The sequence below is a fragment of the Algoriphagus aquimarinus genome (genome assembly GCF_007997215.1).
Taxonomy (GTDB): domain Bacteria; phylum Bacteroidota; class Bacteroidia; order Cytophagales; family Cyclobacteriaceae; genus Algoriphagus; species Algoriphagus aquimarinus_A.
In genome coordinates, this window is sequence record NZ_VORW01000008.1 from 57,672 (window position 1) to 115,342 (window position 57,671).

At 39.8% G+C, this 57,671-nt stretch carries 43 protein-coding genes (1 of these 43 only partly in view); 27 read left to right on the top strand and 16 right to left on the bottom strand.

Going from position 1 to position 57,671, the window contains the following annotated elements:
* Together ESV85_RS12985 and ESV85_RS12990 are read right to left on the bottom strand one after the other, a co-directional pair.
* On the bottom strand, positions 1-1,480 hold the 5' portion of the coding sequence (locus ESV85_RS12985; protein ID WP_146918260.1) for an OmpP1/FadL family transporter. It extends 35 nt beyond the left edge of the window; 1,480 of the gene's 1,515 nt are visible here — the first part of the coding sequence; its start codon is at positions 1,478-1,480; the stop codon falls past the left edge of the window.
* Between the two features lie 178 nt (positions 1,481-1,658).
* Positions 1,659-2,993 carry a hypothetical protein gene (locus tag ESV85_RS12990; protein WP_146918262.1) on the bottom strand — a complete coding sequence of 445 codons (1,335 nt, stop codon included), beginning with the start codon at positions 2,991-2,993 and terminating at the stop codon, positions 1,659-1,661.
* A 122-nt stretch (positions 2,994-3,115) separates the two neighbouring features.
* Here ESV85_RS12990 and proS point away from each other — a divergent pair, with 122 nt between their 5' ends.
* The 3 genes from proS to floA all read left to right on the top strand — a co-directional run bounded on the left by proS (position 3,116) and on the right by floA (position 6,174).
* On the top strand, positions 3,116-4,597 hold the full coding sequence (proS, locus tag ESV85_RS12995) for a proline--tRNA ligase (RefSeq protein WP_146918264.1): 1,482 nt from the start codon (positions 3,116-3,118) through the stop codon (positions 4,595-4,597).
* 100 nt (positions 4,598-4,697) lie between these two features.
* Positions 4,698-5,156 (top strand): NfeD family protein, encoded by a 459-nt coding sequence (locus ESV85_RS13000; protein ID WP_146918265.1) that lies wholly within the window; start codon positions 4,698-4,700, stop codon positions 5,154-5,156.
* Between the two features lies 1 nt (position 5,157).
* The gene (floA, locus tag ESV85_RS13005) at positions 5,158-6,174 is read left to right on the top strand and encodes a flotillin-like protein FloA (RefSeq protein WP_191322009.1); all 1,017 of its coding nucleotides are present in this window, start codon (positions 5,158-5,160) and stop codon (positions 6,172-6,174) included.
* 10 nt (positions 6,175-6,184) lie between these two features.
* Here the strand turns inward: floA and ESV85_RS13010 are convergent, their stop codons facing one another.
* Both ESV85_RS13010 and hemA read right to left on the bottom strand, forming a co-directional pair.
* Positions 6,185-7,750: a WG repeat-containing protein gene (locus tag ESV85_RS13010; protein ID WP_146918267.1), complete on the bottom strand. Its 1,566-nt coding sequence runs from the start codon at positions 7,748-7,750 to the stop codon at positions 6,185-6,187.
* A 94-nt stretch (positions 7,751-7,844) separates the two neighbouring features.
* Complete coding sequence (gene hemA / locus ESV85_RS13015) at positions 7,845-9,110, bottom strand: glutamyl-tRNA reductase (protein ID WP_146918269.1); 1,266 nt, start codon at positions 9,108-9,110, stop codon at positions 7,845-7,847.
* A 195-nt stretch (positions 9,111-9,305) separates the two neighbouring features.
* Between hemA and ESV85_RS13020 the strand changes: the two genes are divergently transcribed.
* From ESV85_RS13020 to ESV85_RS13105, 18 genes are all read left to right on the top strand, one after another.
* A complete protein-coding gene (locus ESV85_RS13020) occupies positions 9,306-9,986 on the top strand; it encodes a ComEA family DNA-binding protein (RefSeq protein ID WP_146918271.1) in 681 nt (226 codons plus the stop codon).
* 54 nt (positions 9,987-10,040) lie between these two features.
* Positions 10,041-10,514 (top strand): type I restriction enzyme HsdR N-terminal domain-containing protein, encoded by a 474-nt coding sequence (locus ESV85_RS13025; protein ID WP_146918272.1) that lies wholly within the window; start codon positions 10,041-10,043, stop codon positions 10,512-10,514.
* Positions 10,515-10,580: 66 nt separating this feature from the next.
* Positions 10,581-11,294: a Crp/Fnr family transcriptional regulator gene (locus ESV85_RS13030; RefSeq protein WP_146918274.1), complete on the top strand. Its 714-nt coding sequence runs from the start codon at positions 10,581-10,583 to the stop codon at positions 11,292-11,294.
* Between the two features lie 36 nt (positions 11,295-11,330).
* Positions 11,331-11,840, top strand: a complete 510-nt coding sequence (locus ESV85_RS13035; RefSeq protein ID WP_146918276.1) for a rhodanese-like domain-containing protein — start codon at positions 11,331-11,333, stop codon at positions 11,838-11,840.
* A gap of 89 nt (positions 11,841-11,929) precedes the next feature.
* On the top strand, positions 11,930-12,694 hold the full coding sequence (locus ESV85_RS13040) for a DUF547 domain-containing protein (protein ID WP_146918278.1): 765 nt from the start codon (positions 11,930-11,932) through the stop codon (positions 12,692-12,694).
* Between the two features lie 51 nt (positions 12,695-12,745).
* A complete protein-coding gene (locus ESV85_RS13045) occupies positions 12,746-14,101 on the top strand; it encodes an NAD(P)/FAD-dependent oxidoreductase (protein ID WP_146918279.1) in 1,356 nt (451 codons plus the stop codon).
* Positions 14,102-14,189: 88 nt separating this feature from the next.
* Positions 14,190-15,734, top strand: coding sequence for a 4Fe-4S binding protein (locus ESV85_RS13050; protein WP_146918281.1), 1,545 nt, complete (start codon positions 14,190-14,192; stop codon positions 15,732-15,734).
* Positions 15,735-17,201, top strand: coding sequence for a cellulose synthase family protein (locus tag ESV85_RS13055; protein WP_146918283.1), 1,467 nt, complete (start codon positions 15,735-15,737; stop codon positions 17,199-17,201).
* A 6-nt stretch (positions 17,202-17,207) separates the two neighbouring features.
* Complete coding sequence (locus tag ESV85_RS13060) at positions 17,208-17,900, top strand: glycosyltransferase family 2 protein (RefSeq protein ID WP_146918284.1); 693 nt, start codon at positions 17,208-17,210, stop codon at positions 17,898-17,900.
* Positions 17,901-17,942: 42 nt separating this feature from the next.
* Positions 17,943-18,728 (top strand): HNH endonuclease, encoded by a 786-nt coding sequence (locus ESV85_RS13065; protein ID WP_146918286.1) that lies wholly within the window; start codon positions 17,943-17,945, stop codon positions 18,726-18,728.
* Positions 18,729-18,794: 66 nt separating this feature from the next.
* Positions 18,795-19,673 (top strand): hypothetical protein, encoded by an 879-nt coding sequence (locus ESV85_RS13070; protein ID WP_146918288.1) that lies wholly within the window; start codon positions 18,795-18,797, stop codon positions 19,671-19,673.
* A gap of 44 nt (positions 19,674-19,717) precedes the next feature.
* On the top strand, positions 19,718-21,004 hold the full coding sequence (locus ESV85_RS13075) for a glycosyltransferase 87 family protein (RefSeq protein ID WP_146918290.1): 1,287 nt from the start codon (positions 19,718-19,720) through the stop codon (positions 21,002-21,004).
* Complete coding sequence (locus tag ESV85_RS13080) at positions 21,001-21,729, top strand: DUF6503 family protein (protein ID WP_146918292.1); 729 nt, start codon at positions 21,001-21,003, stop codon at positions 21,727-21,729. The genes ESV85_RS13075 and ESV85_RS13080 overlap by 4 nt, the downstream gene beginning before the upstream one ends.
* Positions 21,730-21,776: 47 nt before the next feature.
* Complete coding sequence (locus tag ESV85_RS13085; RefSeq protein WP_146918294.1) at positions 21,777-22,526, top strand: DUF6503 family protein; 750 nt, start codon at positions 21,777-21,779, stop codon at positions 22,524-22,526.
* Positions 22,527-22,532: 6 nt separating this feature from the next.
* Positions 22,533-23,750, top strand: coding sequence for a bifunctional alpha/beta hydrolase/OsmC family protein (locus ESV85_RS13090; RefSeq protein ID WP_146918296.1), 1,218 nt, complete (start codon positions 22,533-22,535; stop codon positions 23,748-23,750).
* Positions 23,747-24,787, top strand: a complete 1,041-nt coding sequence (locus ESV85_RS13095) for a glycoside hydrolase family 113 (protein WP_223275996.1) — start codon at positions 23,747-23,749, stop codon at positions 24,785-24,787. Before ESV85_RS13090 ends, ESV85_RS13095 begins: the two co-directional genes overlap by 4 nt.
* A gap of 139 nt (positions 24,788-24,926) precedes the next feature.
* The gene (locus ESV85_RS13100) at positions 24,927-26,636 is read left to right on the top strand and encodes a hypothetical protein (RefSeq protein WP_146918298.1); all 1,710 of its coding nucleotides are present in this window, start codon (positions 24,927-24,929) and stop codon (positions 26,634-26,636) included.
* A 26-nt stretch (positions 26,637-26,662) separates the two neighbouring features.
* Positions 26,663-28,636, top strand: a complete 1,974-nt coding sequence (locus ESV85_RS13105; protein ID WP_146918300.1) for an ATP-binding protein — start codon at positions 26,663-26,665, stop codon at positions 28,634-28,636.
* 15 nt (positions 28,637-28,651) lie between these two features.
* Here the strand turns inward: ESV85_RS13105 and ESV85_RS13110 are convergent, their stop codons facing one another.
* Positions 28,652-30,244: a hypothetical protein gene (locus ESV85_RS13110; protein ID WP_146918301.1), complete on the bottom strand. Its 1,593-nt coding sequence runs from the start codon at positions 30,242-30,244 to the stop codon at positions 28,652-28,654.
* Between the two features lie 522 nt (positions 30,245-30,766).
* Between ESV85_RS13110 and ESV85_RS13115 the strand changes: the two genes are divergently transcribed.
* On the top strand, positions 30,767-32,179 hold the full coding sequence (locus ESV85_RS13115; protein WP_146918303.1) for a Gfo/Idh/MocA family protein: 1,413 nt from the start codon (positions 30,767-30,769) through the stop codon (positions 32,177-32,179).
* 98 nt (positions 32,180-32,277) lie between these two features.
* Here ESV85_RS13115 and ESV85_RS13120 read toward each other — a convergent pair whose 3' ends face one another.
* Positions 32,278-33,141, bottom strand: coding sequence for a DUF1080 domain-containing protein (locus ESV85_RS13120; protein ID WP_146918305.1), 864 nt, complete (start codon positions 33,139-33,141; stop codon positions 32,278-32,280).
* Between the two features lie 6 nt (positions 33,142-33,147).
* Complete coding sequence (locus ESV85_RS13125) at positions 33,148-33,948, bottom strand: endonuclease/exonuclease/phosphatase family protein (protein WP_146918307.1); 801 nt, start codon at positions 33,946-33,948, stop codon at positions 33,148-33,150.
* A 305-nt stretch (positions 33,949-34,253) separates the two neighbouring features.
* On the opposite strand from ESV85_RS13125, the gene ESV85_RS13130 reads away from it, so the two are divergent.
* Complete coding sequence (locus tag ESV85_RS13130) at positions 34,254-35,888, top strand: hypothetical protein (RefSeq protein ID WP_146918309.1); 1,635 nt, start codon at positions 34,254-34,256, stop codon at positions 35,886-35,888.
* 161 nt (positions 35,889-36,049) lie between these two features.
* On the opposite strand, the gene ESV85_RS13135 is transcribed toward ESV85_RS13130, so the two are convergent.
* The gene (locus tag ESV85_RS13135) at positions 36,050-36,424 is read right to left on the bottom strand and encodes a PRC-barrel domain-containing protein (protein WP_146918311.1); all 375 of its coding nucleotides are present in this window, start codon (positions 36,422-36,424) and stop codon (positions 36,050-36,052) included.
* Positions 36,425-36,909: 485 nt separating this feature from the next.
* The gene (locus ESV85_RS13140; RefSeq protein WP_146918313.1) at positions 36,910-37,542 is read right to left on the bottom strand and encodes an FMN-binding negative transcriptional regulator; all 633 of its coding nucleotides are present in this window, start codon (positions 37,540-37,542) and stop codon (positions 36,910-36,912) included.
* 109 nt (positions 37,543-37,651) lie between these two features.
* On the opposite strand from ESV85_RS13140, the gene ESV85_RS13145 reads away from it, so the two are divergent.
* Complete coding sequence (locus tag ESV85_RS13145; RefSeq protein WP_146918315.1) at positions 37,652-39,907, top strand: helix-turn-helix domain-containing protein; 2,256 nt, start codon at positions 37,652-37,654, stop codon at positions 39,905-39,907.
* A 191-nt stretch (positions 39,908-40,098) separates the two neighbouring features.
* Here the strand turns inward: ESV85_RS13145 and ESV85_RS13150 are convergent, their stop codons facing one another.
* A complete protein-coding gene (locus ESV85_RS13150; RefSeq protein WP_146918317.1) occupies positions 40,099-40,674 on the bottom strand; it encodes a DJ-1/PfpI family protein in 576 nt (191 codons plus the stop codon).
* 537 nt (positions 40,675-41,211) lie between these two features.
* Here ESV85_RS13150 and ESV85_RS13155 point away from each other — a divergent pair.
* The gene (locus ESV85_RS13155) at positions 41,212-42,057 is read left to right on the top strand and encodes an alpha/beta hydrolase (RefSeq protein WP_146918319.1); all 846 of its coding nucleotides are present in this window, start codon (positions 41,212-41,214) and stop codon (positions 42,055-42,057) included.
* 9 nt (positions 42,058-42,066) lie between these two features.
* On the opposite strand, the gene ESV85_RS13160 is transcribed toward ESV85_RS13155, so the two are convergent.
* Complete coding sequence (locus ESV85_RS13160) at positions 42,067-42,552, bottom strand: VOC family protein (protein WP_146918321.1); 486 nt, start codon at positions 42,550-42,552, stop codon at positions 42,067-42,069.
* A 96-nt stretch (positions 42,553-42,648) separates the two neighbouring features.
* The gene (locus tag ESV85_RS13165) at positions 42,649-44,802 is read right to left on the bottom strand and encodes an alpha-glucuronidase family glycosyl hydrolase (protein ID WP_146918322.1); all 2,154 of its coding nucleotides are present in this window, start codon (positions 44,800-44,802) and stop codon (positions 42,649-42,651) included.
* 175 nt (positions 44,803-44,977) lie between these two features.
* Between ESV85_RS13165 and ESV85_RS13170 the strand changes: the two genes are divergently transcribed.
* Together ESV85_RS13170 and ESV85_RS13175 are read left to right on the top strand one after the other, a co-directional pair.
* A complete protein-coding gene (locus ESV85_RS13170; RefSeq protein WP_146918324.1) occupies positions 44,978-48,187 on the top strand; it encodes a UvrD-helicase domain-containing protein in 3,210 nt (1,069 codons plus the stop codon).
* On the top strand, positions 48,180-51,044 hold the full coding sequence (locus ESV85_RS13175; protein ID WP_146918326.1) for a PD-(D/E)XK nuclease family protein: 2,865 nt from the start codon (positions 48,180-48,182) through the stop codon (positions 51,042-51,044). Before ESV85_RS13170 ends, ESV85_RS13175 begins: the two co-directional genes overlap by 8 nt.
* A gap of 73 nt (positions 51,045-51,117) precedes the next feature.
* Here the strand turns inward: ESV85_RS13175 and ESV85_RS13180 are convergent, their stop codons facing one another.
* The 4 genes from ESV85_RS13180 to ESV85_RS13195 all read right to left on the bottom strand — a co-directional run bounded on the left by ESV85_RS13180 (position 51,118) and on the right by ESV85_RS13195 (position 57,303).
* Positions 51,118-51,741, bottom strand: a complete 624-nt coding sequence (locus tag ESV85_RS13180) for a hypothetical protein (RefSeq protein ID WP_146918328.1) — start codon at positions 51,739-51,741, stop codon at positions 51,118-51,120.
* A 7-nt stretch (positions 51,742-51,748) separates the two neighbouring features.
* Complete coding sequence (locus tag ESV85_RS13185) at positions 51,749-53,005, bottom strand: LVIVD repeat-containing protein (RefSeq protein WP_146918329.1); 1,257 nt, start codon at positions 53,003-53,005, stop codon at positions 51,749-51,751.
* Positions 53,006-54,912: 1,907 nt separating this feature from the next.
* Positions 54,913-55,491, bottom strand: a complete 579-nt coding sequence (locus ESV85_RS13190) for a GrpB family protein (RefSeq protein WP_146918331.1) — start codon at positions 55,489-55,491, stop codon at positions 54,913-54,915.
* Between the two features lie 33 nt (positions 55,492-55,524).
* On the bottom strand, positions 55,525-57,303 hold the full coding sequence (locus ESV85_RS13195) for an arylsulfatase (protein WP_146918333.1): 1,779 nt from the start codon (positions 57,301-57,303) through the stop codon (positions 55,525-55,527).
* Positions 57,304-57,671 lie beyond the last annotated feature (368 nt).

The following is a 57,671-nucleotide window of genomic DNA, read 5'->3' on the forward strand; positions in this document are numbered from 1 at the left end:
GCTGGTTATTTTTTATATCAGTGACAGGACCTATATTATTCCCCTGATTGTCTAATACTTGATAACTACTATAAAGTGTATTGAATTTTTGATTCACGAGTGCAAAGTCGACTGAGAATTTTTTAATTTTCATACCCAAGCCACCCGTGATTTGTTGTGAACTTCTGTCATAATCTGAATCAGCGATAGGGTCGCCATAGTAACCATAGCCTCCTCTAAATCTAAAGTTGTTAAGTCTATATTCTGCTCCAAATCTAAAATTAATAGTGCTCGTATAAAGGTTTTGAATTTCCAAATTGTCCGGACCTTCATCAAAATCTTTCGATTTAATTCTAGCAGCGCTATAGTCTACCCATTCAACATCTGTGGAAAGGAATCCATTTTTCCCTAAGAAAACAGTAGCACCACCACCTATTTTAAGGGGAGTGTTTAGATTGTAAGAGCTAATGAATACGTCTGTAAATTCCTGATACTCTCCTAAAACTTCTTCGATATCTTCTGTTGGGTTATACACATACCCATCATAATTAGCATACATGTCAGCTGAGTATTCATCATTTAGGGCATACCAAGTTGGTGATTGAAATGTAAAGCCTAAATTCAAGTAGTCAATTGGTTTGTAAATCAGGCCTAAATTTAAGTTAACTCCACCGCCATTTATGGATAATCGCTCATTCAGAGATGAATTTATAAGAGGAGCATCAGTACCAAAAAATTCATTATAAACCTTAGTAGATGAGAAATTTAATGATCTTATGCCTACAGATCCGCCAACAAATAATTTATAATTAAAATTTGCTCCATAAGCGAATGTTATTTGACTAGAACTACCTTCCTGACTAATATTCTCATCTTGCTGAGCGGTGAAATCTAAACTGTTTATTGGTAAATATTCACCTGAAATGGGTTGACCATTTGAGTTATATGCAGGATTGATCTGGTATGTTTGATAAGCTAGGTTAGTTAAACCTGAAAATCGTTCAACTGGGAAACCATTTGCGTCTTGGACGTAAAAATCCATAATAGAAGTTTCACCTGGTTGCACCGAGAAATATCCATATTCAGTATTAAAATTAGCTATTCTCTGAATACTAATTCCAAATGAACCTCCCTTGAATGCACCTCGCTCGAAATCATCTTTTGGATTAGCCATAACAAAACTCACATTAGGTAATGAGAAGTCGGTTGTATTATAGCTTTTGCTTTGCCCCAAATAATTGGTTTTAACGCCCCAGTCGGTATAACCTATAGTACCACTTGCCTCTGATGATCTAAAGAAACCTAAGCCTGCTGGATTTCCTGCAATATTAGAAACATCACCACCTAAGGACCATTGTGTTCCTCCGACCCCCATTATACGGGCTGAACCAGCTAGTTTGACTTGGCTGAATCTGTAAGCATCTTCGTAATATCCACTTTGTGCGAAAAGCGACGATGCGGAAAATAAACATAGTGATAAAACCAGAATGGGTATTCTCATTTAGATTTGATTTGGATGTAGTAAATAAACGTAGGTACCTGATGAAAATGTTTCTTTAATGTGGATTCTTTTTCCGAAAAAAACTCAATAAAGAAATTGAGAGGGGTCTATAAAATAGGTATTAACAAATAAGGCAGTGAGAACACTGCCTTATTTGTATTTAAATTACCAAAAGAAATTAATTACCTCGACCTCCTCTAGTTGGAGTTGATGTAGTTCTTGTACCGCCTCCTGAAGTTCCAGTACTGCCTGAGCTTCTAGAAGGAGTGGTGTAAGTAGGTGCACTCATTCTTGTAGGAGTACTTGTTCTACTTGGAGTTACTGTTCTTGTATTTGTACCACCTCTGTTATATGAAGGCGAAGAAGTTCTTGAAGGCACGTTACTTCTATTATATGAAGGGCTTGATGTTCTAGTATTGGATGGGGTTGCAGATCTTACTGTTCCACCTCTACCGGTATTGATAGATCTACTATTTGAATTACTTACACTAGGTCTAGCAGATGGCATTGCACTTCTTGAATTTGAAACAGATCTGCCCATGGCAGCTGAACCAACATTTCTTGTGCTTCCTTCTCTAGCTCTTGAAGTATAATAATCATTTTGAGATGAACTGAAGTCTCTAGCCGAAACTCTTGAATTATCAGAATTAGAAACTAACCGTCTTGAGGTGGCACTATTACTACTATTTAGGACTTCCCTTCTAGCTACTGCTCTAGCAGTACTTGGTTGAAGTGCAGCATTAGATACGCTTCCTCCTCTAGAAGCAACTAGTGATGAGCCTCTTGAAGGTCTTGCTCCTCTTACAACTCTACGATCTCCATATTCTCCGCCAGGAAGTACATAGACTGGATTGCTCGAGAACATTGGAGAATAACCATAACCTGGATATCCGTAACCATATCCACCCATGCCATAAACTGGTCCCCAAGGATCGTAAAATCCCATCATGCCATAAGTCGGTCTATAATACATAGATCTATAGAAAGGATTACCAAAACCAAATCCTATACTCATATTAAATCCTGATCTAAAACCATAGCCCATGTAAGGATTGAATAATCCACCCATTCCAAATGAATTCATTCCATACATCATACCCATGTTAAAAGCCATGGAATTGCTGAAGTTGGAATTGTTTCCTGAGCTACCTACCCGATAATTGTCGTAAGCGTTAATGTCTGGATTGTTTTCTTCTTCACCAGCTTCATCGAAATACACTATATCATCCTGAGTTGTATCTTCTTCAGTCTGATACCTAGCGATATAGTCTGGATTTACGTTTCTTGAACTAAAACTTTCCTGAGGAATTGTTTCAGTTGACGTTGATGAAAGTTTCTGGAATTGCTCTGGATTATTGTTTTGCACAGCATATTCAGTTGCTACTCTAGCATCTGAAGCCATGAAATACAAATTATCGTTAGTGTCTTTAGTAGCTAATTGGCTAGTGCTACACGATACTAAGATCAGCGATCCGAGGATAAATGAGGAGGTTATGATTGAGGAATTCTTCATAGTAGAAGTTTAAATGTTACTTTCTTATACGAGAGCAGAAGTGAAGGGTTATACTTTTTGGTTTATATTTGCCCCGCATAAGTTAGTAAAAATAACCAGAATCTGTATCTCAACCAACCACAATGAGTAAAGGACTACCTAAGAGAAGCGAGGATTATTCGCTTTGGTACAACGAATTAGTTAAAAAAGCCGACTTGGCAGAGAATTCCGCTGTCAGGGGTTGCATGGTCATCAAGCCTTACGGCTATTCAATATGGGAGAAAATGCAAGCAGAACTTGATCGGATGTTTAAAGAAACCGGTCATTCCAATGCATATTTTCCACTTTTTATTCCTAAGTCTTTTCTAAGCAAGGAAGCTAAACATGTCGAGGGCTTTGCAAAGGAATGTGCAGTAGTCACTCACTATAGACTCAAAAATGCTGAAGATGGAAGTGGAGTGATCGTAGATCCTGATGCTAAATTGGATGAAGAGCTAATCGTACGCCCTACTTCAGAGACAGTTATTTGGAGTACTTACAAAAATTGGGTTCAATCCTATAGAGATCTTCCGCTCTTGGTGAATCAGTGGGCAAATGTTGTTCGCTGGGAAATGAGAACAAGATTATTCCTACGTACTACAGAATTCCTTTGGCAGGAAGGTCATACGGCTCATGCGACTAAAAAGGAAGCTGAAGAGGAGACTATGCAAATGATGAATGTCTATGCACAGTTTGCTGAAGATTTTATGGCTTTGCCAGTAGTGAGAGGAAGAAAAACTGAAAGCGAACGCTTTGCGGGAGCTGACGATACCTTATGTATTGAAGCTTTGATGCAAGATGGAAAAGCTCTTCAAGCTGGAACTTCACACTTTTTGGGGCAGAATTTTGCTAAAGCTTTCGATGTGAAATTCGCCACAAAAGAAGGTGGCCTTGAATACGTTTGGGGAACTTCATGGGGCGTAAGTACTCGTTTGATGGGAGCATTGATTATGGCTCATTCAGATGATAACGGTTTGGTTTTGCCTCCAAAATTGGCACCAATACAAGTAGTGATTATTCCTATATATAGAAAAGACGAAGAGCTGGATGCCATCACGGAGAAAGCTAATGAGATTATAGCTGAACTTCGCAAAGTTGGGGTTTCAGTGAAATACGATAATCGTGATACGTACAAGCCAGGATGGAAATTTGCAGAGCATGAGTTAAAAGGTGTTCCGCTTAGAATTGCTATTGGCCCAAGAGATTTAGAGAATGGTACCATTGAAATCGCCAGACGTGATACGCTGACCAAAGAGCAATTTGAATTGACCTCGCAGCCAATCTCAGATAAAATCACTGCGATGTTAGCTGAAATCCAAACTAGCATCTATTCAAAAGCTTTCAATTTCAGAGCTGAAATGACTACGGAAGTGAATTCATGGGATGAGTTTAAAGAAGTTTTGGAAGAGAAAGGCGGGTTCTTGTCTGCGCATTGGGATGGAACTGCTGAGACCGAGGAGAAGATCAAGGATCTCACTAAAGCAACAATACGATGTATTCCTTTAGATAGAAAAGAAGAAGCGGGAGTTTGTGTCTTTACAGGGCAACCTTCTACAGGCCGAGTCCTTTTTGCAAAAGCCTACTAATCAACAAGCCCGGAAATATCCGGGCTTTTTTTATTTGTAATTGACGAGGGATAACTAGGAAACTTGTATTTTAGACATCTATTCTTTTTCTGAAAAGTCAATGACAATCCTAGTCCTATCCAGTCTTCTTATTATTGGTCTCGTCCTTTTACTCGCCGAAGTACTGTTTGTACCTGGGACTACGGTAGTTGGGATCTTTGGGCTTGCTGTGAGTTTGGCAGGGGTAGCCTATGCTTTTTTGAGCTTTGATGCTGAGGTCGCTTGGTGGATTACTTCTGCTGCGGTGATCCTGAATCTTGTAGCTATAGTTTATGGGTTCAAATCAGGTCTTTGGAATCGTTTCTCCCTTAAGTCTTCTATGCAAGGTGGAGCCTTTGATGGCCGTACTGATGCCTTACAAATAGGAATGCCAGGCAAAACAATCTCAGACCTTAAACCGATTGGAAAAGCTAGCTTTGGAGATGTAGTATATGAGGTGAAATCAGAAAATGGTTTTATTGCTGTGGAGACTGACGTCACCATTATCAAAATCGAAAACAATAAAATTTTAGTAAAATAATATGGAGAATTTAGATCCGAACAGTTCAATGTTCATCCTAGTGGCTGCGGTCGCAGGAATCGTCCTACTTTTCATCTTTTTGTACTTTGTTCCAGTCAACCTCTGGATCACAGCTCAATTTTCCAATGTGAAAGTTGGAATAGGCGAGCTCATAGGGATGAGAATTAGAAAAGTGCCACCAAGTATTATTGTTAATTCTCTGATTACGGCTACTAAGGCAGGACTTGAGATGACGACTAATGACCTAGAGACTCACTACATGGCAGGTGGGAATATCCCAAACGTGATCAGAGCGTTGATTTCAGCTGATAAAGCAAATATCAATTTGACCTTCAAGCAAGCTACTGCGATTGATTTGGCTGGTAGAGATGTGTTTGAAGCAGTTCAGATTTCTGTAAATCCAAAGGTGATCAATACGCCTAATGTAGCTGCAGTAGCTGCGGATGGTATTCAGTTGATTGCAAAAGCTAGAGTAACTGTACGGGCTAATATTGCTCAATTAGTTGGTGGTGCTGGTGAAGAAACTATTCTTGCTAGAGTAGGTGAGGGTATTGTTACCTCTATCGGTTCGGCTGCTACTCATAAGAGCGTGTTGGAAAACCCAGATAAAATCTCAAAACTTGTTCTTCAAAGAGGTTTGGATGCAGGAACTGCATTCGAGATTCTTTCAATTGACATTGCTGATATCGATGTGGGAACAAACATCGGTGCGAAACTACAAATCGATCAGGCTTCTGCAGATTTAAAAGTTGCTGAAGCAAGAGCGGAAGAGAGACGTGCGATGGCTGTTGCTTTAGAGCAAGAGATGAAAGCTAGAAATGTGGAAATGAGAGCTAAGGTAATTGAAGCTGAAGCAGAAATTCCAAAGGCTATAGCAGAAGCATTCAGAACGGGTAAGCTTGGTGTCATGGATTACTATAGAATGGAAAACATCCAATCTGATACTTCCATGAGGGAATCAATTGCTAACTCAGACGAATCGAAGGATTCTGGTAAAGGCAAAAACGAGAAAAAATAAGAAAAGGGGCTCAGGCCCCTTTTTTGTTTTTCTTTCCTGATTCTTCATTGAGTTGAATCACCGTAGGTATATAGCTGTTTTTTGTAAAAATCTGCTCATTAGCCCAATCCACAAGGATTTTTTCGTATGCCAAAGGAAGAATGATTTCTCCTGCCTCGTTGATTACGCCTGTAAGTCCATCCTTCTGTACAATCACAAAATTCTTTCTTTCTCTTCTTAGATTCTCAAATTCTGTAGGGATAACTTCATTTGCCTCACTGTCGAGCAGACCAGATTTCCCTGACTTTTCTACCGTGAAATATCCGTCCGTGGTCCGGTAGATATTATCATAGCCTTCGGTATTAAGAGCTGCGCCGAATGTGTTTAAAAGGAAGTATTTACCATTCGCTCTCGCAATGGCTAATCCCTTCTGAAATGGCTTTATTTCCTCCCACGATGCATCAGAAACTAGCTCACCGGATGAGCGTATTAATCCCCAATTCTGAGTAGTGCGGTAAGCAGCCATTTTCTCTGAAAATAAGGTTGTCTCTGCATACTGAGGTTTGATTACCCAATCGCCAGATGCATTTACAAAACCAAAAGCGCCTTTTGATTTAGCGGGGAAAAGTCCCTCATTACCAAATTTGATCTCATCTACCTCAAGCATAGGCTTTACTAGCCAGCCTTTTTTTCCTAATAGGCCAATTCTCGCGTCGCGAAAATGAACATTGTATAAATCTTGACCGATTTTGTCGACAGAAGTAATGCCTACATCGTCAAGCAAAATACCATCGTCTTCCATCACACGGCGAAGCTTGCCGTGGATATATTCTAGCATGATATCATTCTCGAATGTGATCTTATGGAATGAATTGTAGCGGATATTTGATTTGATATCATTTCCCTCGATCAACAAATACTGATCTTGGTTAAATCCGTAGTAGAAATTGCCGTGGGTGTGTTGCAGTGTCTCGATGATAGGATCCATCACATAGTCACCTTCTCTGTTGATCAATCCAAAACCGCTGGCTTCCTTGGCTAAAACAAACTCACCCTTATTATCTGAAAGGAGCTCGAAAGTTTTGTCAGGATTTGAGGATAAAGGCATAGAATACTCATTCCCTTTTCGGATGATGATTAGGCCGGTGTTTGTAATCTTAGCCTCATCCAACTCACCCAAGTAGGTTGTTTTGTTAAAGCCTCTTTGAAACAGCCAGTACTCATTGCCTTTGCTTGCCAAAAGCATATTGAAGTAGGTGTCGATTTTGTCATATTCTAAAGGCAATACCTGCTGACCATATTCATGAAACGCACCAATTCCATTTGGGCCTTTCACGATTATCCAAGGCTCTAGGTATTGATAAATTTCCGTACCCACTAGAGAAACCGCAGGTCTCAAATCACTTGACAATAACGAAAGTTCGTTACCTGCCTTACCAATTCTCACGGTCTCACTTAGAAGATCGATTTCATCGTAAATCAATCGTGATTGAAGTTGGATCTTAGTATCATAAACTTCCCAAGATTGAGCTTGCGTAGCCTTAGTAGTTAAGAATGTGAGAATGAGACTTACGAGTAGCGTAAATTTTTTATTCATTTAAATATTGGTTATTCGGGAAGGGCCTAAAGGTAAAATGACCAAAGGTTTGATTCAATCCTTTGGTCATTTTTATTAGAATTTGTAGTGCTAACTACTCTGTTTTTACTTTTTCCAGATCAAACAAGTCCGAAATGATTTGGATCATTTCCTCTGCCTGATCACGTTGGCAAGCTGCTCGAAGTTGCACCACAGGAACTTTGAGTATTTTCTGCATCATGCTCTTAGTGATTTTGTCTATCACTGCGTATTCTTTTTTGTCAGCATTTTTTGCAAATCGTGCCATTTCTTCCTGACGGATTTGCTCTAAGGACTGCTTGAGTTTATTAATAGTCGGGGAGGCAATCATTTCCTTTTTCCAATCGAAAAATTCCTTTATGCTTTCCTCAATTATTTCTTCCACCTTCGGAACAGACGCTAAACGCTTTTCCAATGTTTCAGAAGCTTTACTGCGAATGTTGTCTACGTTGTAAAGTACTACACCAGGAACATCTTCTACAGAAGTTTCTACGCTTCTTGGTACAGATAGATCGACAAGCAATTTATAGCTATTGATCTGGAATTTCTTAACCAATTCCTTGGTGATGAATGGTTCAGAACGCTGAATAGAACAAACAATCACGTCAGCTTCTTCCATAGCTTCCAGGCATTTCTCAAAAGGAACGACTTCAAAGCCCATTTCCGCGGCTATAGATTCTGCTTTGGCTTGGGTTCTATTCGTGATTTTGACTTTCGCGGTAGGAAGATGAACCATGTTTTTGGCCACATCTTCACCTATCTCGCCAACTCCGATCAATAATATTCTAGGCTCGAATGTATTTGAAGTTAAACTTTCGATCAATTCAATCGCTGCATAAGACAAAGAGGCCGCTCCATCTCTGAAAGCAGTTTCTTGCACGATGCGCTTATTGGTGAAAAAGACCGTGTGCATCAATCGATGTAAGAATGGCCCAGTCATATTCAAATCAGCAGACGCTTGATATGCTCTTTTTACCTGATTGGAGATCTGAATATCACCTACAACCTGAGCTTCCAATCCCATAGATACTCTGAACAAATGCCGGATAGCAGATATGTCATCATTGAGAATTTCAAAATACTCCAGGTAATTAACGATATCTGTCAGTCCTTTTTCAAGACCAATCAACTTAATTATCTCTGTGCTTATATCTTGATCGTGGCTATAGTATACCTCAGTCCTGTTGCAGGTAGAAAGTATTAAGGTGTCATTTAGGCTAAAAAAGTCTTTGATTTTCAGTAAGATAGCATGTACAGCCTTCTCATCCAGAGAAATAATTTCTCGGATTTGAACGGGTGCATTTTTATGTGATAAACTGAGTGCTCTAAATTTGACTTGCATCATGCTTAAGCTTGGACTGCAAATTTAACAGACAAAGACACGGGAAGTGCCATTTTGGGCAGGTATCTGTTAATTTGTAATCTGTCTAAATAACTGACTCCAATATTACTGCAATACTAGTGAGTATTGATTTCTGATTCTAATACTATTAACTTATGTCTGATAGATAGGTTCTATCATTTTTTTTGAAATACTATGAGAGCTAGATTTTTTTATTGGCTGAAAGTTTACCTGGGATTCTCCAGTAAGGAATCACGTGGATTCGTGTTGCTAATTCCTGTTTTACTTCTATTTGTAATCTCCACAGGTGTTTTCAGAAAGATCCGAAAGATAAAAGCTGAGAATTTTCATGTTCAGTTTCTAGCAAGCATAGATAGTATTCAAGCTTCAGGAATTGTACTTGTGAGTTCACCTTTTCCTGTGTTCAATCCTCAGGATACGATTGTAAAGAAGTCAAACTCGAAGCAGCTCGAAAATCTCAACCGAATTCCATTTTCTGAAGCAGATTCGGTCACATTACAAATAGTACCAGGAATTGGTCAAAGTACGGCAAGTAGGATCGTAAAGTTTAGAGAAAGTATTGGTGGACTTCATTCCAAAAATCAGCTCACTGAAGTGTATGGGTTGAAACCTGAGACTATTGATGCGATATGGGAATATTTCGATTTCTCTCCTGTTATATTTAAAAAAGTAAAAATCAATCAGATTGAGGCGGATGAATTGGCGAAGCATCCTTATGTAAGTTATGCTGAAGCAAAAGTTCTGATCGCCTATCGCAAGCAACATGGCTCCTTCCAATCTTCAGATGATTTTTTGAAAATCAGAATATTCAAGCAGGAATGGATAGATAAAATCGCTCCCTATCTTGATTTTTAAATAGCTGAACAAATTGATTTTCCCCAACTGAGCGATTTTCCCCATCTTTGATCCATGGATTCTAACCTGGATCAGATTCATTTACCCACACTCAATTTACCACATTTCGAGCCCCAGCTTCTGGAGAAGGAGGGGAAGATGTGGATATTCGATTCGCTTCGCAAAAAGCAACTCGTATTGACACCTGAAGAATGGGTTCGGCAACACTGGATCAACTTCCTTATTACTCAGCTTAAATTTCCAAAAGGGCTTTTTGCATTGGAAAAAGGGTTAGTTTACAATAAACTGCTCAAGCGCACTGATTTGGTAGTTTGGGACAAAAATGGGAACCCATATTTGCTCATCGAGTGCAAGGCTCCCAAAGTAAAATTGACGCAGAAAACGATAGAGCAAGCATGTATGTATCATAAGGAATTAAAAACGCCTTTTTTACTTATCAGCAACGGGCTACAGCATATCTGTCTAAGCTTTGACTCTGTTGCGGAGAAGTTTACTCAAGAGAAAAATTTCCCCGAACCCCCAGTTTAAGATCTTATATTGTAAATTCACAAATGAGATTTATTTCACAGTAACCTGAAATCACTTCCATTGATTATGTCTAAAACCTCTTCCATTCACCCGTGTGATTTATGCAGTAGCCGGAAGCTTTCAATGTTTTCTGACCTTACAGAAGAGCAGGCATGCAATATTTCAGATAATAAGAACATGATCTCTCACAGAAAAGGGCAGATGCTGTATTACGAGGGAGCAAAACCACTCGGAGTTTTTTGTGTGAATTCAGGCGTTAGCAAAATATTCAAAACGGCATCCAACGGTAAAGAACAGATCATTCATTTGGCTCAGAAGGGCGATCTTTTGGGGTACTCAGCATTGCTAGGAGAGGAAAATTACACAAACGCCGCCATGGTGATTGAGGATGCCAAAATCTGTTTTATTCCAAAGGAGATTTTTCTCAAAGCCTTGATTAGTAATGGGCCATTTTTCAAAAGACTGACGAAAGCACTTAGTCATGAAATTGGCATAATGGAGGAGAAGTTAGTGGATGCTTCGCAAAAAAGCATCCGTGAGCGTTTGGCGTATTTGCTCTTACAACTTGCCAATTCCTATGGACTTGATGGAGGAGATCATCAGCAGATTGATTTGGTGCTTAGCCGGGAGGAGATTGCTAGTTTGATCGGAACAGCCACTGAATCAGTTATCCGACTTTTATCCGAATTCAAAAAAGACAAGCTCATCGAATTGAAAGGCAAGAAAATCGTGATCTTGGATAAAGACGGTTTAGTGAAGCTTTCAGATTTTTATGCCTGAGTTGAACATAGCTTCTTGTATTTGGGTTAAAGCGGTATGAAGTCTTACCTTTCTAAATACCTTATTGCGCTTTTACTAGTCCCCGCGTTTTTCATTTTTTCTACTACTGTAGATGCCCAATCAATTGCGTATAAGGCCTTACTTTCCACGCTTTACGATTCTAAATTCCCAGTCCTGAAACCCGCTCAATTAAACGATTTGAGTAACTATCAAGTGTTGGATACACGGGAGAAAGAAGAGTTTGAAGTCAGCCATCTCAAAGACGCAGCTTGGGTAGGATATGACACATTTACCTTGAAAAATGTAGCTTCCCTTGATAAAAACAAACCAGTTCTTGTGTATTGTACCGTCGGAGCTAGATCTCAAGAGATTGGCAAAAAACTTAAAGAGGCGGGTTTTAAGGAAGTTTATAACCTGTACGGCGGCCTGATTGAATGGGCAAATGAGGAAAAGCCAATTTTTCATGGAGATTCGAAAACGCAGAAAGTGCACACCTATTCTCAATCTTGGGGGATATGGTTGACAAAAGGAGAAAAGGTTTATTAATTACCTCTTTTGGTCTTTCATACGACCAATTACTATTTCTCCACATCCTTATTTTGAATCGGATCGTAAATCATCCTAAATACATCCTTATGAAAAATTTAAAAGTCCATATTGTTCTTTTCTTCAGCATAATTCTTTTGAGCTGCCAAAGCGCAGTGCCAAGTATGGCTGAAACCACTCCACCTAGTCACAAAGCATGGAATGAATTGCTAAAGGCAAATGTCAGTGCCGATGGAACAGTTAATTACAAAGGATTTATCAAAGAGAAAGCGAAGCTGGAAGCCTATTTGAAAAGCATAAGTGAAAATGCTCCAGATCGTAAAACTTGGTCAAAGAATGAGCAATTGGCTTATTGGATCAATGCATACAATGGCTTTACAGTAAAGTTGATCGTGGATAATTATCCGGTTGAAAGTATAAAGGATCTAGGGCCAGCATTAAAAATCCCGTTGATTAAAGATGTGTGGCACTATCAATTTTTCAAAATAGGAGGTCAGGAATCCAGCTTAGATGAGATCGAGCATTCTATTTTAAGAAAGGAATTTGAAGAGCCTCGAATCCATTTCGCGATTAATTGTGCTTCAGTTTCTTGTCCGCCTTTGCTCAATGAAGCTTTCGAAGCGGCTATCATCGACGCCCAATTGGATAAAGTGGCAAAAGGCTTTATCAATGACTCTTCTAGAAATAAAATCACTCCAAATGCAATTCAGATTTCTTCAATTTTCTCCTGGTTCAAAGGTGATTTCACTAAGAATGGAAGCCTAATTGACTTTTTGAATAAGTACAGCAAAGTCAAAATTAAGGCCGATGCAAAAGTGTCGCATTTGGATTATGATTGGAATCTGAACGAATAGAACCAAGTTTTTGGTAAATTTCAAATTGAGTCTTAATTCAACCCCCAACCAATGAGTTCAAATCGCCATGTGGTCATCATCGGCAATGGAATAGCAGGAATTACCTGCGCTCGCCAGCTACGGAAGCTCGATGATTCGGTCAGGATTACCGTGATTTCGGGTGAATCGAAATACTTTTTTTCCAGAACTGCACTTATGTATGTGTTCATGGGACACATGAAATTTGAGCACACTCAGCCTTATGAGAATTGGTTTTGGGAGAAAAACAAAATTGAACTGAAGGAAGCTTGGGTGAAATCGATCGACTTTACTGCAAAGAATCTTTTTTTCCAGTCTGGTGAAAACATGGTCTATGATGAGCTTGTGATTGCTACAGGTTCTAAGCCGAATAAGTTTGGCTGGCCAGGTGAGGATCTTCGAGGAGTTCAGGGGTTGTATTCCAAGCAGGATTTGGAGCTAATGGAGGAAAACACAGCGACCGGAGTAACCCGAGCTGTGATTGTGGGTGGAGGTTTGATTGGGATTGAGATGGCGGAAATGCTAGCTTATAAGAAGATTCCAGTGACTTTTCTAGTAAGAGAATCTGGCTTTTGGGACAATGTACTACCAAAAGAAGAATCCGAGTTAGTCAGTCGACATATGCGTGAACACCACATTGATCTCCGACTAAATGAGGAGTTGCAGGAAATAATTTCCGATCCAAATGCCCGAGTGAAAGCTGTCCGTACCAAATCCGGTGAGGAGATTGAATGTCAATTCGTCGGACTTACCGCTGGAGTGACTCCAAGCATTGACTTTCTCCGAAATACAGAATTAGAACTGAACCGTGGGGTAAAAGTTGATTTTGGTTTTCAGACCAATATTCCAAATGTGTATTCCATAGGTGATTGCGCAGAATTTCATGAGGCGCCTGCTGCAGATCGCAAAGCTGTGGAGCAAGTTTGGTACACAGGAAGAATGCACGGGGAGACCATGGGTTATATTCTGGCCGGCAAAAAAGTTACTTACAAACCAGGTATTTGGTTTAATTCCGCCAAGTTCCTGGATATAGAATATCAAACTTACGGAACAGTACCTGCTAAGTGGGACACTGAAAAAGTGAAGTCCTTCTATTGGGAGCATACCAGCGGAAAAATATCTTTCCGAATGCTAATGGATTTGCAAGGAAAGATTTTGGGCGTGAATAATTTCGGTTTTCGTCTTAGGCATGAGTTTTTCGATCAGGCAATCCGAGAAGCTTGGGATGCAGCCAAAGTGATTTCCAAACTTGATAAGGCCAATTTCGATCCTGAGTTCTTTGCACCTTACTATATAGAAATTCAAAAGGCTTTCAAGAGCCAATTCGGAGGGGACGTCAAAGTTTCCAAGAAAACATTTATCCAAAAACTATTCGGAGCAAGCGTATGAAATCGAGCAAGACGATATTGTCAATAGTAGGGAATATTAATAGTCATGCGAGATTCCATGTGACCTATAAAAATAAAATTATATACGCATGAAGTTAATTCAAAGTATAGGTATTCTGCTCTTTTTGGTAGGCTTGGCTGTTTTTACGGCAATGCCTTTTTTAGGCAATTACACACTTACAGAGGAACTGGTTTTGTCCAACACAAAGGATATCCATCAGGAGAAAATGGCTGAAATTCTAGCGCCAATGTATGGTGAGACGTACTCTTCCAATTTCTCTTTCATTTCTACTTTCAAAGATAATTTCAACTCGTACAACGACGTGCTGAAGGATGAGGCAAAGTGGGATGAAGTGATCTGGGATGATTATAGTCTTCCGCTGGCACAAAGTTCCCTAAGTAGTCCTGTACGTGATAATCCTTGGCTATTCTTTGGTTTGTCTATCGGACTCGCCGTGTTGGGAGGATTGATGTACAATCTTCCAAAGTATCAGGGCGAACCAGAAGGAATCAAAAACAACGGAATTTTCCATTCTGCTATGAAAAACCGTGGCTGGATGGGAATGATTACTGGAGCGTATTTGATTCTTTTCTACATCATTTTGTATTGGTTTCCTGCTTACATCGTAAATCAAATCTGGATGGTAACTCCGCTCAGCATGATCCTAAGCGGCAATCCTGCAAGTCAATGGTTTCTCTACGGTACGATTTACACCCTTGCAATCACCGTGATGGGCGTGCGGATGTTCCGAAAATATCGAGGAAATAAATATCAACAACTTCGCACGGCATCCGTGATGTTCTTTCAAACGGCCTTTGCTTTTCTGATTCCAGAAATCCTCGTCTTGCTGAATCAACCTTATTTCGATTTCAAAAACATCTGGCCACTTGATTACGATTTCTTCTACGATTATCAGATCGATACTTTTTTGAGTTCGGGTGGAGTAGGGATGTTTATGTTGATTTGGGGTATTTTACTCATTGTCATTGGAGTACCGACTTTTACATATTTCTTTGGGAAGCGATGGTATTGCTCATGGGTTTGCGGTTGTGGTGGTTTGGCAGAAACTCTTGGTGATCCATATCGTCAGCTTTCAGATAAGTCCGTGAAAGCATGGAAATATGAGCGAGTGATTATTCACAGCGTCTTAGTTTTGGCGGTGGTGATGACGGCTTTGACTATTGTTAATTACTTTTCTGGATTTGCGCTATTGGGGGATGTCACGAACCAATTACATTCGTTTTATGGTTTTGCGATTGGTTCGGTCTTCGCTGGCGTAGTCGGAACAGGGTTTTATCCATTCATGGGCAACCGTGTTTGGTGTAGATTTGGCTGTCCTTTGGCTGCGTATTTAGGCTTGGTTCAACGTTTCAAATCTAGATTCAGAATTACTACCAATGGAGGTCAGTGTATCTCTTGCGGCAATTGCTCTACGCATTGCGAAATGGGAATCGACGTTCGCTGGTACGCACAACGGGGTCAGGAAATTGTACGATCCAGCTGCGTGGGTTGTGGCGTTTGTTCTTCAGTTTGTCCTCGTGGCGTGCTGAAATTGGAGAATGGCTCTGAAGGAAACCGAATCAACGAAATGCCAATAATTATTGGAAATGATTCCATCAAGATAAATGCGTAAATGATTCTCTTATATATTTTGATTGGGATTTATGCCCTGGGAATGCTGTTTATTTTCCTTTACAGCCTTGCTCAAGGGCATTTGCTTTTGAGCTTCCTTCGCTCAAAAAAGTATATGGGAAAAGTGGCTCATCAAGTCCCTGAGATTTGGCCGAAAGTCACCATCCAACTTCCCGTATTCAATGAATTGTATGTCGTGGATCGATTGATCGCGGCTGTTGCCAAAATGAATTATCCTTCGGATTTACTTGAAATCCAAGTTTTGGATGATAGTACTGATCAGACAGCTGAGTTGATTCAAAAGAAAATTCATGAGTTTCCAGATATTAATTTCAAATACATACATCGCATAGATCGAACTGGCTATAAAGCAGGAGCTTTGAAAGAAGGTCTGGCGAAAGCAAGTGGAGAATTCATCGCGATTTTTGATGCGGATTTCGTCCCAGATCCTGATTTTTTGTTGAAAACGATTCCCTATTTCTCTTCAGAAAAAGTAGGAATGGTGCAAACTCGCTGGACGCATTTGAATAAAAATTATTCCTTGTTGACTCGCTTGCAGGCTTTTGCCTTGGATGCACATTTTCTGATCGAGCAAATCGGCAGAAACAGCCAGCATGCCTTTATCAATTTCAATGGGACTGGCGGAATTTGGCGCAAGTCCTGTATCATCGATGCAGGAGACTGGCAAGACGATACACTGACAGAGGATTTGGATCTGAGTTATCGTGCGCAGCGCAAAGGCTGGGAGTTTGTATATAGGCCAGAAATCGAATCTCCGGCTGAGCTTCCTCCGATTATGTCGGCAGTCAAGTCTCAGCAGTTTCGCTGGACAAAAGGAGGTGCCGAGTGTGCTGGAAAGCACGCAAAAGCAGTCTTGGGAGAGGATTTACCTTTCGGAATCAAGATCCACGCGATGGCTCATTTGTTTAACAGCAGCCTTTTCATTGCTATTCTATTAGTGAGTTTAAGTAGCATTGGCGTGTGGTGGGCAGGAGTTCAAGGTTTGATTTCAGACAATCTATTTAAAGTTGCAGGGCTGTTTATGATAGGTTTTGTGATCATCGCTGGTGTGTATTTGGTTGCTTATTTCTACGAGAAAAGAAGTTTCTGGAGAAGTCTATTTCAAGCCATTTACATGCTACCACTTTTTCTCTCTGTGTCAATGGGCTTGGCATTGCACAATGCACAGGCAGTTTGGGAAGGTCTTACTGGGAAAAAATCACCCTTTATCCGCACACCAAAATTCAATCTGGAAAGTGGTTCTGACCTAGAAAAAAATCATTATATCAAGTTCAAAATCCCGGTGACCACTTGGATGGAAGGAGTCTTGATGCTTGTCTTTTCAGCAATGGTTGGCCTTCATATTTATATGGGCACGTTCGAGATGTTGCCTTTTCACCTCATGCTTGCAGTAGGGTATGGACTAGTTTTCTTTTCTTCTTTCAAAGCCTACAGTTTAAGTAAATAAGTTCTGATGCATAATCCTCCAATTATTGATGTAATCATCCCCGCATATAACGAGGAAAAGTCTATTCCTAAGGTAATTGGAGACATTCCGGCAATTGTGAGGAATATTGTAGTTGCGAATAATAACTCTACAGATACCACTGGGAAAGTGGCAGAAGCTGCTGGTGCAAAGGTGGTTTTCGAGCCTCAGAAAGGATATGGGAAAGCTTGTCTGACTGCGATGGATTGGATCAAAAAACAGGAGATTCAGCCTGATATTGTCGTCTTTTTAGACGGTGATTACAGTGATTATCCAGAAGAGTTGTTGGATTTGATTCAGCCGATTTTGGATGACAAAGCTGAGATGGTCATAGGATCAAGGGCATTGGGAGAGCGGGAATCTGGCTCGATGACTTTTCCGCAGGTATTTGGAAACTGGCTGGCAACTACGATGATGAAATACATGCAAGGTGCCAAATTTTCGGATTTGGGGCCTTTTCGTGCGATTGTTTGGTCGAAGTTACTTGACCTAAAAATGATAGATCAGAACTTCGGTTGGACGATAGAGATGCAGATCAAAGCGCATAAAGCTGGACTTCGTTACACGGAAGTGCCTGTGAATTACCGCAAGAGAATAGGAGTATCCAAAGTCAGCGGAACAGTAAAAGGAGTGTTTGGAGCTGGGTATAAGATTATTTATACGATTTTTAGATATTGGTAAGATTAGAGGTAAGTATCAAGACGCAAGTAACAAGATTGTAATATGAATAGAGCGCTCGAATTTAAAAATTGGTCTGACGGAGGGAATAATTATGTTTTAAAAGCAAGTGCAAATAATAAATGGAGTGGTTTTCAGGATTCAGTTATTTCTAAGCTTTCCATAAAATTTGGGCTTAGCTTCAACATTGTTATTTGGACTGATTCAGATAGTGAAAGTGATTATTATTGTATTCCATTTGAAGTATTGAAACATCTTTTTCTTGATGAGCATAAGACCACTGGCAAGTATCCTAATAGATGGACTGCAGTTATTCTTGATCATCAGTTCTTAATGCATAGCAATTCTAATCTCTCAATTGATATTTCTTCGTTCTATGGCTTACCATTGATTCAAGAGCCAAAATTTGATATAGAGGATGATTTTTATATTGAAAATGCCAAAGCGGAAATTAGTATCAGGTTAGGTCAATCAAAATTCCGAAAAGGAGTTTTAAAGAATTTTGGCAACAAGTGTGCGTTGACTGGTATTTCAGAGCAGGCATTATTAACAGCTAGCCATATTGTTCCATGGTCACATAAAAAGGAATTTAGAGGAGATATTTCGAATGGTATTTGCCTTTATATTGAAGTGGATGCACTCTTCGACAAGGGGTATATTTCATTTACAGATAATTTAGAAGTTATTGTTGCTTCCAATAGATCACATTTTTCAGAAGAGCTAAATAATAAGTTAGATAAACTTACAGGTAAAAGGCTTAGTCCTGCTAGGCTAAAGAAATTGAATTTAGAGTATTTATATTATCACAGAACTGTAATCTTCAAACAATGACTCGGTCAATCTAATCATCAAATTTGGATTGGAGGGATAACTGTGGATTTTAGTAATTTTAGACCTATGAAAAATTTATTCATTCTTGGATTGGTTTTATTATTCTTCTCCTCCTGCAATTCCACAGGCAGAAAAGCCATCGACGAGAAGCAATTCGCTTCGCATTGGTATCAGGATAGGGCGGAGATCAATGTGTTTGACCTGAAGCAAATGCGCTATGGCGAAGTGCGAGAAGGAAAGGCTGTAATGATTTTTGTGACGGAGGATTTCTCTAAGCGCAAGCAAGTGAAGGTCGACGATGCTGATGCCGCAGGAAAGGGAGCGATAAAGGTGATGAAGCTGAACATGACACGTGATTTTGTAACGGGAGTGTATCCTTACCACACGATGTTGTCTGTTTTTACTCCAGTGTATGATTATATGAATTCTCCGAAAATCACTGCTTCTATGACCGAATGGTGTGGTCAGTCGTTTGCGCAGCTCAACTGGAAAAACAATAAGTACCAAGCCAAACTGTTCTCCTATTTCGAGTCCGAAGGTGATCAGGAATTATCCATTGGCGCTATGGCGGAAGATGAGATTTTCAACTTAATAAGATTGAATCCTGACCTTGTGCCTACAGGTCACAAGAAGTTAATTCCTAGTTTGATTTATTACCGCTTCTCACATCTTCCACTCGATGCGGAAAGTGCCGTGATTTCAAAAAGAAAAACAGGTGAGAATCAGGCTGAAGTTGAAGTGATCTATGAAGAAATCGGAAGAAAGCTGCTAATCAAATATGTTGATGCATTCCCTTATGAAATCATGTCTTGGCAGGAAACATTCACCAAAAAAGATGGCACTGAAGAAGTAACTACCGCAGTTCGGAAAAGTGTGCAAATGCTGGACTACTGGCGCAAAAATGGGCTACAGGATGAATCGCTTCGCAAAGGCTTAGGGCTTTGAGCAAGCAGCTTAATCGGCGATTAATTCCATTGATTTGGCTGGTTATGGCAGTCGGGTTTTTCTATTTGGCTTACTATATTCCTAGAGAAAATTTTTGGCTGTCTTTCACGATTTACAGCTTTCTTTTCGGAGGAATGCTTGTTCTTTATTTTTTGAGCGCACAGTTAAAATGGCAATGGATTTTTGTAGGGGGATTACTAATCCGACTTTCTTTACTGCTCGCAATTCCCAAATGGTCGGACGATTATCCGCGATTTCTATGGGATGGGGAACTTGTGCAGATGAGCGAAAATCCCTATTTGGAAACGCCCGAAGATTGGCTTCAAAATCATCCTGAAAGTGTAAGCCCTTATTTGGAGAATCTATTTGAGCTGATGAATTCCCCAGAGTATTTCTCGGTTTATCCGCCTTTGAATCAAGCTATATTTTATATCGCTGCTTGGGGCTCAAATCTTGATACCAATAGCGGAATTCTAATATTACGAGCTATCCTCATTTTGGGAGAAATAGGAGTTTTCTTTGGTTTACTGAAGCTATTCGATCATTTTCAGCTTGCGGAAAAAAGGTTAATCCTTTATTGGTTGAATCCATTGGTGATTATGGAAATCACTGGCAATCTTCATTTTGAAGGCATGGTATTGTTGCTTTTGCTAGCTTCTGTGTATGCGCTGAGTAAGAATAGAAATATGATATCAGGAGAATTTTGGGGGCTTTCGATTGGGATGAAACTGTTGCCTTTGATGCTAATTCCTACGTTCTTTTCTTTAGAGAAAACCAGAAAATCCAAAGTTTTTTGGATAGGATCAGCCATTGCAATCATAGCGAGCTTTGGATGGCTTTTGATCGATAATTCCTGGGTTCATTTTCTACAAAGCTTAAAGCTATATCAAGGAAAGTTTGAGTTTAACGCTTCCATCTATTACTTACTTCGGGAAGTTGGCTTTTGGGTGAAAGGGTATAATGTCATCGGGGAAATTACTCCGATATTAAGCGGGATAACACTGGTGGGAATTCTATACTTTTCATGGAAAAGGAAGGCTCAGAACCTATTGCAGCTCACAGATCTCTGGGTGTTTATCTATTTGTTTTACCTGATGTTGCAGCCAGTAGTCCATCCTTGGTATCTGATTCCTGCTTTTGGCTTGAGTTTGTTTACTGATAAAAAAGCCTTCCTTATTTGGACTTTCGCAGTGATATTTTCGTACCAAGCCTATGGTGATCCTAACTACCAAGAAAGCCCGGTTTTCCTTTTCTTAGAGTATTCCATTCTCGCCCTAGCTATTTACTGGGACTATTTTAAAACAACTACAAAATCACTCATACCTACATGAACTTTAGATTAGTCCAAATTTTTGCTTTATCACTTCTCATTTTCGAATGTTCTCCTAGCCCAGAAAAGCAGGCTCAAGAACTCATCGAAAAGTCAATCCAAGCACATCAACTTTCAAAGAAATGGGAGAATATTACGAGCATCAAGTTTAAAAAGATGACTCGGTTGCTGGATGAAAATGGAACGATAGAAAGTGAATCTGAGCAATGGGTAGAATTCCGTCTGAAACCTTATTTCGAAGCCAAACTGACTTGGACCAAGGATAGTATACTTCATGTTGTCAATTTCAACGGAAGTCGGACAAGCTATCAAATGGGCGAAAATGCTATTCAGAATGAAGGGTTTTTGAGGGCGAAAAGAGCTGAAATTGAAGCTGCGTATTTAGCTTTTGCGCAGCCATGGAAACTAATCGAAGAGAATGCTAACTTATCTTATCAAGGTCAAAAGACACTTGAAGATGGTAAAACTGTCGAATCTGTCCGAGTAGATTATGGTCCTGATACGGATGTCTGGTGGTTTTACTTGGATCCAATTTCCGCCAAAGTTGTCGCCAATGAACTCCATGCGAAAGATCATAAAAGCCTGATCGAAACTATTTCTTACGATGAGTCAACTGGTTTGCTTTTGGCAAAAGAGCGTAAGAGTTTTAGAATTGATGATGAAGGGAAAAAGCTGTTTTTGCGAGCAGAATATTTATATTCTGACTACCAAGTGACATTTGAATAGATGGAGCCTAGCTTCAACATGATTAAACTTATTAAAACTTAGAATTTATGAGATTAAAATACCTCTTCGTATTCCTATGTGGATTGACAGTTTTCACATCGTGCAACTCGCGAACTGAAGCCGAGAAAATCATTGACAAAGCCATTGAAGCTCATGGAGGTGATATTTACAATAATTCGAAAGTTGAATTTGACTTTAGAAAAATTCACTATACCATTTTAAAAACTCCGGATAGGTTTGAATACATCCGTGAGTTTTCGGACTCTACTGGAAATGTAGTCGATTTACTGAATAATGAAGGTTTTGTGCGAACTGTGAATGGTGCTAAAATCGATACGCTTTCAGAAGAATGGATTGGGAAATATTCCCGCTCGGTGAATTCTGTGGCTTATTTTGCTTTGCTTCCTTATGGGTTAAATGATCCTTCAGTTTTCAAGACTTCTTTAGGAGAAACTGAGCTCAACGGTGAGAAATATGACTTGATCAAAGTGACTTTTGCTGAGGAAGGTGGCGGAGATGATTTTGATGATGAGTTTTTATATTGGATAGGTACAGATGATTCCATCATCGATTTTATGGCCTACAGCTATCATACGGATGGGGGCGGAGTGAGAATGCGGGAAGTAAGTGCGGTGCAGGAAGTCGGTGGTATTCGCTTTCAGAACTACCTGAATCTCAAGCCAGCGGATGAATCTGTGTCTGTAGAAAAGATGCAGGAGCTTTACGAATCTGGAGATTTAGAGTTACTTTCAGAGATAAACCTTGAGAATATTAAGGTTGAATCTTTGAAAAAATAACCCAAAATGAATCCTAAACGACTGAAATTTACGAATAGAAATGGTGTTGAGTTAGCGGCACATTTGTACCTGCCTGCTGATCAGAAACCGCATTTTTTCGCGCTTTTTGCACACTGTTTTACTTGTTCTAAGAATTTCTCAGCCGTTACACGGATATGCACTGCTTTGTCGCAAAATGGTATTGCCGTTTTGAGCTTTGATTTCACCGGACTTGGTATGAGTGATGGAGAATTCAAGGATTCAACTTTCAGTAGTAATGTGAGTGATTTATTGGATGCAGCGGATTTTCTTGAGAAAGAATATCAAACTCCAAAATTGCTCATCGGCCATTCACTTGGTGGTGCAGCGGTACTATACGCTGCTATGGAAATGCCAGAAGTGAAAGCTGTTGTGACCATTGCTGCGCCTTCATTACCAACTCATGTGCGTCATCTGTTTCTGGATAGCATGGATGAAATCGAGGAGAATGGCAGCGCAAATGTAACTATAGGTGGGCGGCCGTTTAAGATCAGTAAGAGTTTTGTAGAGGATCTGGAGCAGAAGCCTCTAGGTTCATTTTTGAAAAATCTGCGAAAGTCACTGTTAATTATGCATTCCCCTCAGGATATCATAGTAGAAATCAATAACGCGGCAGAGATTTACAATGCCGCTTTTCACCCTAAAAGTTTTATTTCCTTAGATGGGGCAACCCATTTGATTTCTAATCCTAAAGACAGCGAATACATTGCAGAGGTGATCGGCAGTTGGAGTAAGCGCTATGTACTAGTGGAGGAAGAAAAGCAGGTAAATGATACGCGAGGTAATCAGGTGTTTGTACGACTTTCAGGAGAAAAGTACACCACAGAGGTAATGACGCCTAATCATCATTTGATTGCAGATGAACCGATAGAGGTGGGAGGAGCTGATCTTGGACCAAATCCTTATGATTTGCTTATGGCTTCTCTGGGTAGTTGTACTGCGATGACCCTAAAGATGTACGCGGAACGCAAAAAGTGGCCTCTGGAGCAAGTTTCAGTCTTTCTCAATCATGGGAAAGTCCATCTCTCAGACAGCGCCAATCCTGAAGAAAAGTCTGCAAAAGTCAGCCAGTTTACTCGGATAATAGAAATCGAAGGTGATCTGGATGCAGAGCAAAGGCAGAAACTGCTGGAGATATCAAACAAGTGCCCTGTACATCGCACGCTTCAAGAGGAGATTGTCATACAAACTATGTTGGCAAAATGAACAAGGCCTATTCAAGGAATTACTTAATGAGTTCAGTCCTGGTGATTCTGGGACTAGGTTTGTGGGCGATATTCCCTCTTCAAGCAGACTTAATTTCTGTTGCCGAAAAATGGAAAGGGGTATGCTGGGTAGGAAGTCGAGCACCGCTTTTGGGGCCAGAACTGGAAGCTTTGAAAGCTACAGGAGCAGATGCGCTTTCACAAACTCCTTTTGGCTGGCAAACAGAAAAGAACAATCCTGAAATACGCTGGGACACACATAATGAGAACAAATGGTGGGGGGAATCTTCAGCAGGAATCAAAGCAACTTTTGATTCTTCGGCCCGGCATGGTATCATGAATATGCTCAAGCCGCACCTTTGGGTTCGTGGCAGCTGGCCAGGTGAGATAGAGATGAGGAGCGAGGAGGATTGGAAGGGTTGGTTTGAGAATTACGAGGGTTTTATCCTAGCTTATGCTAAAATGGCCGAGGAACACCAAATCCCGATGCTTTGCATTGGAACTGAATTAGAATTGACTTCAACACGCGAAGAGGATTGGCGGAAGGTGATCGCTGAGGTTCGCAAAGTCTATTCTGGCAAGTTGATTTATGCAGCTAATTTCACTGAGTTTGAGCATGTGAAGTTTTGGGATGCGCTGGACTACATAGGTATTCAGGCATATTTTCCACTTTCTATCAAAACCAATCCTGATCTCGCGGATCTCAAATCCGGCTGGAAAAAGAGTTTGCCAAAAATAGAAAAAGTAGTTCGAGCCTATCAAAAGCCTGTCATGTTCACGGAGATTGGTTACTGCAATACAGTAGATGCGGCTAAGGAACCTTGGGTTTGGCCAAATGAGCGTAAAGAGACAGAACTTTCTGAGGAAATGCAGGCGCTATGCTATGAGGCGTTTTTTGAAACAGCTTGGCAAAAGAGCTGGATGGCGGGCGTGTTTTTCTGGAAATGGTATCCGGAAGGAAAGCATAGGGAACCAGATTTTACTCCACAGGGGAAAATGGCAGAGCAGGTGATGCAGAAATATTTTTCGATGGACTGAATTCTAAAAGCTAGAATATATAACTTAAGACTATTCTAATCAGATGATTATACACTAAAAACTCTAGTTTTTTGAATAAATGTTTGTTGAGTTGTGTTTTGAAACTCATCAGATTTATTCGTTACAAATTATTTAACCTATGAAAACGATTCGGATTTTTATTGCTTCATCTAGTGAACTGAAAGAGGATAGAGAGAAGTTTAAACTTTTTATTGGTCTTGAAAATGATCGATTGGTTGATAAAGGAATCTACTTAAAATTAGAGCAATGGGAATATTTTAAGGATTCGATTTCGACTACACGTCTTCAGGATGAATACAATGAAGCAATTAGGCAAAGTGATATGGTTATCTGCCTGTTTTATACCAAAGTTGGAAAATACACAGCAGAGGAATTTTACACGGCGTATGAAATTTTTAAAGCTCAAGGTAAACCACGCATTTGGACGTATTTCAAGAATGCAGACATTAAAGTGGGCTCCATTGTTAAGGATGACATAGATTCCTTATTTGCTTTGAAAGAGAAACTTGGAAAACTTGGACATTTTTTCACCGAATACACTTCCGCTGATGATCTTCTGTTGAAGTATGGGAGACAGTTGGATATGATTATGCCTGAATACGAAACGAATTTAGAATCTGAGCTCGTAGGCAAAGCAAAAGAAAGGAAGAGTGAACATGTGGCCGAAGTAATTGAGAACAGTTTTAATAACGAACTGACGAGTAGAGTACTCCTGGCCATAAGCAGCTATAATAAGAAAGCAGCGGGTTTTTTGGCGGCCAATAGTGACTGGGCAGAAAATGAAGATTTGGTAAAAACTGCTAAACGTATCATTATCAGCGAGTATGTTGGCGTAATTGGGAGTCAGATTCGAAAGTTGATGGCTATTGGTTCACTGACTTTTTCTGAAAGCAAAATGATGCGCTATCTGGAGAATAGTCAAACCACAGCAAAAAGGGGATTGCAACTTATTTGCTATTCATTGATTTCCGCGCTTTGGGATCATCAGGTAGTGAAAAAGGTTGAATTTTCCTCCTCTCAAAAAGATGTATTAATCAAGTTTTTTAGGAATGCTGCTGAAGAAGATGTACTAGGGTTTGCCGAATTACTCAAGCATTTACTAGAAATATATTCAGTGAATAAATTGGATTTTCTCATTTCTGAATCGTTGGAATTGCTTCCAAAACTTCAAGAAGGAAGCGAGTTTCTCACTGCTTGCTCACAATTGAATGACTTATCGACGCTGTTGAAAGGTTCTACTTTTCGACTCGAAGACTGCCAAGCCGCTGAGAAAAATGTGGCTATTGTGTTAGAAAGTTTAAGTTTCTTGGCACAATACCGTATGATTTCTATCAATGAGATAGATTTTAATCAGCAGCGGAATGATCAGGAAGGTTTGTACTTGCACAATTACACCTTGCTAATAGGAGAAAGACTGGCCAACGACGACAGCCAAAGTAATGTCCGTAGAGAGTCCTCACCCGTTATTTCCCATGCGGTGATTATTTTCAAGGATAATTATAGAAAGAATATAAATCTGGATCCTTTTATCATAGATTTCAATGGTTTGAAGCTGGATGGTGGATCCAAAATATGTTTTTATTCTCACGCGAATACCTTTGATGATCAAAATCTTAACTATGATTTCATAGAAGATGGCAACAAACAGGTCATCTGTAAATCGTCAAATCCCAAGCCCGATGAATCCAGCATAAATAACCTTAACTCGTGGCTTTCTAAAAAAGCTAATCGAATAGACATGAATTTCGATAAGGTTTATAGCTTGTTTTATGAGGCTAAAAAGACCTTAACCGGTATTGAATACGAAGTCGAAGAAGATTCATTTTAATTTTTTGGTCTAAATAAATATTCCCTATGAAAAAGTATCCTTTCAAATTTCTTGATTCCTATCAGAGAGAAGATAGAGGTGTATTCTTTGGGAGAGATGAGGAGATCAACGCCTTGTACGAAATGGTGTTTCAGTCGGCAACTGTCCTTGTTTACGGAGCCTCTGGTACGGGGAAAACCAGTTTGATCAATTGTGGGCTAGCAGGTAAGTTTCAGCCGCACGATTGGCACGATTTGATGATCCGAAGAGGTGCTGATATAAACAACTCATTAAAATCAGAATTGGAGAAGGCTGGTGGAAAAGTGGCGACGGATTTTGATGAAACAAAATATCTAAACGAGTGGGAAGTAGATAATACTAGTGAAGTTCAGGAATTGACTCCAATTAGTAAATCAATTAGGGCAGTTTATCAACAGTCCTTCAGACCTGTTTATTTGATCTTTGATCAGTTTGAAGAGCTTTTTATTCTTGGTTCTATTTCCGAGCAGGAGATTTTTATTGAAACAATCAAAGGAATTCTACAGTCTGGTCAACCTGTCAAGTTGATTTTTTCTATCCGCGAGGAATACTTGGGCTATTTATTTGAGTTTGAAAAGGCTATACCTCAACTAATGCGCAAGAAGCTACGGGTAGAACCTATGAATCTTGAAAAAGTGAAGCAGGTAATCGTCGGAGCAGCCAAATTTGAAGGATCAAATATTTCAATCAAAGAAGGTGAGGAAGATGCAGTGGCAGAAAGTATTTTTAATAAAATCAAAGGGGGTAAAAAATCACTCACGATACAGTTGCCATTTTTGCAGGTTTTCCTGGACAAGCTTTACCTGAATATCACGGGTGACAAAAAGCGTGAAATGCCTGCTGAATTTACATTGGACGCAGTGAATGAAATGGGAGAGATTGGAGATATATTGAGCAATTTTCTAGAAGAGCAGGTTGCTGATATTTCTAAAGAATTGAAAGGGAAATACCCGAGTCTAAAACCTGAGCTCACCTGGAAAATACTTTCTCCCTTTGCTACACTTGAAGGTACGAAAGACCCGATTACTAAGAAGGAATTGTTCGACCGCTTGCCAGATTTAGATCAACAAATGGTGGCTGATGTAGTAGAAGCTTTTTCCAAAAATAGGCTGCTCCGCTACAATGAGAATACGGATACGTTTGAGATTGCTCATGATTCTCTAGCCAAACCCATTGCAGAAAAGAGAAGTGTAGAAGAAACTGCTTTGCTTGAAATCAAGCGCTTGGTCAAAAGTCAGGTGGGTGTAAAGGAGGAGGCAAGAGAGTTTTTTACAGAGAAGCAACTCATCTATATAGAGCCATATTTGTGTAAGTTTAAACAAAGTGAGGAAGAGAGAAACTGGATTGTCAAAAGCAAGGAAGCTCTTCAACTGGAAAAGCAGAAAGAAGCTAAACGCAAGTACGATGACTTGGTGAAAAGCAAGAAGTCAATGTTTTTGAAAATTGCTGTTGGAGTAGTTGTGGTTATCGCTGGGCTATTTATTGTTTTGGCTATGAAAGCCCAAAAAAATGCGGTTGATGCTTTGGTAGCAGGTGCAGAAGCTATAAGTGCAAATAATACATCAATCCAATTGTTAAATGAGGTTTTGGGAAGTTCAGGAGAGAAATACGAAAACCTAACGAATGAACAGATCCAAGATATTATTTACAAAGAGAAAACGTATCCACTTGATAGCTTAATTGAAATTAGAGCTTCCGTCAGTCCATCCAATGCTGGTGGCAACAACAGAAATTATACTATGTGGCTAGAGTTTCCATTGTTGAGGAAAGATGAAATAAGAGAAGTACAGTACAATTTTTGCAAGGGCTTTATTGATCAAACACGAATTTCAAAAGATCCTAGCTCTTCCTTTTCCATAGGATACCTTGGTTATGGATACTGTCCAACTATGAAGATTGACGTGATTCTTAGTGATGGGGACACGCTCCATAGGTACTTCTCTTTTAAGGAATTCTTTGCATCAAATCCTCTCACAGAATAATTTCAAAGATCCGTTTTACTGGATTATGCTAATTAATCCAGCATTCTTCAAATGATCTTGCACCGTTAGTTTCCCGCTGAGATCCAATTCGGGTACTTCGCCTATATCATTTTGATGGAAATGGTATACAAATATGGATAGGACCTTACTTGGAAGACTTTTATTTTTCAATTCTTCAGGAAGAGTATTATAGCTGTTTTTTAGAATTTGCTCTGCAAAACCTGCAGTCATCACCTCATAGCTCATGGTGGCAGGCTTAGATGCTACGATTAAAGCAAACATCCTGAATTCGGACTCAACCTTGAAAAACATTGACTTGAATATTTCATAGTATGAGAATTTCCCGTCACCACCGACGTTTTCGGAAAAGCGGCTGTCAGTAGGAACGCTTGAGCCATTGATATTGAATTTCTCTAAACTAGTAGTCATTGCAAATCCATCCATATCATAGTAATAATGGAGCTGATTTTTGTACCCTGAATTGCTAAAACCCGCACTTAGAAATGAATCCACTTGGCCTAGAGTAGATAAAGGAGGCTTATAATTTGATTTTATGAATTTAGCTGAAGCACGTGGGGCAGGGTTTGGAAAGAAATAATTCTGAAACTCCATAGAAGGTTGATTCATCATTGCACTGGGAGAACTGATTGGTGCCCCACCATCCAAATCCTTATTTTGAGCAAACTTCCTAGTTAACTCGCTGAGTAGCTCGTCAAGGACCTTAGTATTTAACTCTTCCCTGATGAATTTATCGTCTTCCTTTTTCACTCGACTTAAGAAATCATCATAGGCTTCAAACAAAACAGTCTTATTAAAATTCCTTGGAACCCGAGTTCTTCTTGATGCAAGCTGTTTTAACTGAATGTATCTAGAAAGTATATCCAATCTTGAGTCGGCTGCATATTCAAGTTTTATAAAATTGGAATTCCCAAAAGAATAAGGATGGAAATCGGGAGTATTATTTCGGATTTCCATACTAAGCGGCATATCGTAAATCCCTGCAAAATAGGTTAGGGAATCAACGTAGAATCTATCGGTATTTTTTGCCGCTAAAAAAATCCGCTGAAAATCAGGGTATAAATCTTCGTTAAACAGGGAGTTGTACTCATTTTTTAGACTCCTGATTTCAGTTTTCAATAGGAGATTTGATTCTGAATCAAATTTGATCATTTCATAGAGCTGTTTCTTTTCGTTATGAAATGTCTGGAAATCATCAATTTTTGCAGAATTGTAAAAGTTAATTCCTCTATCTAGAATGCTTTTTAATCTGCGTAATAAACCCCGGCTGACTTCACCTTTATTGAGGCTTAGTAGCTTCGATTGATTTTGATAAAATAATGCATTTGTGAAATTGTAGAGCGTAGAATTTTCATTGATAAAAGAGATGCCTTTGATTGATTTGATTTCATCATTCTCGAAGGAAAGTATTTTTTTTATTCGTTCTACAGGTATGGAATCAAAATAGGTTTCCGTCAAATACAGGTTCATGTAAGCTTGCGCCAATGTTATTGTATCATTTTTATTAGGTTTAGTATTTTCTTGGGCTCTAACAGTACCTACAAAAGCTATCATGAGAAAGCTAAAAAAGAGGGGCTTGAAAAATTTCATTTTACTTGAATTAATGAATGATAGATGCTCCCACTAAAATTTAAAAGATGGGATTGATTGAGTATAACAATATCCTTGCATTAATATAAGCTTTAAATTGCTTATTGTCTATTTATATATCTGGTAATCAGTGTTGTGTAATAAATTTTTTGATATATGATGTTCTTTTCGGAACTGAATCTTTCTTCAGTGTTTGCGTGTCATTTTTATAATCAAATAAAAACTCCTAGTTGATTATTTGATCTATGTCATTTTATAAGGAATTGCTATAGCTTATTTTTGTATCGAAGAATCCAAACAGTCCTTCCTTTAAAGTTTGCTGGAAAAACCCAAATCATTCTTAATTTTTTTCTTAATATCTGGGCTACTGAATAGTAATCCTTGCAAGTAACTTATAAATAGGTAGTCCCAAATATTAGGTAGAGATAACCGAAGGCCAAAAGCTTTCGGTTTTTTTCTTTGAAAGGCACCCGTACTTCCTTTATTTTTTTATTAATTAGCTAAGTCAATAGATTATAGCATATGAAAAATAACCAGAGAAGAGAGTTTCTGAAATCTACCGGCCTGGTAGGATTGGGACTTTTCGGGGCGGGCAGTACCCTCGCCAATGAATTTGAGAACCTTCCTTTACAAGCAAAAAAGGGCGTAAATCGAATTCAATCTTTTAATATGAGTGGTTTTGCCGCTCCTAAAATTGATACTGTCCGAGTTGGGATAGTTGGGCTAGGAATGAGAGGGCCTGGTGCTGTTGATAGATTGAGCAAAATAGAAAATGTGGAGATTAAGGCACTTTGCGATTTGCTACCAGAAAGGGTAGAAAAAGCAAAGGCCCAATTGAAAGACTCTCCGCATAAGCCAGATGGTTATTCTGGAAATGCATATGCTTTCAAAGAGATGATGGATCGTGATGATTTGGATTTGATTTATATCGCTACACCTTGGGAATGGCATACTCCAATGGCAGTTTATGCTATGGAAGCTGGTAAACATGCTGCTTGTGAGGTTCCTATTGCTCGTACACTTGAAGAGTGCTGGCAGTTGGTAGAGACATCTGAGCGTACCAAAAAGCATTGTATGCAGTTGGAGAACTGCTGCTACGATTTCTTCGAGTTAATGACTTTGAAAATGACACGTGAAGGTTACTTCGGCGAAGTACTTCATGTAGAAGGCGCTTACATCCATGATTTGCTTGCTTTAAACTTCAAGAAAGATGGCGGTTACCAGGATATGTGGAGGCTGAAAGAAAATTATCGTGATGGTAATTTGTATGCTACACACGGACTTGGACCTATTTGTCAGATTTTGAATATCAATAGAGGTGACCAGATGGATTATTTGACATCTACCTCTACCAATGATTTCTCCATGCATGCTGAAGCTAAGAAATTGGCTGAGCAGGATAATTTCTTTGCTTCGTATGCACAGAAAAATTTCCGTGGAAACATGAATACTTCTATGGTGAAGACCAAAAATGGTAAAACCATCATGATTCAGCATGATGTATCTTCACCTCGTCCATATTCCCGACTTCATGTAGTCAGTGGGACAGAAGGATATGCACAGAAATATCCTGAAGCAAAAGTATCTAAAGGACATGGCTGGTTGAAAGACGAGGAATTCAAGGATTTGGAAACAAAGTACACTCCAGAAATCATCCAGAAAGTAGGAGAGCTAGCCAAGAAAGTAGGAGGCCATGGTGGCATGGATTTTATGATGGATTGGAGATTGATCGATTGCCTTAGAAATGGACTTCCTCTTGATCAGGATGTCTATGATGCCGCGCTTTGGAGCTGTGTTTCTCCACTCAGTGAGTGGTCTGTAGCTAATAGATCTAACTCCATCGATGTACCTGATTTTACTGGAGGGAACTGGAAAACAAATGCTCCGGTGAACATTACCCTTGCAGGTGGAGGAACCACAGGAGTGAGAGTTTAATCCTTAAGTAGCAAGAGATTAAAATATACGCTTGCCTGAAAATAAGAAAGCCCGCTGATCAGTTGATGATTAGCGGGCTTTTACTTTGACTTGAATTTTTACTTGGAATGTACTGGCTTGGAAGCTAAACCTTCATTTACAACTTGCTCAAGTTTTTTCTGATCACCCATATATTCGGTAAGATCAATTAAGCGCACTGTTCTGAAGTCGATAGGGTGGCTTTCACTCTGTAAGGAAATCCATCCACCAGTTAGCATCTGGCCATCTACTTTCGCTTTTGGGTCCACTGGATTCACATTTCCACCACCTATTTGAGGCTTTGAATAGCTAATCACGGTGTCTTGACCTACTAGATGATGCACATCGCCATTTCCTAATACAATGAAATTGGCAGTTACCCACTGATCACCATGATAGGTTTCAGAAGTGGAATTAACACAATGCGAAGTGATAAGTTTGTCGTCTATTACTACGTTGGTTCCTGGAGTACATAGATTACAAGTACTTCTTTTATCTTTTCCATTTCCGCCTAGGAACTGAGCCTCAATAGAAATCGGGAAATCCTGATCTTTAAGCATGGTCTTGGGATCCTGACAATGAAGCATCGCTCCAGAATTTCTAGTAGCCCATCCTTCTCCACCGTTCGCTTGCTCACCTACAAACCTATATTCTACTTGAAGTAGGTAATTGGAAAATGACTTATTATAGAATATATGCCCGTATTGCTGGTCAAACTGATCATAGCCATCATAGCGTACTTTCATCAAGCCATCTTCTACGCGGAATGTATTTGCGAAATTATCATTCAAGTCATGAGTACGGATTTTCACTGACCAATCATCGATGTTTTTACCATTAAAAAGTGTTTGCCACTTTGGCTTTTTTGCATCTTCACTGGCATAGTTGAAGGCGAAACCTAAGCCTGCAAGGCAAAGGATTCCAATTAGAACTGTCTTTTTCATTTTATTTTAGGGGTTTATTAATCGTAGGGTTACCAAAACTGGGTAATGGTCTGAATATGGCACATCTATTACCTTGTAGTCTACAAGCTCAAAACGTTCTGAGTCATACCAGACGTAATCTATTCGTTTTCCTTCCTCAGAAATATAGGTTGGGGAGTCATCTTGAGCTACTTGCCCAGCATCACTCCATTTGGAACTAATACTTTTATATTCTTCTGATGTAGGGTCAAAATTCAAATCACCAACCCAAAATGCCGGTTTTGGGAGAGTGTCCGCATAGTTGGTTAGGGCTTCTAATTGTGCGAGTCTATTTTCAGGAAATTCGTGACAAAGATGCGTGGCGCCAAAGTATAGTTCCTGTCTGTTCTTCAATTCTATTTTCACCCAAGCAGCAGCTCTTGGCTCACCGCCAGCAGGGGATGGAAGTGCCTGAGTTTTATAATTTAAAGCTTTTTTTACCAATACTCCTTCGCCATATCCTCCTTCTTCGTAATCCATTGCCTTGGCAAAGTAGCTTCTATACCCCGTTTTTTTACCAAGCTCAGCTACCCAATTTATCTTTTGTCCATATACAGATTCTAGGCGAGTAGTCATGCTATCCATTTCCTGGAGAGCTACTACTTCGGGCTGAAGAAGAATAATCAGATTTGCGATTTCTTCTAAATTTGGTTTACAAATTGTGTCTGGGTATTCGCCATGGTAAATGTTATAAGTCAAAATCTTAAATTCAGGATTATTTTCTTGAGCAAACGCACTCCATGGTGAGCAGAGTAAAAAAGTGATAATTACTAAAGACGTTATTTTCATATTGGATCGATTACCTGATAGGTACTTTTTACTACTTCTTAAAATAAATCTGCTTGGTGGCGAAGTAAAACTATAGAATCATATTGGAAGTTAATGATTTTAAAGATTCAGGAGAATGAAAGTGGAGGTACTCTATCCTCTTTTTATTTTTATGGTGGATTTGTACTATCATAGGAGTATCTAGTTGAGGCAAAAGAAGAAACGATATAATTGTGATTTATTTGTATCTTTTTAACCACAACCTATATCATTTCACCCGTTAAATTCACCTTCACTTAAGTCATTAAGTATTAATTAATAATAGCTTGAAAAAAATTCTCTGGGTTCTTGGAACACTTATTCTGCTGAGCATAGTTTCGATATTTTTGCTTGAACAATGGCTAGTAAAAACTCTTCCTGATAGGGTGAATGCCAATGAGGATCGAGCCTATGATATTCTGTTTAAGGAAGTAGATGTAAAGCTCTTCAGTGGAAGTATAGAATTGCAGGAGATTTCCCTAAATCCATTGAAAGAAGGAATGGCTATTACCATCACGGGTACCATGAAATCGCTCAGGCTAGGTGGTGTAAATATGCTCGGTTTTATTTTTGGAAAACTAGCTGAAGTACGTGAATTGAGATTGGATGATCCTAAATTCATTTTGATTAGAAATGACTCCATCTCCAAGCAGCCAGCAGATATGTCTAAGGCCTTTCAGGGGTTATTTGGTGATTTAGTATCACGAGGTGTCATTCACAATTTTGTGCTAAATAATGGCTCAGGAGAATTTTACACCCAGTTAGATACCGCCAGAAAGTTTGGGAGCTTTGAGGATTTCCATATTTCTGCTATTAATCTAGAAACTGATTCTATACGAATGAATTATGCGATTCCATTCAAACTAGAAAGCATAAAAACCAGTTTAAAAAATCTTCAAATCAATATTAATACTGACCAAACGTTCACGCTTGGTTCACTAGACTATGACTCAAAACAAGAGGCATTTGACTTCTTTGATATTCATTTAAACTATGATGATTCCAACCTTGAAGCTTCTAAGCGATCGGAACTCCAAAAGGATTTTATAGAAATTGATGTGCAGCATTTGCGAATCGAGCAGATAAATGCGCAAAGTAATATTTATGGGAATTGGTCGATTGTAGCAGGTTTAATGACAATCGATAGCTTGCATTTGCATGACGTGCGAAATAAAAATAAGCCTCGGCCTTATGATGAACCGGAGAAGCCCATGTTTGAAAGGATGGTGGAGCAAATCCCGTTTCCAATTGAGTTAGATACTATCAGGGTATTAAATTCCAAAATCACCTATTCTGAAATTTCAGAAGGTAAATCTCATCCAGTAAGTTTAAATTTCGAAAAGCTTTCTGCGCTGATCACACATGCAGTCTCATTGGATTCTCTGCAGTCAGGAGAAATGATAATCCACGGGGAAGCCGTTCTGAATGGATTTGCACCTATGCGGATGGATGTGACAGTGCCTTATAGCAATGATAGCACAAAGGAAAAATTTCATTTGGTAGCAAGTGTGGATCCTTTTAGTTTACCATCCTTAAATGGGATTCTGGGAGACCTGGTGTCTGTGAATATAAATTCTGGTACGATGGAAAAGCTAGAAATCACGATGGATGCATCACGGTATACCTCATCGAATTTCATGAAATTTCACTATAAAGATCTAAAGCTGGAATTAAGGGATGAGGATGCCAAAAAGCTAAAGCTCAAGTCAACACTTGCAAATATTCTTACATCTAGTAATAACCTTCCTGAAAACAGAAATTATAAAACTGCCCAGTTTCAAACACAGCGAAATATATATCGCGGCACTTTCAATCTAATCTGGGAATCCATTAGGGAAGGGATGTTGGAAATTGTACCAGGTGATTTGATGCAACTATTGACGAAGGAACAAGACCCGTCGGATGGAGGGAAAAGAAGGTGATTCTTACTGTATAAGTTATCAGTCTCAGTCACCTATAGCAAATTGATTTAATGTAAATCATCGATATCACTTGCCATGCATTCTTGCGTGAAGGTGGAGGCTAAACAATAAAAAAGGCTCTCCAAAAATGGAGAGCCTCACTTAGAATCCAAGCGCCACGCCTATTCAATTAACGCTCTTCTTCTTTCAAATCCATAATACGTATGGACACTATTGATGAATTCATGTTGAGGTCCTACTGGCCAGTCATCGTCATCAAAACCTGGAGCATTCTCTAGCTTTTCTTTTTCGACCTTTACAATGATAACATCACGTTGGTGACCGTGAAAATCAAAAGCCTCCCAAGGAAGAGCTAACAGTTTATTTCCAAGATTTAGAAAACCTGCATCAACTGATAGAACAACGTATGCTACTTCACCTGTTTCGGTGTCAAGCATAATGTCCTTAATAGTTCCTACTGATTCATCTTTTATTGTTTTTACGGTGCAATTTGCCGCAGTTGAGCTACTGATTGGAAAATGATATTCGGTATTCATGGTTAAGTTGGTTAAGTGAAAATTAGTGTTGTATTTACTAATAAACCAAGGTTATGCCATGCCGCTAAAAATGGGTTTTGAAGCGGGTAAGGTATTTTTTTAAGATTTTTTATGTGTTGGAAAAGGACGATCTGGGTAATGATATCCGCAAGTGAATTTGAAGAAAAAATAAGTTACTAGATGTTCTTTTAACCACAGTGGGCACAGAGAATTTCGAGAGAGTGCAAGCGCCTATTGTTGAATAAATGGAATTTGTCCCATAGGGACACACTATGGGTAGAAAGAAAATTATACCAAGATTAGCAGTGCCGTTAGGTACGGCTCTATAAATCAAAGAAAAAGCTATCAAGCATTAAGAGGGATCTAGTTATGAAAAGATCCTGGTGGTTCAAGTCTCCTGACTTGGGCCTATTTAAGAAATGTTTACCCAATCCCTTTCTTTACAATCGAAAAGTCGAACCCCGAGCAAAGTCGAGGAAAGAAACCTAAGATCTTGAGTAATCAGACCTGTCTTTTCTCATTTCTTCAGCTAGCTCTTTATCCAAAGGAAATGCACTCTCTTCCAGATTTTTCACAATGTTCTGATGATTTACCCCGTCTCTATTTTGCGAGAGCTTTCTACTTCCATGCACTTCAGTTATCACTATCTCAAAACCCACCAACGCTTTTACTTGTTTTGCAACATAATCTACACTCATCGTCTCCACACTAACACGGTTTGGACGTCCATCTTCATAGATGTTTACCAGTTTTTTCAAATGGTCCATAAGCTCTTCGCCTTCTATTAGTTTTACCTTTCCATATACATGTACAGCTAGATAATTCCATGTGGGCACATTTTCGTGATTATACCAAGAAGAAGAAATGTACGCATGTGGGCCTTGAAAAATGACTAGCACTTCCTGATCATCCGCAAGGTTTTTCCATTGTGGATTTGCCTTCGCGATATGTCCAGATAGGATTGCTTTTCCATCTTTATTCTGATCCAAGACAAAGGGTAAATGTGTTGCCCAAGGCTTTTCATCTATTTGAGAAACTAGCGTCGCAAAAGCATTTTTTTGGATAAAAGCGGCTACCTCTGCATCTTCTTTCCAGCGGTTTAATAGATGGATATACATGTAATTAGTTTGAGGTTTTGGATTTAATAAATGAAATTAGAGATAGGAATAGAAAGTATAAGATTTCTAACTCCATTTTATTCATTTTTAAAAATAGTAGTTTCGCTAAATGGAAAATCAAAGTACTGATAAACTAGAGCTGGCCGCTAAGTTTGTCAACAATACCGGAGCACCGATTTTTTTGACTGGAAAAGCAGGAACAGGCAAGACCACTTTTCTGAAAAATCTGGCCTTGCAAACGCACAAAAATCACGTGATCGTAGCGCCTACAGGCATTGCAGCTCTGAATGCAGGTGGAGTTACGATTCATTCTCAGTTCCTGTTTCCTCTTGGTTTTTTTCTTCCTGTCAACGAACCAGAAGGTAATTTCTCGGATCAATACGGTTGCTTTACGCAGCATACCTTGATCAGAAAACATCCGCTGAATGCAATCAGAAAGAATGTGCTGAAATCTATAGAACTACTGGTGATCGATGAGGTCAGTATGCTCCGAGCTGATGTGCTGGATGCGATAGATTATAGGTTGCGAACTGTCAAAAGGAATTTTAATACGCCCTTTGGTGGAGTGCAAGTGCTGATGATTGGGGATCTTTTCCAGCTTCCGCCGATTGTTCGTGAAAATGAGTGGCAGGTGCTCAGTAAATTTTACCCAAGCATGCACTTTTTTGAAGCCCGGGTTTTGCAGGATTCGGGATTGGTTTACCTTGAGCTGGATAAAATTTTCCGTCAGCAGGATGAAGACTTCATTCAAGTCCTGAATCATCTCCGAGAGAATGTGGTGACTGCCGAAGATATTACGCTTTTGAACAAGCATTATAAAACTCAAGAAGAGATCGCAGAAATCAAAGACTGCATCACGATCACGACTCACAATTATAAGGCTGATCAGATTAACCGGGATCGACTGATGGCGCTGAAAGGCGAATCGAAGTTTTACGAGGCGGACATAGAAAATGATTTTCCTGAAAACATCTATCCCTTGCCCAAATCGCTTGAGCTTCGGGTAGGAGCGCAGGTCATGTTTATCAAGAACGATAGCTCAGGAAATCAGGATTATTTCAATGGAAAACTGGCGACAGTAGAGGAGCTGGAAGAGGATCAAATCAAAGTATTGCTGGAGGGCAAGCGGTTTGTCTACCAGCTGAGAAAGGAGATTTGGGAGAATAAAAAGTACGTCATCAATCCAGATACCAAGGAGCTAGAAGAGGAAGTGATCGGGACATTCAGTCAGTATCCTATCAAAACTGCCTGGGCTGTGACTGTTCATAAAAGCCAGGGTTTAACCTTTGATCAAGCCATAATAGATGTGGGTAATGCTTTTGCTCCAGGTCAGGTCTATGTGGCGTTGAGCCGTCTCCGAAGTTTGGAGGGATTGGTCTTGAGAACAAGAATTCAAAACAATGCACTTCAATCTGATTCACAGGTTCAGACTTTTGTAGAGAGCGCCAAAAAGCATTCAAAACTAGATGAACTACTGGGTGCTTACCAGCAGCGATACCTTTCGCTTTTGTCTGGAGAGACATTCGATTTAGCTAGTTTGTTTCAGGAGATCAATAGTTTCCAGCGGAAGAATGATAGTTCGCTGGAGTTTGAAGATCCAGAGATGCAGAAAGCGGTAGGGGAGATTGCTGCGTTGATAAAAAAGGAAGTAGGAACTGCAGCTAAGTTTAGCAATCAGCTTCGCTTTCTCTTGCAGCAGAATGACAAAGAGAAACTGATGGAGCGATTGGAAAAGGGGTCTTCCTATTTCAAGAACTTTTTGAAAGAAGCTTTAGAGAAAATTTTGGTGCATAGAGCAGAGGTGGAACGCTTTTCCAGAACAAAAACCTACGCAAATAGCCTGGAAGAATTGGAAGTGAGTCTGCTGAGAAAGTATGGCGATATTAATAAAGTAAGCCAATTGATTGCTTCGATTTTAGATGGGGAGATTCCCGGCAAAATGAATGATTTGGAGCAGGATAAAATCAATCTTCGACTTCGACTGGCAGAGGCGGCTAAACAGGCAGCTGCTGATAATCCGAAATTCGCTAGTAATAAGACAGGTAGGAAAAAGGCTGGTAAGGCAAATCTGAAAAGAAAAGTTGGAGAGACTTATGAGACCACCTTTGGGATGATCAATGCGGGAAAAAGCATTGGTGATATTGTAGTTGCACGAGGATTGGCAGAATCTACTATCAAAAGTCATCTGGCTAAGGGAATCGCAGAAGGGAGAGTTGAGTTGGAAGATTGCTTACCTATGGAGGTTATTTCTGAGATCAGCTCCCAAATCGAAAACATCAGGAATTTGCAGGCGCTTCGGATACATTTCGAAGGAAAATACGATTACAATACCATCAAAATGGTTGTTGCTGGAAAGCAGGATTAATATGATAGATGTCGTTGTTCGGTTAGAAGTAAAGTGAGTAACTATAACTTGAATGAAATTCAATCAAAGCCAACTTCCTGATTTTGCTTAGAATTAAATTGATAATCCTTTCTTCAAATGCCTGCTTAAACTCATAAAAAAGGCCTTTCAGACTAATCTGAAAGGCCTTTTAATGTTTTAGCTAGAAGCTATCAAAGTGTGATTTTTGCTCCCAATACTTTTAGGAACTCACGGATCCAAGCTGGATGACCTGGCCATGCTGGCGATGTTACCAAATTGCCGTCAACATAAGCGTCGGTAGCAGGAATGTTTTGGTAATCACCACCTGCGATAGTCACTTCTGGTCCTACAGCAGGATAAGCAGTTAGTTTCCTTCCTTTGACTACTCCTGCGGCGGTTAGTATCTGTATGCCATGGCATACGGCGGCTACTGGCTTGTTCGTATCAAAGAAGTGCCTTACAATCTCCAGAAGTTTCTGGTTTAACCGAAGGTATTCTGGTGCGCGACCACCAGCAATCGCCAAGCCTACGTAATCATCCACATCAATTTGGTCAAAAGAATAGCTCAGCATAAAGTTGTGACCTGGCTTCTCAGTGTAAGTCAGATCGCCTTCAAAGTCATGAATCGCTGTTTTGATAGTTTCACCTTTTTTCTTTCCAGGGCAAACTGAATGAACTTCATAGCCCACCATTTCCAGCATCTGAACTGGAACCATGGTTTCGTAATCTTCTGCAAAATCTCCGGTTAGGAATAATATCTTTTTCATTTTCTTGAAATTAGTTGGTTTGAAAAATGGGTAGAAATTCTACCTTTTATAGTAAGATCAATTTATGAAAATGCGATTGGAATGAGGTTAACCCTTAGTTAAGTTTTGCTAATGATTTTCATAAAATAGGACTTCGACTTCTTTACTAAAGACGAATTATACTTTTTACCGAAAATCATGCTGACTTCGACTTTGCTACCAATGACGGATTATAAATTTCACGGCAAATCGTGTCAGTCCGAGCGAAGTCGAGGACAATAATTTCACTTACTTTAAAAGAGCCTTCGACTTCGCTCAGTCTGACACCGTCATCACTCTTTTGTAAATTCTAAATGTTTCTTACTCAGTCTGACATCTTGATTTTATACGCTAAAGTGACGGTCGTGATTAACGACTGTCAGGTTGAGTGTCCAGCACAGCTACCAGAAGCAAAACCTCGTATGATTTCAATAAAAAGTCTTTGCATTTGCAGCCAGCTATTTTTCAGCTTTCGATTTTCTGTGCAACTTATCTCTTCAAACCCGTAAACACTTTCCCATGAATCACCTAGAAACTTCCTATAAAACTCATGATAATCAAGAGTTATACCTTCAGGCTTGGATGGTTGATTCGCCAAAGGCGTCTTTACTGCTTGTTCATGGGCTAGGAGAGCATAGCTCTAGGTATTTGCCTTTGGTAGAAAAGCTAAATGCTGTGGGCGTTTCAATTTTTACTTTCGATGGGAGAGGACATGGGAAATCAGTTCAGGGTAAGCCAACTGCTTATTTTGATTCTTATGAAGATTACCTGAAAGATATTGATGCCTTATTTGGGAAGGTGAAAAGTTACGTTCCCGGAGTTCCTGCATTTATCTATGGACATAGTATGGGTGGTGGATTAGTAGCTGCCTATGCATTAAAATATCAGCCAGAAACAGCAGGTGTGATCATGAGTTCTCCCGCGATAAAACCAGCCGAGGGTACATCTATGATTTTGATTGCAATATCTAGTCTTGTGAGTAAATATTTTCCAAGAGTAAAAGCATTGCAACTTGATGCAGAAAAAATATCCAGAATTCCTGCTGAAGTGGAAAAATACCTGAATGATCCCTTAGTATACACTGAAGCTATTCCAGCGAGAACAGGATATGAGTTGCTTCAAATGATGCGTTTTATTCAAGAAAATGCTTCGAAATTTTCTCTTCCATTTTTGTTAATGCATGGTACTGATGATGGACTGACCAATCCCAAAGGATCTGAATTGCTTTTCGAGAAAGCTAAATCATTGGATAAAACCCTCAAGATTTTCCCAGGAGGCTACCATGAATTGATCAATGATCTAGATCGGGAAGAGGTGATGAAATTGATAGTGAATTGGATAGAAAACCGAATTCCACAAGATTAACTTAATAGATTATATCTCTGCTAATAATCCATTGATGTCCAATTGTCTGGTGTACATGTTAATGCTTCCATCTGGATTCAAAGGCCAATCTTCTTTTGGTCTGTCCCAATACAATTCTACTCCGTTTTCATCTGGGTCATCTAGATATAATGCCTCAGAAACCCCATGATCTGCAGCACCAGTCAGCGGGTAGTTGGCATCCACTAGTCTCTTTAAAAGAACTGCCAGATCACGTCTAGTGGGTAAAACTATGGCTGTATGAAACAAGCCTGCCGTATTCTTTGGCGCTGGTTTCCCACCTTTACTTTGCCAAGTATTCAAACCTATGTGATGATGATAACCTCCAGCAGAAATAAACGCCGCATCCTGACCATACATGGTGACTAATTCAAAGCCAAGCAAAGTTTGATAGAAATCCAGTGATCGCTGAAGATCAGAAACTTTTAGATGTACATGCCCAATGCGTGTGGCGGCAGGGATGGTGTAATTTTTCATGAATTTGAAGTTTGAGATTTGAAATTAACCGAACTGGGCAGTGATTAGTGCCTACTTCCAAGGAAATTTCAAATCTCAAATCAATGATTTCAAATTTTAAATCCCCGGCGCATTCGGGAACATCAAGCTTTTGAAGTATTCCAAATCTCCTTCTGGCTGTTCGATATCGGCAGGGAATGGTCGGTTAGAAAATGTCTGGAAGTAAAGCAAGCAGGCATTTCTCCACCAAACAGCCTCTGTTTCCTGTACTTCTAGAAGCTGTCGTACATGCTCGAATTCAGCAGGGTCAATTTCCGATTCCAAGCTAGCCCAAGTCTGCTGCATTTGTCTTACTTCTTTCACGCCTCTATCATAATGGTAGGCGATTCCTTCCCAAAGTGTATTTCCATCTTTTAGCTTGTAATCCCATGGCAAATGATGGAACCAAAGCAAGTATTTCTCAGGGATTTGATGTGGATCTGACCATGCCTTAGCCACTTCTGGAGCGTATTGGTCCAGAGCTCCACTACCTGCACTGGTTCTATCAAATCCGATTCCCAGACTATCCGCATTATGGTAATAAGGAGCAGTCCAATCGGCTCTTCCACCCATTACCCAAGGGCCAGGACCATAGTGATGACTCCTGCCCATGATATGATGCAATCCAAGCGGAGTCATATAATCCACGGCTGCTTCATGGGATTCAAGCATGATTTCCTCGACTTTGCTCAACACATCAGGATTGGTGCCAAAAGTCAGTTTGATCCATTCTTCTGCAATTTGTTTGGATTCCAGACTGGGATCCCATGCCTGACGACCGAAAGCATACCAGTTTGACTGTCCGAATAAATGTCCAGTCCAGTTGCGGTCCGTTCCGATATTAGAGACCCCAGCAATCAGGGTTAGCTTTTGTCCGCTATCTTTTCCTTCTAGGATACTCGCAACAGTGGAGCTCGGAGTTGGACTGAAGGTTTTCGTCTTTAGCACTTCTTCCCACATAGGAGCGAGGTAAACGAGCTGAGTAGCTTGTCCTAAGTATTCCTGAGTGATTTGGAACTCCATACCCACATTGGTTTTATTGATAGCGCCAAATAGCGGGTGAACTGGCTCGCGAGGTTGGAAGTCAATCGCTCCGTTTTTGATTTGGATGATGACATTCTCTTTGAACTTGCCATCCAGCGGTTCGAATTCGCGATTTGCCTGCATATGTCTATCCACATCATTTTCATGAGAATAGACAAAAGCTCTCCATATCAAAACTCCTCCATGCGGTTCCAAAGCTTCTGCTAGCATATTTGCACCTTCTGCATGATTTCTTCCATATTCATGCGGCCCAGGCTGACCTTCGGAATTTGCTTTCACGAGAAATCCTCCAAAGTCTGGGATGAAAGAATAGATCTCATCCGTCTTCTTTTTCCAGAAAGCTATCACTTCTGGATCAAGTGGATCGGCAGTTTTCAAACCACCAATTTGAATAGGAGCTGAGAAGCGTGCAGTGAGAAAAACCTTGATTCCATAGGGTCTGAAAATGTCTGCCAAAACCTTCACTTTCTTCATGAAATCCTTGGTCAAAATCAATGCATTTGCATTCACGTTGGTAAGCGAAACGGCATTGATTCCAATGGATGCGTTGGCTCGGGCGTAGTCAGTATAGCGTGGATCCACATAGCCAGGAAGCTTGTGCCAGTCCCAAATCGAAAAACCTGCATAGCCTCTTTCGACCGTCCGATCTAAGTTGTCCCAATGGTTTAACATTCTTAACTTAATTTTCGGGCTATCAGATAATTCGGCAAATTTATCGAAAGTGTTACTTTGGATGGAATTTAGCCAATTGTAGACTCCGTAAAGCACGCCGACTGGTTGATTTCCAACTATGGTGTAAAACGATTTTCCATCCAGTTCTATATTCCCTCTCCAGTATCCATCGTCTCCAAGTGCTTTGATTTCGGCTTGCTGATCTAGAGAAAGTACTTGTGAAAGTTGCTCTCTTGAACCGATCCAAAGCTTGGTATTTTGAAGCCTTTCTTTACTATAAATAGGAGCTTTGTCAAGCATGCTTTTTGATGCCAGATTTAGCTCGTTTCTGATGGCTTCGTAAGTCGGGTTTTCACCATAAAAATAAACTCCACTCAGTAGTAGTTCTATCTCAGATTTTAATTGTGAATCGCTGATGGGCTGATAGTCCAGCCATAGTTTGTAGCCGTCATTGGCAAAAGAATTCAGGGAGATAAACAGCCAGATTAGGACTGTTAGATAAATAGGTTTGTTCATAGGTTTTAGGGTTTCCAACCCAAAAGATCGAAAAATCAAAGCTAAATCCAAGGGTTTGATTTTGAATGAGGTACTTAAATACTTGATTTTTATTCCGACAATTTTCGTCAAAACTGATTTTCAATTGCCTTTAAACTGACTCCCTTCCTTATCTTAGTTCCATTACTTTTTACCTATGGATCAGAAACCTTTTATTATTTACAAATCCTCGGCAGGCTCGGGGAAGACCTACACGCTGACGCTGGAGTACCTCAAACTTGCACTGCAAAGTCCAAATGCGTTCAAGCAGATTCTCGCAGTGACCTTTACCAATAAGGCTACTCAGGAGATGAAGGAGCGGATTGTGGAGGAGTTGAAAAGGCTTCGGAATGATGTTAATCCTGATGAAAAGATGGATGGGGAATTGATGAGGTCGCTCGGTGTTGATGAAGCAGGTCTAAAAATATTGGCTCAGCAGACGCTCACTGCGATTCTTCATGATTACGGAAGGTTCTCCGTCAGTACGATTGATAGTTTCTTTCAAAAGGTAGTGAGGGCTTTTGCTCGTGAAATAGACCTAAATGCCAAATTTGATGTGGAATTGGATCAATTGGCAGTGCTGGAACGTGTAGTAGACCGAGTAGTGATGCTCGTGATGGAGGATGAATTTCTGCACAAGTGGCTGGTGGATTATGCTTATGAACAAATCCAAAATGGAAAATCCTGGGACATAAGACGTAATATTCGCGGTCTTGGTCAACAGATTTTTCAAGAAGATTTTAAGAAATACTCTCCTGAAATCAAGGAGTTTTTGAAGGATAAAGAAAATATCACGTTGCTCCAGTCTTTTGTCCGAGAGCGAAAAAGTGAAATTGTCAAAATCTCCAAAGAGTTAAATGCCGAAGCCAACACTATCCGAACTAGGAATGGGTTGGAATGGTCTGATTTTAATCGTGGGTTTATTAAAATACTTGATAAACTGGGAGACAGAAATGATCCACTTCCAATACTTACTCCAGCGACAACAGACAAAATAGATAACCCTGAAAGCTGGCATACTAAGTCGAGCAAGCAGATCGACGCGATATTGTCAGCTTACGATCAAGGCTTAAACCAGATTTTACATCAGATTCTGGCATTGACTGGCAAGTGGAATACGCTTCAAGCCATTGCTAAAAACAGTTATGTCTACGGGGTTTTCAGGAATCTTCTGGACGAACTCACCCTAATCAAAGACGAGGAAAACATACTCCTAATCTCCGATGCCAACGAATTTCTAAAGGAAATCACCAAGGGAAATGATACGCCTTTCATCTATGAAAAAGTCGGTAACCAATACAAAAACTACCTGATTGATGAGTTTCAGGATACTTCAGGTTTTCAATGGGATAGTTTCAAACCATTGCTAGAAAACTCGCTAGGGCAAGGTCAAACCAATTTGCTCGTAGGGGATGTGAAGCAGTCCATCTATCGCTGGCGTGGTGGGGAGATGAAGTTGTTGCTTTCGCAGGTGGAGGATGAGATCGGGAAGGAAAGCATACAATTGGAGAATTTGGATACGAATTTCCGTAGCCTTCCTAATATTATCAGTTTCAACAACGCGGTTTTTAAAGCTTTACCGCAGGCCATGGAGCAGGTTTTAAGCTCAAGCTATGGCGTGGAAGATCCACAGATTCTTTCCCAAGCTTATTCAGATTCTTTTCAGAAAATTTCTCCGAAAAAGGAGAAGTCCACATTCAAGGGAAAGGTCAAACTAGAATTCATTGATCCGAAAGATGAAGAAGAGGAAGGTAATTTCGATGAGCTAGTCTTGTCAAAATTGCCTGAGCTGGTTATGGAGTTGCAGGATCACGGGTATGAGCTGGAGGATATCGCTTTTCTCGTTAGAAGAAAGTCGGAGGGCGAGGCGATAGCGGATTGTATGATGAGCTATGCTGCAGAGCATCCAGACACGGACTATAGCTTCGATGTGCTTTCGGATGAGTCCATGTATCTAAATAAGGCGGCTTCGGTGAAAGCGCTTGTTTCTGGCTTCAATTACCTGCACAATCCAGCTGACAAAGTTCAGTATAAGACCATGTGGTATTATTTGGCGGTGCTAATGGATGCACCTGTTGAACACGAACTTTTTGCATTGGATAAAATGCCAGCCTTTCTGGAAGAGCAGGTTAAGCAATTCAAAGAAAAGGAGATTTTAATGCTTCAATTGCCTCTGATGGAAGCTTTGGAGGAGTTGATCAAAGTGCTTGGATTGATGGAATTGGGCTTGGAAAAGGCTTATATCTCAGGATTCAAAGAAGCTGTTTATGACTTCACTGCTAATAATCGCGCAGATCTGAGTGGCTTTCTGGAATGGTGGGAAATCAATCAGACTAAGCGAACCGTTAAAATTCCAGAAGGTCATAATGCCATGCGGATATTGACGATTCACAAGTCGAAAGGTCTGCAGTTTAAAGTGGTAGTGATGCCGTTTCTAAAGTGGACCATCTTCGATACAAATAAAGGAAATGTGGTTTGGTCGCCATTTGAAGACCGAGAGAAAGGGCTTTCTGCTATTATTCCGTTGACATTAAGCGGGGATTTGGCGAATTCGGACTTCAGTGCAACTTATGCTGAGGAAGCTACGATGGCATATCTAGACAGTTTGAATATGTTGTATGTGGCACTTACAAGGGCTGAGGATGTCTTTGTTGGATTTATTCCTTACAAGGAGAAAATCGGATCGCAGAATTCCATGGAGATCCAGCTTCAGCAATTGGTTCAGTCGCATACTGATCCAGAGTCTAACTTGAGTTTGATTTCTCATTATGACTCAGAGTCAAAAGTGTTTGAGTTTGGCGATTGGCCTGAAAGTCAGGTAAAAACACTTAACCCGAAGAAGTCACCAGAACTTCGCTGGGCATATAAAAATTGGGCTGAAGTACTCACTCTCAAGAAATATGCGGTTGATTTTTCGATGGAAGGAATGGAGCAGCGGAAGAAGCAGAAGTTTGGCTTAATCGTGCATGAGATCTTGGAATTGTCTGCCGACAAAGCTTCTGCGCTACAGAATTTGCAGTCATTTTATTTTGAAGGAAGACTGAATGAAGAAGAAAAGCTGCTAGTGGAGCGACAATTGGAGCATCTATTTACAGATTCGCTTTTTGCCTCATGGTTTGGCACCAAAGGCATTTTATTGGCTGAGCAGGGAATTCTTCTTCCTGGTGGAAAGCAAAAACGGCCTGATCGAATTATCCTAAATGAAAATGAAGCATTGATCGTAGATTTTAAAACTGGTGAGGCTCAAAGTCGCTACGCCAATCAAGTGAGAGAGTACATGTCATTGGTCGCTACACTATCTCAGAAGCCAACCAAAGGCTATTTATGTTATTTAGAAATGGGAGTAATCGAGGAAGTCTATGCATAGTTTTTTAAGAAATACAGCAAAAGAGATCCTCGAAAGCGGGGTAGATCTACAAAAGCTTACCGTGGTTTTACCCAATAGACGAGCTGGGCTGTTTTTTACTCAACACCTAGGGAGTTTGATCAGCGAACCGACTTGGATGCCCGAGGTAAAAACTATCGAAGAGATATTCTATGATTTGGCAGGAAACCGTCCTGCGGATGATTTGACCTTGATATTTGAATTGTATCGAGTCTATCAGGATCTCAATCCTGAAGCAGAAACATTTGATCGCTTTTATTTCTGGGGAGAAATGATTCTGAAAGATTTCAATGACGTGGATCAGTTTATGGCGAATGCGGATAAACTCTACCATCATTTGTCTGAAATCAAGGAATTAGAATCGGACTTGAGTTTTCTGAATGAAAGTCAAGTAGCGCTAATTAGGCAATTCTGGTCGTCGTTTGTGCGCCAAGACAGAGATCATCAGGAAAAGTTCTTGAAGTTCTGGCAATTGCTAAGTCCGCTTTATACCAGTTTTCAGGCTTCACTTGCCGTATCTGGCTTGGCTTATTCTGGAATGCTGTATAGAAAAGTTGCAGAATCTCTGGATAGTATTCCTCGTCCTGAGAAAGTGCATCATTTCATTGGATTTAATGCCTTCACAGGGACTGAGGAGGCTTTGATCAAACACTACATCACTGAATTTGGGGCAAAAATCTATTGGGATATCGATGCGTATTATATAGAAAATAAAGTCCAAGAGGCTGGTTTGTTTTTCCGTGACTATCAGAAAGACAAAATCTTTGGTCCAACTTTTCCGGAAAATATTCCTACTCAGATTGATGATCGAAAGGCAAGCATCAAGACCTATGCAACACCTTTGAAGACCAATCAGGCGAATTTGGTAGGTTCGATTTTGGAGAAAATCCCAGCTGGGGAAGCTTGGGAGGAGACCGTAGTGATTTTGCCAGATGAGCAGATGCTCTTTCCTGTATTGCACACTTTGCCTGAGCAAGTGGATAAGGTGAACGTGACCATGGGATATCCTGTGAAAAATGCGCCTGTTTATTCCTTCTTGGAAGCTGTGCTGGAAATGCAGCGATACATCAAAGAAGAAGAGGGGAAGCTGTTGTTCTATCACACGGCTGTCAAAAATCTGTTGAGTTCAATCTATCTTAAAAGTGTCAATCCAGGCTTTGCAGAAGAGTTGATGGCAGAAATGCAGCTTTTGAACCAGATTCATGTTTCGGTAGAAAAGCTTCATAAGGGTGGTGGGCTATATCAGTTGATCTTCCAGAAGTTGGAGAACGATTCTCTTTTTTCTTATCTGGCTAAGCTGATGGAAGCTTTGGCTGAGCGATTGAAAGATGAGCCTCTGCAGCGTTCTTATTTGTATCAATGCTTCAAGCAGCTGACAAGATTAAGGGAGATTTTTGTGGGTCAGGATATTCTTACCATCAATCGGGAGTTTTTTATACGGCTTTTTCGCCAAATTTTCCGGGAAGTTAAATTGCCTTTTGAGGGAGAACCACTTCAAGGTTTGCAAATCATGGGGGTTCTGGAATCCCGAAATCTAGACTTCAAGCGAGTGATCATTTGCAATATGAATGAGGATAGTTTTCCGCCTTCCGCAGGTCTGAATTCCATGATTCCATTCAATATTCGCAAAGCCTTTGGTTTGCCGGTTCAGGAGCAGAATGACTCGATTTATGCCTATACCTTTTATAGACTTTTGCATAGTGCCGAGGAAGTTCATATGATTTATACTACGGCTTCTGATCAGGGAAAAGCTGGAGAAAAGAGTCGATACATGCAGCAAATGGGAGTGGAGCTTGGAAGAGAGATCGAAGATGAAGTGGTTTTTATTCCAATTGATCAGAAATCTCCAGAAGCGATAACCATCCAAAAGGATGCGGAAGTTTTGGGTTTGCTGGATAAGTATCTGATCGATGAGAATGGACAATCAAAGACTTCCTTTTCACCTTCAGCACTGAGTGTATTCTTGGATTGTAGACTGAAATTCTACCTTCAGTATCTGGCAAATATTCAGGAAAAGCAGGAGGTAAGTGAGGAAATAGATGCGGCGGTTTTTGGGAATCTTGCTCACTTGAGCATGGAGATTCTGTATCAGGATTTTGCGAAGCGAAAGAATAGAACTTTGCTGGAAAAGTCAGATTTCGAGGAACTGAATAAGAACTGGGTGTTTCCGGCTATTGAAAAAGCGATACGTCAGTTTTATCATTTGGAAGGAGAAGCCGATACAAAGCTTAATGGGCAAATGGCTATCGCGCGTGATGTGCTTCAAAAATACTTGCATCAGATTTTGAAAATCGATGAGGCTTCGGCTCCATTCAAGTTGATTTCTTTGGAAAAAGAGAGAAGATATACTGCTGGCTTGAAAATTGAAACTGCTTCCGGTGCTCAGACAGTGTCACTAAAAGGAATAATTGACCGGGTGGATGAGCATAATGGCTCGGTGAGGTTGATCGATTACAAATCAGGTCAGGACAATAAGACCTTTCCTGATGTGGAATCACTGTTTGATCGTGAGCATAAGTCTAGGAATAAAGCCGCGATGCAAACCATGTTTTATGGCTTGATCTATCAGGCGACAGTTCCTGAAAATACCATGCCGTTGAAGCCTGCAATATTTAACCTTCGGGAGATGTTTGGTGATGATTTTAATCCATACTTACAGCTCAAACTGCCAAGAAAAGAGGGCGTTGAGGTCAATGATTACAGGCAGTTTGAAGAGGAATATAAGATAGGTTTGAAGTCACTTTTGGAGGATATCTACAATCCTGAAATTCCTTTTGACCAAACGGATGATTTGAAGAAATGTGGGTATTGTCCTTACAAGGAGATTTGTGGGAGGTAATAGTTTTCGCAATAAACTACGCTTAAGTTCTTCTCGAATTAGAAGTCAATAAATTGGCGTGGGAGAAAGAGAGTTAAAAAATTAGGCCTGCACGGAATACAAAGCTTCGAAACAGAAAGTTGTTTTCAGTCAGAGAGTTATATCCAGGAGGAAGTTTGTCATTCGCAATGACTTGAGAGCCGGGCTGTATTCGCGTTCCCCAGTAGTGTGAGATTTGTTGTCTTTTGTAGGCGAAACTGAATGAAAGAGCAGTTTTATCTTTTTTCGAAGGAAAGCTAATCCCTGCCGAGGGGCTAATTAAAGACCCGCCTTCGTACCAGCTTTTACTCCATTCATCGCTTACTTTTTTCTCTAGAATTGTAGATCCGCCTCCGATATCTAATCCTCCAAAAATCTTTGGTTTTCCATCTTTTCCAAGAAATCCTCTCCATCCCAAAGTGATGGGGATGACGGAGATTTCATCGTATTGATCAATACCTAAAGAAAATCCCACGACATTGTTTTTGGTAATATGAGCTCCATGAAAAGTCATAAAACTGACATCAATTCGCCTTTGACGATTTCCGTCCCATTTCTCTTCGCTATTTCCCACCAAAAATCCGATTTCGGTCTGTCCAAAATATAGTTTTTCCTGAGCCACACATGTGACAGAGAAAAGTAGAAATCCAAGAATTAAGAGTTTGGCTTTTCGAAACATCTACCTATCAATAAAATTTGGTAGGATTGGTTACCTGGATACAGCTGAGTTTTTTCAGTTTGGCAGGGTTGCTATAATCAAATTGGCAAACGCCGTCCGGGCCAATAACGATGAGTGATTTTGGACCGGGAATTAAATCAACAGACTTTTCACTGGTCAAAAATTCGAGTTGGTTTTGATCAATATTCATCACATCAGAGACGTTGAAACTTTTGAGTCCATGAATACCTTCGGTGATATAAAGGAAGTCTCCAGCGAGACCCAACCCGTGAGGATTGAGCATGGGATATGATTTTTTGAGCGTTGGATGATATAAATCTTTGATATCGATGACCTGAAGCTGATTAGCTCCATTCCAGCAAGAAGTACCATTCCTTAGGGTCACAAAGGCATAGTCAGAATTTACCACCACAGGGTCGCAAGCTTGGACATGTTCATACACAGCCATACGGGTAGGAGAACTCGGTGTACTTGCATCGTAAATATGCATTCCAACATTGGATCCTATAAAAAGCTTGTCCTCAAAAGGGAAAATGGTTTCTATTCCCCAGCCTAGGTCAATGGGTTTGACGAAGGTAGGATCAGACGGATTCTCGACATCAAAAACTCGCATGGTAGACTCGTCCACAGCATACAAGTGAAGGTTTGCAAGTGTAAATCTGGCCATAGAACCACCTGTCCCGTAACTTTTGGCGGCAGCTGAATAATTTGAAGAAAAGCTCATGCTTGAATTCATAAGCCATCCACCCCCATCCTCAATTCCCCAATTAGGACTTTCGGTGGTGATTACGGTATCCCGGAATGTAATAATCTCTCCAGTGGCGTGGGTGTACATATGTGTAAAGACATCTTCCACTCGTTTGACTAGCTTAATGTCGTTGATATTGCTGAGGTCAAATGCCAGTAGGTCGACATAATTATCTGCGTAAAGTATTTTGCCATTTACCGCCATATCCACGTTTCCGGCTATGGGAATGAAACTTAAGTTGATGGGTTTGGCAGGATTGGAATTGTTTAGGATATGTATCCCTTTGGTGGGTTCGTTGATGAAAAGATAATCTTCATAAATGTAGATTTTACCAGGATTGTCCAAGGGTTGGGCAGGCTCAGTGGTAATGATTCTAGCCCTGACGTCACTCATTTCCAGATAAATAGGCATCATGGTGTGATAGGTGTAGGAACTATTGACCTCATCAACACAAGAAGAAAATATCAACACCGACAGCAAGAAAAGTAGGGAGGAAGCCGAGTAGAGGGGTTTCATATATTTCGAGTTTAAAGATATAAATGTATATATTCTTCAGACGAAGCCGAACTATGATACGCTACAGATTAAGTTATAAAAATTTAATTTGGAAATAGGTTTATGTTAAAAACACCTTCTGACTAGTCTAGGATACATAGAATTAAATTAAATAGGCATGGCAAGGTCCAAGCCAAGAGAATTTAAAAGCTATGCGAGCTATGCTGCTATGTGGTTAATTGTTTCTACCACATAGCAGCATAGGAAAAACATAGAAACGCCCTCAGTTCAACGCAGATCAATTCTCATTTTAAAACTTTATGCTCTTTGTTTCTTTATGGTGAAAAATGTGCTTACCACAAAAGGCATAAAGAGAACAAAGTAAATGTCATCTTACCATATCAATGCTATGAAAATCTATGATTCTATGTGGCGAAAAAAAACGCATAGAACAACATAGAAATGTGCTCAGTTCAACGCAGATCAATTCTCATTTTGAGCTTTATGCTCTTTGTTTCTTTATGGTGAAAAATGTGCTTACCACAAAAGGGACAAAGAGAACAAAGAAAATGAAGTTCCTATTGAAAGGTCATCTTACCATTTCCATGCTATGAAAATCTATGATTCTATGTGGTGAAAAATAATGACCATATAGCAGCATAGAAAAACATAGAAATGTCCTCAGTTCAACGCAGATCAATTCTCATTTTGAGCTTTATGCTCTTTGTTTCTTTATGGTGAAAAATGTGCTTACCACAAAAGGGACAAAGAGAACAAAGAAAATGAAGTTCCTATTGAAAGGTCATCTTACCATTTCCATGCTATGAAAATCTATGATTCTATGTGGTGAAAAATAATGACCATATAGCAGCATAGAAAAACATAGAAATGTCCTCAGTTCAACGCAGATCAATTCTCATTTTGAGCTTTATGCTCTTTGTTTCTTTATGGTGAAAAATGTGCTTACCACAAAAGGGACAAAGAGAACAAAGAAAATGAAGTTCCTATTGAAAGGTCATCTTACCATTTCCATGCTATGAAAATCTATGATTCTATGTGGTGAAAAATAATGACCACATAGAATCATAGGAAAACATAGAAATGTCCTCAGTTCAACGCAAATCAATTCTCCTTTCAAAACTTTATGCTCTTTGTTTCTTTATGGTGAAAAATGTGCTTACCACAAAAGTCACAAAGAGAACACAAGAAATGAAGTTCCTATTGAAGCGTCATCTTACCATATCAATGCTATAAAAATCTATGATTCTATGTGGCGAAAAAAAACGCATAGAAAAACATAGAAATGCCCTCAGCTCAACGCAGATTAATTCTCATTTCAAAACTTTATGCTCTTTGTTTCTTTATGGTGAAAAATGTGCTTACCACAAAAGGGACAAAGAGAACAAAGGAAATGACGTTCCTATTGAAGCGTCATCTTACCATTTCAATGCTATGAGAATCTATGATTCTATGTGGCGAAAAAAAACGCATAGAAAAACATAGAAATGCCCTCAGCTCAACGCAGATCAATTCTCCTTTCAAAACTTTATGCTCTTAGTTTCTTTATGGTAAAAAAGATATTTACCACAACAGGCATAAAGAAAACAAAGGAAATGAAGTTCCTATTGAAGCGTCATCTTACCATATCAATGCTATGAAAATCTATGATTCTATGTGGTGAAAAATAATGACCACATAGAATCATAGGAAAACATAGAAATGTCCTCAGTTCAACGCAAATCAATTCTCCTTTCAAAACTTTATGCTCTTTGTTTCTTTATGGTAAAAAATGTGTTTACCACAAAAGGCATAAAGAAAACAAAGGAAATGAAGTTCCTATTGAAGCGTCATCTTACCATTTCAATGCTATGAAAATTCTACACCGTGGTCTGTGTCCACACAGACCACTTATAAGAAACCTAAACCAATTATTCTTGGTTTTTAATCAATTCCAAAGTCTCTTTTATAAAATCATTTTTTCCTAAAACATAGGCACCGCGGTCATTTCTGAACTTTGATGCTAACTCAAGTTTTAGCTCTTCATATGCTTTTGCTCTGTCTTCATTTTCATTCAAGTAGTCTCTGAACAGGAGTTGCTCCCACATGACATTGTCTTTTGGACACATGTGAATGTGATAAATCTGCTCCTTCTTCCCATCGAATCTATAGCCCTTTCCAAAGGACATGTAAGCAGGAATATGATCTCTTTTTGGCACCTTGAAGTAAGAGTAACCAAGTGTTTCAAATTTTGCAATCAGGTCTTCATCAAAAAGTAATTCTGTAGGAATCTCTATAAGCATATCTATGTAAGGCTTCGACTTGATATTTGGGATGGATGAACTCCCAAAGTGCTCAACTCTAAGTATTGCATCAGAACCTACCGATGATAGAATAGCTTCTTTTTCCTTTTCAAAAACTGATTTCCAGTTGGGATTATGATCTACCATCTCAATTGGGAAAAGGCTATTCCAGTCTTCTTTTGTTAACTCGTAAAGTGTTTTGGCCATTGCTTACTAGGGATTATTTATTTGAGTTTTTACTTAGTTCATTTTCTCTAAAACAAGCAGCCGAACCTCTATAAATTCCGAGCCTTTTATTTCTGAAGCCTTCATGGTTATAGGATGATGTCCTTTGTCCAATTGAATGATACCTATTTCCAATGGTTTGTAATCTTTCTCATAGGATTCATCACGCGGTGAACGATCAAATTCGATAGCCAAGAAATCAGAGTCATGCGCTTCATTGATTCCAGTGCTAATTTCATTTTCCCCTTGTTTCAATACTAAGGTAGAACCTACAGCCGAAGCTTTGCTAGTGTAATAGACAGTCGCCTTGTACTTGCCCGAGGTCAGAATATCCGTATCCCAAGTGACGCTATCCTGAGTGGATGTCCAGTTGGTGAAAAAAGAGGAGTTTGGATGTATGCTGGATCGCTCAATGCCTCCATGTGGAATACCATCTCTAGCTGGAAGTAAAGTGAATTTACTTCCTTCATAGCCTACCGGGAATATTTCTTCACGGTCACGGTCGAGTTCTGATAGCACATTATTGATCCATTCATTTTTTGCTTTGGTCAATTCAGAAAGAATAGCTTCCGAAGGTTGTGCAATAGGCTGACGCTGTCCTGGATCTGAGTTTAGGTCAAATAGCTGGTTGTCGCTGTCAAGGATGTATTGTTGATTTCGGACGCTGACCTTTCCATTCCAATGACTATAAACATATCGATCATTCCAAGTTGGGTTTGACTCAGTTAATAGAGGCTTCAGGCTAATACCGTCAACTGGTTTGTCAAATGCTGTGGTAATACCCGCCAAATCCATCAGGGAAGGTAAAATATCAATTGCACTGGCAATCTGGGAGATGATTTGAGGTTTCAATTGGTCCTTCCAATACATGATAAAAGGAGAACGAACGCCGCCTTCATCTGTGCTTCCTTTGATACCTTTCAGCCCGTCATTCCATCTCCATCCATTCGGACCATTGTCTGACATGTAGATTACTATCGTGTTTTCCAGGAGTTTTAGACTGTCCAATTTGTCCACCACTCTTCCGACATTCCAGTCTATATTTTCACACAAAGCATAGGCAGCTCGCGTCTTGTCTATCTTTTCCTTACTGCCGTTTCGATGTGTGGAATCGATGGAAGCATCCTTGTATTTGTCCCACCAGATATCGGGTACCTGCATTGGACTATGTGGGGTATTGTAAGCCAGATAAACGAAGAAGGGTTTATCCGTGTTTTTTTCTATATAGTCCAGCGCATTATTGGTTAAATCGTCAATAATAAATCCATCACCTTTTACCACTTCTCCATTTCTCTCCAGCATTGGACTGAAATAATTGCCCCAATGTCCTGATGCGAAGCCATAGAATTCATCAAATCCTCTGTTGTTGGGATGATAAGGAGGCTGGGAGCCATTGTGCCACTTTCCAAAGGCAGCAGTATTGTATCCATTTGATTGGAAGATTTCGGCAATTGTTTTTTCATCAAGATCCAGTCGTTCGCCACCTCGTGAGGTAGAATATACTCCGCCACGCGGATGATACCTGCCTGTCAAAATCTCCGCTCGGGTAGGAGAGCAAACTGGATCCACATAAAACCTGCTGAATTGAACGCCTTTCATTGCCAATTGATCAATGTTGGGAGTATTCACTTGGGAATTCCCATTGATTCCTAGATCTCCCCATCCTTGGTCATCAGTCAGGATGAGGACAATGTTTGGCTTGCTTATTTCTTTCGATTCTGGATTACAGGATTGAAGAAATAGTATTCCTATTCCTACGATCAGATAAAAAATGCTTTTCGGGTTTTGCGTCATGGTTACAGCGATGGCTAAAAGGTCGGTGGTAAGTTACTTATTGACAATTTATTAAAAATCAAGTTACCACCGTGTTTCTGCTGTCGAAGTAGTGGGACTTGAATGAAGTGGAGTTATTAGTATTAGAGATAGTTGTCTTTTGCTCTTAGGCAGTACCAAACCAATTCGCTTTTTACTATTAAAAAATAGAGCTTACTGAGTACAACATTAGTACACTTCGCCCACTATCGGACAAAAACGTCCGATAGGGTTTTCTAAAATAGGTTCCAACGTGGTTAATTAAGTCTTTTAAGGGCTTTTTGAATGGCATGGAAGTGGAAAGCATTGCCAGATATCATAAAGCACAAGAAGCTCAGTTCAACAGAAAA

Bases quoted from the DNA above. Each gene is read 5' to 3' on its own strand.
- ESV85_RS12990 (WP_146918262.1), bottom strand. From the start codon at position 2,993: ATGAAGAATTCCTCAATCATAACCTCCTCATTTATCCTCGGATCGCTG.
- proS (WP_146918264.1), top strand. From the start codon at position 3,116: ATGAGTAAAGGACTACCTAAGAGAAGCGAGGATTATTCGCTTTGGTAC.
- ESV85_RS13000 (WP_146918265.1), top strand. From the start codon at position 4,698: ATGACAATCCTAGTCCTATCCAGTCTTCTTATTATTGGTCTCGTCCTT.
- floA (WP_191322009.1), top strand. From the start codon at position 5,158: ATGGAGAATTTAGATCCGAACAGTTCAATGTTCATCCTAGTGGCTGCG.
- ESV85_RS13010 (WP_146918267.1), bottom strand. From the start codon at position 7,750: ATGAATAAAAAATTTACGCTACTCGTAAGTCTCATTCTCACATTCTTA.
- hemA (WP_146918269.1), bottom strand. From the start codon at position 9,110: ATGCAAGTCAAATTTAGAGCACTCAGTTTATCACATAAAAATGCACCC.
- ESV85_RS13020 (WP_146918271.1), top strand. From the start codon at position 9,306: ATGAGAGCTAGATTTTTTTATTGGCTGAAAGTTTACCTGGGATTCTCC.
- ESV85_RS13025 (WP_146918272.1), top strand. From the start codon at position 10,041: ATGGATTCTAACCTGGATCAGATTCATTTACCCACACTCAATTTACCA.
- ESV85_RS13030 (WP_146918274.1), top strand. From the start codon at position 10,581: ATGTCTAAAACCTCTTCCATTCACCCGTGTGATTTATGCAGTAGCCGG.
- ESV85_RS13035 (WP_146918276.1), top strand. From the start codon at position 11,331: ATGAAGTCTTACCTTTCTAAATACCTTATTGCGCTTTTACTAGTCCCC.
- ESV85_RS13040 (WP_146918278.1), top strand. From the start codon at position 11,930: ATGAAAAATTTAAAAGTCCATATTGTTCTTTTCTTCAGCATAATTCTT.
- ESV85_RS13045 (WP_146918279.1), top strand. From the start codon at position 12,746: ATGAGTTCAAATCGCCATGTGGTCATCATCGGCAATGGAATAGCAGGA.
- ESV85_RS13050 (WP_146918281.1), top strand. From the start codon at position 14,190: ATGAAGTTAATTCAAAGTATAGGTATTCTGCTCTTTTTGGTAGGCTTG.
- ESV85_RS13055 (WP_146918283.1), top strand. From the start codon at position 15,735: ATGATTCTCTTATATATTTTGATTGGGATTTATGCCCTGGGAATGCTG.
- ESV85_RS13060 (WP_146918284.1), top strand. From the start codon at position 17,208: ATGCATAATCCTCCAATTATTGATGTAATCATCCCCGCATATAACGAG.
- ESV85_RS13065 (WP_146918286.1), top strand. From the start codon at position 17,943: ATGAATAGAGCGCTCGAATTTAAAAATTGGTCTGACGGAGGGAATAAT.
- ESV85_RS13070 (WP_146918288.1), top strand. From the start codon at position 18,795: ATGAAAAATTTATTCATTCTTGGATTGGTTTTATTATTCTTCTCCTCC.
- ESV85_RS13075 (WP_146918290.1), top strand. From the start codon at position 19,718: ATGGCAGTCGGGTTTTTCTATTTGGCTTACTATATTCCTAGAGAAAAT.
- ESV85_RS13080 (WP_146918292.1), top strand. From the start codon at position 21,001: ATGAACTTTAGATTAGTCCAAATTTTTGCTTTATCACTTCTCATTTTC.
- ESV85_RS13085 (WP_146918294.1), top strand. From the start codon at position 21,777: ATGAGATTAAAATACCTCTTCGTATTCCTATGTGGATTGACAGTTTTC.
- ESV85_RS13090 (WP_146918296.1), top strand. From the start codon at position 22,533: ATGAATCCTAAACGACTGAAATTTACGAATAGAAATGGTGTTGAGTTA.
- ESV85_RS13095 (WP_223275996.1), top strand. From the start codon at position 23,747: ATGAACAAGGCCTATTCAAGGAATTACTTAATGAGTTCAGTCCTGGTG.
- ESV85_RS13100 (WP_146918298.1), top strand. From the start codon at position 24,927: ATGAAAACGATTCGGATTTTTATTGCTTCATCTAGTGAACTGAAAGAG.
- ESV85_RS13105 (WP_146918300.1), top strand. From the start codon at position 26,663: ATGAAAAAGTATCCTTTCAAATTTCTTGATTCCTATCAGAGAGAAGAT.
- ESV85_RS13110 (WP_146918301.1), bottom strand. From the start codon at position 30,244: ATGAAATTTTTCAAGCCCCTCTTTTTTAGCTTTCTCATGATAGCTTTT.
- ESV85_RS13115 (WP_146918303.1), top strand. From the start codon at position 30,767: ATGAAAAATAACCAGAGAAGAGAGTTTCTGAAATCTACCGGCCTGGTA.
- ESV85_RS13120 (WP_146918305.1), bottom strand. From the start codon at position 33,141: ATGAAAAAGACAGTTCTAATTGGAATCCTTTGCCTTGCAGGCTTAGGT.
- ESV85_RS13125 (WP_146918307.1), bottom strand. From the start codon at position 33,948: ATGAAAATAACGTCTTTAGTAATTATCACTTTTTTACTCTGCTCACCA.
- ESV85_RS13135 (WP_146918311.1), bottom strand. From the start codon at position 36,424: ATGAATACCGAATATCATTTTCCAATCAGTAGCTCAACTGCGGCAAAT.
- ESV85_RS13140 (WP_146918313.1), bottom strand. From the start codon at position 37,542: ATGTATATCCATCTATTAAACCGCTGGAAAGAAGATGCAGAGGTAGCC.
- ESV85_RS13145 (WP_146918315.1), top strand. From the start codon at position 37,652: ATGGAAAATCAAAGTACTGATAAACTAGAGCTGGCCGCTAAGTTTGTC.
- ESV85_RS13150 (WP_146918317.1), bottom strand. From the start codon at position 40,674: ATGAAAAAGATATTATTCCTAACCGGAGATTTTGCAGAAGATTACGAA.
- ESV85_RS13155 (WP_146918319.1), top strand. From the start codon at position 41,212: ATGAATCACCTAGAAACTTCCTATAAAACTCATGATAATCAAGAGTTA.
- ESV85_RS13160 (WP_146918321.1), bottom strand. From the start codon at position 42,552: ATGAAAAATTACACCATCCCTGCCGCCACACGCATTGGGCATGTACAT.
- ESV85_RS13165 (WP_146918322.1), bottom strand. From the start codon at position 44,802: ATGAACAAACCTATTTATCTAACAGTCCTAATCTGGCTGTTTATCTCC.
- ESV85_RS13170 (WP_146918324.1), top strand. From the start codon at position 44,978: ATGGATCAGAAACCTTTTATTATTTACAAATCCTCGGCAGGCTCGGGG.
- ESV85_RS13175 (WP_146918326.1), top strand. From the start codon at position 48,180: ATGCATAGTTTTTTAAGAAATACAGCAAAAGAGATCCTCGAAAGCGGG.
- ESV85_RS13180 (WP_146918328.1), bottom strand. From the start codon at position 51,741: ATGTTTCGAAAAGCCAAACTCTTAATTCTTGGATTTCTACTTTTCTCT.
- ESV85_RS13185 (WP_146918329.1), bottom strand. From the start codon at position 53,005: ATGAAACCCCTCTACTCGGCTTCCTCCCTACTTTTCTTGCTGTCGGTG.
- ESV85_RS13190 (WP_146918331.1), bottom strand. From the start codon at position 55,491: ATGGCCAAAACACTTTACGAGTTAACAAAAGAAGACTGGAATAGCCTT.
- ESV85_RS13195 (WP_146918333.1), bottom strand. From the start codon at position 57,303: ATGACGCAAAACCCGAAAAGCATTTTTTATCTGATCGTAGGAATAGGA.